Source organism: Nitrosarchaeum sp., assembly GCF_025699065.1.
GTDB lineage: Archaea > Thermoproteota > Nitrososphaeria > Nitrososphaerales > Nitrosopumilaceae > Nitrosarchaeum.
The window spans coordinates 113,530-171,200 of record NZ_JAILWF010000001.1 but is presented as its reverse complement, the minus strand read 5'-3'; the positions used below and the strand labels follow the sequence as shown (position 1 = coordinate 171,200).

At 32.0% G+C, this 57,671-nt stretch carries 63 protein-coding genes and 1 tRNA gene (2 of these 64 only partly in view); 40 read left to right on the top strand and 24 right to left on the bottom strand.

The window, feature by feature from the left end; translation table 11 throughout:
• Positions 1-93, bottom strand: partial view of a hypothetical protein gene (locus tag K5782_RS01075; RefSeq protein WP_297463273.1) — the beginning only. It extends 186 nt beyond the left edge of the window; only the first 93 of its 279 coding nucleotides appear in the window; it begins with the start codon at positions 91-93; the stop codon falls past the left edge of the window.
• 158 nt (positions 94-251) lie between these two features.
• On the opposite strand from K5782_RS01075, the gene K5782_RS01070 reads away from it, so the two are divergent.
• The 6 genes from K5782_RS01070 (at position 252) to K5782_RS01045 (ending at position 6,400) form a co-directional block, all read left to right on the top strand.
• Positions 252-467 carry a CbtB domain-containing protein gene (locus K5782_RS01070; protein ID WP_297463270.1) on the top strand — a complete coding sequence of 72 codons (216 nt, stop codon included), beginning with the start codon at positions 252-254 and terminating at the stop codon, positions 465-467.
• Between the two features lie 12 nt (positions 468-479).
• Positions 480-1,208: a CbtA family protein gene (locus K5782_RS01065; RefSeq protein WP_297463268.1), complete on the top strand. Its 729-nt coding sequence runs from the start codon at positions 480-482 to the stop codon at positions 1,206-1,208.
• A 70-nt stretch (positions 1,209-1,278) separates the two neighbouring features.
• Entirely contained in the window at positions 1,279-1,608 is a 330-nt protein-coding gene (locus tag K5782_RS01060) for a helix-turn-helix domain-containing protein (protein WP_007550586.1), read from the top strand.
• An 8-nt stretch (positions 1,609-1,616) separates the two neighbouring features.
• Positions 1,617-1,970 (top strand): helix-turn-helix transcriptional regulator, encoded by a 354-nt coding sequence (locus K5782_RS01055; protein ID WP_007550585.1) that lies wholly within the window; start codon positions 1,617-1,619, stop codon positions 1,968-1,970.
• A 108-nt stretch (positions 1,971-2,078) separates the two neighbouring features.
• Positions 2,079-4,283, top strand: coding sequence for an FTR1 family protein (locus tag K5782_RS01050; RefSeq protein ID WP_297463265.1), 2,205 nt, complete (start codon positions 2,079-2,081; stop codon positions 4,281-4,283).
• Entirely contained in the window at positions 4,280-6,400 is a 2,121-nt protein-coding gene (locus K5782_RS01045) for a hydantoinase/oxoprolinase family protein (RefSeq protein WP_297463263.1), read from the top strand. Before K5782_RS01050 ends, K5782_RS01045 begins: the two co-directional genes overlap by 4 nt.
• 67 nt (positions 6,401-6,467) lie before the next feature.
• Here K5782_RS01045 and K5782_RS01040 read toward each other — a convergent pair whose 3' ends face one another.
• The 3 genes from K5782_RS01040 to K5782_RS01030 form a co-directional block, all read right to left on the bottom strand.
• Entirely contained in the window at positions 6,468-7,688 is a 1,221-nt protein-coding gene (locus K5782_RS01040) for a hypothetical protein (protein ID WP_297463261.1), read from the bottom strand.
• A 123-nt stretch (positions 7,689-7,811) separates the two neighbouring features.
• Entirely contained in the window at positions 7,812-8,864 is a 1,053-nt protein-coding gene (cas1, locus tag K5782_RS01035; RefSeq protein WP_297463258.1) for a CRISPR-associated endonuclease Cas1, read from the bottom strand.
• Entirely contained in the window at positions 8,864-9,409 is a 546-nt protein-coding gene (locus tag K5782_RS01030) for a DUF922 domain-containing protein (protein WP_297463256.1), read from the bottom strand. Before K5782_RS01030 ends, cas1 begins: the two co-directional genes overlap by 1 nt.
• Positions 9,410-9,640: 231 nt before the next feature.
• Between K5782_RS01030 and K5782_RS01025 the strand changes: the two genes are divergently transcribed.
• The 9 genes from K5782_RS01025 (at position 9,641) to K5782_RS00985 (ending at position 19,949) form a co-directional block, all read left to right on the top strand.
• Positions 9,641-10,252, top strand: coding sequence for a hypothetical protein (locus K5782_RS01025; protein ID WP_297463666.1), 612 nt, complete (start codon positions 9,641-9,643; stop codon positions 10,250-10,252).
• A 96-nt stretch (positions 10,253-10,348) separates the two neighbouring features.
• Positions 10,349-10,966, top strand: coding sequence for a hypothetical protein (locus tag K5782_RS01020; protein ID WP_297463254.1), 618 nt, complete (start codon positions 10,349-10,351; stop codon positions 10,964-10,966).
• Positions 10,967-11,018: 52 nt separating this feature from the next.
• A complete protein-coding gene (locus K5782_RS01015; protein WP_297463251.1) occupies positions 11,019-12,548 on the top strand; it encodes a type II/IV secretion system ATPase subunit in 1,530 nt (509 codons plus the stop codon).
• Positions 12,549-13,997, top strand: coding sequence for a type II secretion system F family protein (locus K5782_RS01010; protein ID WP_297463248.1), 1,449 nt, complete (start codon positions 12,549-12,551; stop codon positions 13,995-13,997). It abuts the gene before it with no gap.
• Between the two features lie 63 nt (positions 13,998-14,060).
• Entirely contained in the window at positions 14,061-16,631 is a 2,571-nt protein-coding gene (locus tag K5782_RS01005; protein ID WP_297463245.1) for a hypothetical protein, read from the top strand.
• Between the two features lie 85 nt (positions 16,632-16,716).
• On the top strand, positions 16,717-17,409 hold the full coding sequence (locus K5782_RS01000; protein WP_297463243.1) for an A24 family peptidase C-terminal domain-containing protein: 693 nt from the start codon (positions 16,717-16,719) through the stop codon (positions 17,407-17,409).
• A gap of 93 nt (positions 17,410-17,502) precedes the next feature.
• Positions 17,503-18,462 carry a helix-turn-helix domain-containing protein gene (locus tag K5782_RS00995; protein WP_297463241.1) on the top strand — a complete coding sequence of 320 codons (960 nt, stop codon included), beginning with the start codon at positions 17,503-17,505 and terminating at the stop codon, positions 18,460-18,462.
• Entirely contained in the window at positions 18,459-18,872 is a 414-nt protein-coding gene (locus K5782_RS00990; RefSeq protein ID WP_297463238.1) for a response regulator, read from the top strand. The genes K5782_RS00995 and K5782_RS00990 overlap by 4 nt, the downstream gene beginning before the upstream one ends.
• Positions 18,873-18,887: 15 nt before the next feature.
• Positions 18,888-19,949: a HAMP domain-containing sensor histidine kinase gene (locus K5782_RS00985; RefSeq protein WP_297463234.1), complete on the top strand. Its 1,062-nt coding sequence runs from the start codon at positions 18,888-18,890 to the stop codon at positions 19,947-19,949.
• Between the two features lie 31 nt (positions 19,950-19,980).
• Here K5782_RS00985 and K5782_RS00980 read toward each other — a convergent pair whose 3' ends face one another.
• The 6 genes from K5782_RS00980 to aspS all read right to left on the bottom strand — a co-directional run bounded on the left by K5782_RS00980 (position 19,981) and on the right by aspS (position 26,644).
• Positions 19,981-21,840 carry an AMP-binding protein gene (locus tag K5782_RS00980; protein WP_297463231.1) on the bottom strand — a complete coding sequence of 620 codons (1,860 nt, stop codon included), beginning with the start codon at positions 21,838-21,840 and terminating at the stop codon, positions 19,981-19,983.
• A gap of 107 nt (positions 21,841-21,947) precedes the next feature.
• A complete protein-coding gene (locus K5782_RS00975; RefSeq protein WP_297463228.1) occupies positions 21,948-22,211 on the bottom strand; it encodes a hypothetical protein in 264 nt (87 codons plus the stop codon).
• Between the two features lie 4 nt (positions 22,212-22,215).
• Positions 22,216-23,616 carry an Asp-tRNA(Asn)/Glu-tRNA(Gln) amidotransferase subunit GatB gene (gene gatB / locus K5782_RS00970; RefSeq protein WP_297463225.1) on the bottom strand — a complete coding sequence of 467 codons (1,401 nt, stop codon included), beginning with the start codon at positions 23,614-23,616 and terminating at the stop codon, positions 22,216-22,218.
• Positions 23,613-25,058: an Asp-tRNA(Asn)/Glu-tRNA(Gln) amidotransferase subunit GatA gene (gene gatA / locus K5782_RS00965; protein WP_297463222.1), complete on the bottom strand. Its 1,446-nt coding sequence runs from the start codon at positions 25,056-25,058 to the stop codon at positions 23,613-23,615. The genes gatB and gatA overlap by 4 nt, the downstream gene beginning before the upstream one ends.
• Positions 25,059-25,322, bottom strand: coding sequence for a hypothetical protein (locus K5782_RS00960; protein WP_297463219.1), 264 nt, complete (start codon positions 25,320-25,322; stop codon positions 25,059-25,061).
• An 11-nt stretch (positions 25,323-25,333) separates the two neighbouring features.
• Positions 25,334-26,644, bottom strand: a complete 1,311-nt coding sequence (gene aspS, locus K5782_RS00955; RefSeq protein WP_297463217.1) for an aspartate--tRNA(Asn) ligase — start codon at positions 26,642-26,644, stop codon at positions 25,334-25,336.
• 345 nt (positions 26,645-26,989) lie between these two features.
• On the opposite strand from aspS, the gene K5782_RS00950 reads away from it, so the two are divergent.
• From K5782_RS00950 to K5782_RS00940, 3 genes are read left to right on the top strand one after another with little or no spacing between them, the layout of a single operon-like run.
• Positions 26,990-27,175 carry a hypothetical protein gene (locus K5782_RS00950; protein WP_297463214.1) on the top strand — a complete coding sequence of 62 codons (186 nt, stop codon included), beginning with the start codon at positions 26,990-26,992 and terminating at the stop codon, positions 27,173-27,175.
• Positions 27,176-27,234: 59 nt separating this feature from the next.
• Positions 27,235-27,447, top strand: coding sequence for a hypothetical protein (locus K5782_RS00945; RefSeq protein WP_297463212.1), 213 nt, complete (start codon positions 27,235-27,237; stop codon positions 27,445-27,447).
• A 29-nt stretch (positions 27,448-27,476) separates the two neighbouring features.
• Complete coding sequence (locus tag K5782_RS00940; RefSeq protein ID WP_297463210.1) at positions 27,477-28,502, top strand: formate--phosphoribosylaminoimidazolecarboxamide ligase; 1,026 nt, start codon at positions 27,477-27,479, stop codon at positions 28,500-28,502.
• Here K5782_RS00940 and K5782_RS00935 read toward each other — a convergent pair.
• The 3 genes from K5782_RS00935 to K5782_RS00925 form a co-directional block, all read right to left on the bottom strand.
• Positions 28,492-28,947 (bottom strand): PEFG-CTERM sorting domain-containing protein, encoded by a 456-nt coding sequence (locus K5782_RS00935; RefSeq protein ID WP_297463208.1) that lies wholly within the window; start codon positions 28,945-28,947, stop codon positions 28,492-28,494. The genes K5782_RS00940 and K5782_RS00935 overlap by 11 nt on opposite strands.
• 262 nt (positions 28,948-29,209) lie before the next feature.
• Positions 29,210-30,772: a vWA domain-containing protein gene (locus K5782_RS00930; protein WP_297463206.1), complete on the bottom strand. Its 1,563-nt coding sequence runs from the start codon at positions 30,770-30,772 to the stop codon at positions 29,210-29,212.
• 4 nt (positions 30,773-30,776) lie between these two features.
• A complete protein-coding gene (locus tag K5782_RS00925) occupies positions 30,777-31,799 on the bottom strand; it encodes an AAA family ATPase (RefSeq protein ID WP_297463204.1) in 1,023 nt (340 codons plus the stop codon).
• A 99-nt stretch (positions 31,800-31,898) separates the two neighbouring features.
• Between K5782_RS00925 and K5782_RS00920 the strand changes: the two genes are divergently transcribed.
• The 7 genes from K5782_RS00920 to K5782_RS00890 all read left to right on the top strand — a co-directional run bounded on the left by K5782_RS00920 (position 31,899) and on the right by K5782_RS00890 (position 39,218).
• A complete protein-coding gene (locus tag K5782_RS00920; protein ID WP_297463202.1) occupies positions 31,899-32,402 on the top strand; it encodes a hypothetical protein in 504 nt (167 codons plus the stop codon).
• Positions 32,403-32,450: 48 nt separating this feature from the next.
• Complete coding sequence (locus tag K5782_RS00915) at positions 32,451-32,948, top strand: hypothetical protein (protein WP_297463200.1); 498 nt, start codon at positions 32,451-32,453, stop codon at positions 32,946-32,948.
• Between the two features lie 86 nt (positions 32,949-33,034).
• Positions 33,035-36,073: a LamG-like jellyroll fold domain-containing protein gene (locus tag K5782_RS00910; protein ID WP_297463198.1), complete on the top strand. Its 3,039-nt coding sequence runs from the start codon at positions 33,035-33,037 to the stop codon at positions 36,071-36,073.
• A gap of 126 nt (positions 36,074-36,199) precedes the next feature.
• A complete protein-coding gene (locus tag K5782_RS00905) occupies positions 36,200-36,790 on the top strand; it encodes a hypothetical protein (RefSeq protein ID WP_297463196.1) in 591 nt (196 codons plus the stop codon).
• Positions 36,783-37,409, top strand: a complete 627-nt coding sequence (locus K5782_RS00900; protein ID WP_297463195.1) for a hypothetical protein — start codon at positions 36,783-36,785, stop codon at positions 37,407-37,409. The genes K5782_RS00905 and K5782_RS00900 overlap by 8 nt, the downstream gene beginning before the upstream one ends.
• Before the next feature lie 141 nt (positions 37,410-37,550).
• On the top strand, positions 37,551-38,399 hold the full coding sequence (locus tag K5782_RS00895; RefSeq protein WP_297463192.1) for a helix-turn-helix domain-containing protein: 849 nt from the start codon (positions 37,551-37,553) through the stop codon (positions 38,397-38,399).
• An 81-nt stretch (positions 38,400-38,480) separates the two neighbouring features.
• Positions 38,481-39,218, top strand: a complete 738-nt coding sequence (locus K5782_RS00890; RefSeq protein WP_297463190.1) for an ATPase domain-containing protein — start codon at positions 38,481-38,483, stop codon at positions 39,216-39,218.
• A 1-nt stretch (position 39,219) separates the two neighbouring features.
• Here the strand turns inward: K5782_RS00890 and K5782_RS00885 are convergent, their stop codons facing one another.
• Positions 39,220-40,446: a TIGR00300 family protein gene (locus tag K5782_RS00885; RefSeq protein WP_297463189.1), complete on the bottom strand. Its 1,227-nt coding sequence runs from the start codon at positions 40,444-40,446 to the stop codon at positions 39,220-39,222.
• A 75-nt stretch (positions 40,447-40,521) separates the two neighbouring features.
• Positions 40,522-40,869, bottom strand: a complete 348-nt coding sequence (locus tag K5782_RS00880; RefSeq protein ID WP_007550546.1) for a hypothetical protein — start codon at positions 40,867-40,869, stop codon at positions 40,522-40,524.
• Positions 40,870-40,943: 74 nt separating this feature from the next.
• Here K5782_RS00880 and K5782_RS00875 point away from each other — a divergent pair, with 74 nt between their 5' ends.
• Complete coding sequence (locus K5782_RS00875) at positions 40,944-41,225, top strand: hypothetical protein (RefSeq protein ID WP_297463186.1); 282 nt, start codon at positions 40,944-40,946, stop codon at positions 41,223-41,225.
• A 16-nt stretch (positions 41,226-41,241) separates the two neighbouring features.
• On the opposite strand, the gene K5782_RS00870 is transcribed toward K5782_RS00875, so the two are convergent.
• Positions 41,242-41,469 carry a hydrolase gene (locus K5782_RS00870; protein WP_297463184.1) on the bottom strand — a complete coding sequence of 76 codons (228 nt, stop codon included), beginning with the start codon at positions 41,467-41,469 and terminating at the stop codon, positions 41,242-41,244.
• Positions 41,470-41,473: 4 nt separating this feature from the next.
• Positions 41,474-42,049 (bottom strand): HD domain-containing protein, encoded by a 576-nt coding sequence (locus K5782_RS00865; protein WP_297463182.1) that lies wholly within the window; start codon positions 42,047-42,049, stop codon positions 41,474-41,476.
• A gap of 140 nt (positions 42,050-42,189) precedes the next feature.
• Between K5782_RS00865 and K5782_RS00860 the strand changes: the two genes are divergently transcribed.
• From K5782_RS00860 to K5782_RS00850, 3 genes are all read left to right on the top strand, one after another.
• Positions 42,190-42,726, top strand: a complete 537-nt coding sequence (locus K5782_RS00860) for a cob(I)yrinic acid a,c-diamide adenosyltransferase (protein ID WP_297463179.1) — start codon at positions 42,190-42,192, stop codon at positions 42,724-42,726.
• 148 nt (positions 42,727-42,874) lie between these two features.
• On the top strand, positions 42,875-42,994 hold the full coding sequence (locus K5782_RS00855) for a DUF1104 domain-containing protein (protein ID WP_255458370.1): 120 nt from the start codon (positions 42,875-42,877) through the stop codon (positions 42,992-42,994).
• Positions 42,995-43,131: 137 nt separating this feature from the next.
• Positions 43,132-43,205, top strand: a tRNA-Phe gene (locus K5782_RS00850).
• Between the two features lie 8 nt (positions 43,206-43,213).
• Here K5782_RS00850 and K5782_RS00845 read toward each other — a convergent pair.
• Both K5782_RS00845 and K5782_RS00840 read right to left on the bottom strand, forming a co-directional pair.
• On the bottom strand, positions 43,214-43,534 hold the full coding sequence (locus tag K5782_RS00845) for a hypothetical protein (protein WP_297463175.1): 321 nt from the start codon (positions 43,532-43,534) through the stop codon (positions 43,214-43,216).
• Between the two features lie 462 nt (positions 43,535-43,996).
• The gene (locus K5782_RS00840; protein ID WP_297463173.1) at positions 43,997-44,377 is read right to left on the bottom strand and encodes a response regulator; all 381 of its coding nucleotides are present in this window, start codon (positions 44,375-44,377) and stop codon (positions 43,997-43,999) included.
• Between the two features lie 338 nt (positions 44,378-44,715).
• On the opposite strand from K5782_RS00840, the gene K5782_RS00835 reads away from it, so the two are divergent.
• The 3 genes from K5782_RS00835 (at position 44,716) to K5782_RS00825 (ending at position 46,293) form a co-directional block, all read left to right on the top strand.
• Positions 44,716-44,859, top strand: coding sequence for a hypothetical protein (locus tag K5782_RS00835; RefSeq protein WP_007550538.1), 144 nt, complete (start codon positions 44,716-44,718; stop codon positions 44,857-44,859).
• Positions 44,860-45,030: 171 nt separating this feature from the next.
• Positions 45,031-45,633: a response regulator gene (locus tag K5782_RS00830; RefSeq protein WP_297463169.1), complete on the top strand. Its 603-nt coding sequence runs from the start codon at positions 45,031-45,033 to the stop codon at positions 45,631-45,633.
• A gap of 45 nt (positions 45,634-45,678) precedes the next feature.
• Positions 45,679-46,293, top strand: coding sequence for a transcriptional regulator (locus K5782_RS00825; RefSeq protein WP_297463167.1), 615 nt, complete (start codon positions 45,679-45,681; stop codon positions 46,291-46,293).
• 59 nt (positions 46,294-46,352) lie between these two features.
• Here K5782_RS00825 and K5782_RS00820 read toward each other — a convergent pair whose 3' ends face one another.
• Positions 46,353-47,675: an ATPase domain-containing protein gene (locus tag K5782_RS00820; protein ID WP_297463165.1), complete on the bottom strand. Its 1,323-nt coding sequence runs from the start codon at positions 47,673-47,675 to the stop codon at positions 46,353-46,355.
• Positions 47,676-47,914: 239 nt separating this feature from the next.
• Between K5782_RS00820 and K5782_RS00815 the strand changes: the two genes are divergently transcribed.
• The 5 genes from K5782_RS00815 (at position 47,915) to K5782_RS00795 (ending at position 51,488) form a co-directional block, all read left to right on the top strand.
• Positions 47,915-50,137 (top strand): alkyl sulfatase dimerization domain-containing protein, encoded by a 2,223-nt coding sequence (locus K5782_RS00815; RefSeq protein WP_297463162.1) that lies wholly within the window; start codon positions 47,915-47,917, stop codon positions 50,135-50,137.
• 154 nt (positions 50,138-50,291) lie between these two features.
• A complete protein-coding gene (locus K5782_RS00810; protein WP_297463160.1) occupies positions 50,292-50,552 on the top strand; it encodes a hypothetical protein in 261 nt (86 codons plus the stop codon).
• A gap of 36 nt (positions 50,553-50,588) precedes the next feature.
• Entirely contained in the window at positions 50,589-50,828 is a 240-nt protein-coding gene (locus K5782_RS00805; RefSeq protein ID WP_007550532.1) for a hypothetical protein, read from the top strand.
• Positions 50,822-51,040 (top strand): Lrp/AsnC ligand binding domain-containing protein, encoded by a 219-nt coding sequence (locus K5782_RS00800; RefSeq protein WP_297463157.1) that lies wholly within the window; start codon positions 50,822-50,824, stop codon positions 51,038-51,040. Before K5782_RS00805 ends, K5782_RS00800 begins: the two co-directional genes overlap by 7 nt.
• Positions 51,027-51,488 carry a VOC family protein gene (locus K5782_RS00795; protein ID WP_297463155.1) on the top strand — a complete coding sequence of 154 codons (462 nt, stop codon included), beginning with the start codon at positions 51,027-51,029 and terminating at the stop codon, positions 51,486-51,488. The genes K5782_RS00800 and K5782_RS00795 overlap by 14 nt, the downstream gene beginning before the upstream one ends.
• Here the strand turns inward: K5782_RS00795 and K5782_RS00790 are convergent.
• The 3 genes from K5782_RS00790 to K5782_RS00780 all read right to left on the bottom strand — a co-directional run bounded on the left by K5782_RS00790 (position 51,485) and on the right by K5782_RS00780 (position 53,454).
• Positions 51,485-51,871 (bottom strand): hypothetical protein, encoded by a 387-nt coding sequence (locus K5782_RS00790; protein WP_297463153.1) that lies wholly within the window; start codon positions 51,869-51,871, stop codon positions 51,485-51,487. The two genes, K5782_RS00795 and K5782_RS00790, sit on opposite strands and share 4 nt — an antisense overlap.
• Before the next feature lie 93 nt (positions 51,872-51,964).
• Entirely contained in the window at positions 51,965-52,351 is a 387-nt protein-coding gene (locus tag K5782_RS00785; RefSeq protein ID WP_297463151.1) for a hypothetical protein, read from the bottom strand.
• Positions 52,352-52,632: 281 nt separating this feature from the next.
• The gene (locus K5782_RS00780; RefSeq protein WP_297463149.1) at positions 52,633-53,454 is read right to left on the bottom strand and encodes an adenylate/guanylate cyclase domain-containing protein; all 822 of its coding nucleotides are present in this window, start codon (positions 53,452-53,454) and stop codon (positions 52,633-52,635) included.
• Positions 53,455-53,663: 209 nt separating this feature from the next.
• On the opposite strand from K5782_RS00780, the gene K5782_RS00775 reads away from it, so the two are divergent.
• Entirely contained in the window at positions 53,664-54,503 is an 840-nt protein-coding gene (locus tag K5782_RS00775) for a hypothetical protein (protein WP_297463147.1), read from the top strand.
• 126 nt (positions 54,504-54,629) lie between these two features.
• Positions 54,630-55,880 carry a threonine ammonia-lyase gene (ilvA, locus tag K5782_RS00770; protein WP_297463146.1) on the top strand — a complete coding sequence of 417 codons (1,251 nt, stop codon included), beginning with the start codon at positions 54,630-54,632 and terminating at the stop codon, positions 55,878-55,880.
• A gap of 1 nt (position 55,881) precedes the next feature.
• On the opposite strand, the gene purE is transcribed toward ilvA, so the two are convergent.
• On the bottom strand, positions 55,882-56,457 hold the full coding sequence (purE, locus tag K5782_RS00765) for a 5-(carboxyamino)imidazole ribonucleotide mutase (protein WP_297463143.1): 576 nt from the start codon (positions 56,455-56,457) through the stop codon (positions 55,882-55,884).
• Positions 56,458-56,802: 345 nt separating this feature from the next.
• Between purE and K5782_RS00760 the strand changes: the two genes are divergently transcribed.
• Positions 56,803-57,671, top strand: partial view of a 5-(carboxyamino)imidazole ribonucleotide synthase gene (locus K5782_RS00760; protein WP_297463141.1) — the 5' portion only. The gene runs 274 nt beyond the window's last position; the window shows 869 of its 1,143 coding nt (coding positions 1-869); it begins with the start codon at positions 56,803-56,805; its stop codon lies beyond the right edge, outside the window.

Sequence of the window (57,671 nt, the reverse complement as noted above, 5' to 3'; positions counted from 1 at the left end):
GTATCCGTTTATTCCATATAGATCAATTAACGAGGACTCTATTGTTTGTGATATCATGTCTTGATATTTTTCTTGACTTTGTCCTAATTCCAAATTTCTCATTTTCTTAATTTTTTATTGTGAAATACGACAAAAGTAACAGTATGTTCGATCTAAAAATAACATTAATGTTTTGAGCCTGCAATAATTTTTCTTTATTAATTGGACAAATTGTCCAAGAATTTAAATACGATTGATTGACGGAATCTTTCATGTCTCAATCAAGACAAATTAATGCATCTAAAAACAGTGTTCCTGTAATCGCAATTGTGGTATTATCTATCGTTTTTGCAGCAGGATTATTTGTTGTTGGATTTGATCAGGGACATATCTTTAGTTTGGTATATGGAGAAGAAGCATTTCAAGATCTTTACATCCATGAACTTACTCATGATATGAGACACGCTGCTGGTTTTCCTTGTCATTAGGGAGTTAACCTGATGAGAATATTTCTTTTTATTATCATTGTTTTAATCTCAGGTTTCTCGGCAGGACTAATTCACAGCACTGCTAATCTTGTATTTGTTGAACCTTCATTAGATCATGCAATTGGCATTGAAAACCAACATCTTTTTGCTTCAGGTGAAGCAAAAGACACTCCTGAATTTAGAGCAGAATTTGATTCTTATCGATATTGGCAAAAAAGTGGTCAAGTTTTAGCTGGTGCAATTTTAGGAATATCTATTGGTTCTTTGTTTGGAATTGTTTTTGTACTTTCAAGAAACTCTTTACCTGGAAAATCTTATGTGAGTAAATCTCTAATTTTAGCAGGAATAATGTGGCTTGCAATTTACTTTATTCCATTTTTAAAATATCCTGCAAATCCACCAACAGTTGGCGATCCAGATACTGTTGTATTAAGATCGATATTGTTTCTAACTTTTATTGCAATTTCTGGATTTGGGGCTTTAGGATTTTACAAGATATTTAAAAAATTAAAGAATAAAAAATTTATTGCGATTTTAGGATATGCTGTTTTTGTTGGAATGGTATTTTTTGCAATGCCAGAAAACCCTGACAAAATCACTGCCCCTATGAATTTAGTTGATCATTTTAGAATAATGTCTGCAGTGGCAGTTTCAATTTATTGGTTATCTTTGGGTATAATTTTAGGTTCTCTTTGGAATCATTTCAAGCCTGATAATGAATTAAAGTCTACTTTTAATTAATTGTTCTAACTCTCTAGAATGAGAATGTTATGATGTAATTTAAATAACTCTTTATTGATTTTTAATTTAATTGACACGACGTTTAACATTACCTCAATTAAAAAAATATGATGTCACTCAAAAAGTAATTGAAGCATTAGCAGATTCTGAATCTCGGGCAATACTGTTTTCAGTAATAAAAAAAGGAATGACTGCAGCTGACTTATCAGATAAACTAAAAATCCCGCTCAGCTCCGTTTATAAAAAATTAGGTGATCTTGAGGAACTTACATTAATTGAAGTAGAACGATGGATGATTTCAGATAAAGGTAGAAAGTTCAAAATCTACAAAAGTCGAATAAGTAAGGCAGATATTTCAATAAAAAAACCTGATCCTGTCCTAAATTTGGTACCTAACTGATGATCTAAATGTCAAAACCAAACATAATCCAACTGAGTGAATTTGACATAACTCAAAAAATAATTGAATCTTTAAGCAATGTTTGCACTAGAGCTGTGTTATTTTCAATTAAAAATGAATCAAAAGATGCAACACAAATTGCAGATGAATTAAAAATTTCAATATCTACAGTTTACAAAACCTTATCGAATTTGGAAGAATTAGCACTTGCTGAAGTAGATAAATTTGTAATCTCCCCTGAAGGAAAAAAGATTAAACAGTATCGTAGTCGTATTGGTAAAGTTGAAATCACTTTGACTGATTTAGAACCCACATTACATCTTTATCCAAATACGTCTAATCCTAAAACAAATACCAGTTAAAATAATAAAAATAAAAAAGATTGAATTTTACATTCTTAGTTGTTCATTCTAAGATTGTAGAATTAATCTTTTGTTTAAATACAGTTAGCTAGACCTAATCGTTAATCCATGCAATACAAATTTTATTGGTATTTGATTATTGTTGTTTTAGCATTTGGGTTGTATTTTATACCTGCTAATGTATATGCTCAAAATCAAGAACAATATGCTTCTATTTTTACTATTGCTGAATTAGGCTTGGAGTTAACAAAAAAAGCCATTTTGGAGGATAATTATGATGCTGCAGAAAAGTATTCTGCTCTAACTAATAATTTCTATGGGAAAAATATTCAGTTTTTAAGAACAGTTGATTCTGATCTTTCAGATAATATTCACCTAGAATTACTTGATATTCATTCAAGTATTTTAGCAAAATCAAATTCACAAAATTTGATTGTTCAAATAAATAAACTACAAGAAACTTTGTCCTCCAATTCATTAAATGATGATTCTAATGTGATTGTGGCTTTTATTTTATCAGAAGCTGACGAACAATATCAAACATTTTTTCAACATAAAAACAATGAATCATACTTTTTTACCTTATCATTAATCGAACATTCAAAGCTTATTTTGAATCAAAATCCAATATCTGACGATCGGTTGAAACAAGAGATTGACTCGTTTTTTACTGATTTGGATAAATCTGTTTTAAATAAAAGTAGTTTTGTGACTGTTGGCAATTTAATTACTGCCATACAACGTGATTTGTTAGAAACTGAAACGATTACAATCGATAAAACAAATCTATACAGTGTAATTAGAAACTTATATTCTAAATTAATTACTGCAGTTAATTCTGATGATTATTCAACTGCTGAAGAACTTGCAATTGAGGCGTATCTTGAAAATTTTGAATATTTAGAATCTGATATTAAAAAAGTGGATGAGTCGTTATTAAATACATTGGAAATTGATATGCGTGAAAATCTTCGAAAAATGATTATTCAAAAAGAGGATCCAAACACAATTGTTCAATTTATTGAAAATTCAATTTTACCTGATTTGGCAAAAGCTGAAAAAATGACTAGTGAACTTATTCCTCTTGTTAATGGCGGGGCACAAACAACCCAGAATTTAAAATCTATGGGAGATACATCTGATGATCAAAAAACAGTAGTTAAAAATAAAATCGATATAATTCGTGAGCAGTTAGAAGAAACATTACTACATTATGACCAAGGTGATATTCAATCGGCTCATGCATCATCTCGCTCAGCATACCTTGATAGTTATGAATTTGTAGAGATTCCTCTTAGGGCAATTGATCCAGATTTTACACTTGAGGTAGAATACCAATTTGCTACTTTGCGAAACTTGATTAAACAAGAGGCCCCTCAAAATGAAATTCATGATGTCATTATTGGAATAAAACGAAATCTTGATGAATCTGAAAGAATTGTAACTGGGACGGGTGAGCTTGCCCCAGCAATTGCATTTTCGTCTTCTTTTGCAATTGTATTTAGAGAGGGATTGGAATCTGTCTTGATTCTTGGTGCTATACTGACATATCTTGAAGCATCACGAAATAATCAATTTAAAAAATATGTTTATTATGGAATTGTTGCTGCCTTTGCAGCTACTGCCGTTACTTGGGTTATTGCATCATATATTATTGAAATCTCAGGGGCAAATCGTGAATTGATTGAAGCAATTGCGGCATTGTCTGCAACTGCCGTTTTATTTTATGTTAGTTTCTGGGTTTTAAATAAAATTGAACACAAAAAATGGATGGAGTTTGTTAAAGCAAAAGTTTGGCAAGCTACCACTACTGGTAGTGTTATGGTCTTTGTAATGCTATCCTTTTTTACTGTGTATAGGGAAGGATTTGAAACTGTTTTATTTTACCAAGCAATGTCTGGGTTTGCAAAATACATGGAAATCTATGTAGGTCTTGGCTTTGCCATTGGATTGGTTTCACTTTTGGGTCTGTATTATATAATGAGAAAATTGGGAAAACGATTACCATTACGTGTGTTATTTGGGTTGACAATGGGTGTGGGCGCCTATTTATCAATTGCATTTTTAGGAAATGCAATTAGAGAACTTCAGATATTGGATATTGTACCATACACTGGATTAATTGGCACTATACCTAGATTAGATATCAATCTTGCAATGATGACTGGAATTTATCCTACTTTGGAAACTATTATTGCTCAGGTGATATTACTTGGTGTTTATCTTGTTGCATCAACATACATTTTGATAATGCGTCCAAGAAAAGAACAACAACTAGCTTCAATGCGAAAATCAAGGAAGGGCTTTGGATGAATAAGCAAAGAATCAGAGTTGGAATTGATGTTGGTGGAACCTTTACAAAAGCTGTCGCAATTAATGTAAAAACCGGCTCACTTTTAGCAAAATCTACTGTTCCTACAACTCATAGTTCAGAAAAAGGTGTCTCTGAAGGTATTGTGATTGCATTAAAAAAAATTATTGATGAAACTGGAATTGGAATTAATGAGATCGAGTTAATCTCTCATAGTACTACACAAGCAATTAACGCATTATTAGAATCAGATACATCAAAAGTTGGAATAATTGCAATGGGCGTAGGCCCTTCAAAAAAGGACATAGTCAAAAGAACAAATTTAGAGGATTCTACAATAAATACAAATCAAGACATTAAAACAACACATGAATTTTTAGATACATCTCATTTAATTACCGAAAAAGAAGTAACTGCTGCAATAAACCGATTAAAAGAAAAAGGTGCAGAGGTGATAATTGCAACTGAAGCGTTTGGAGTTGATGATCCATCAAATGAATTATTTGTTATGAATATCGCATCAAAAGAAAAAACACTTTCTATGGCATCTCATGAGATATCTGGAATTTATGGTTTAGAAATTAGAACTCTGACCGCAGCTGTTAACGCCAGTGTTTTACCTAAAACATTTAAAGTTGCAACTTTTGTTGAAGATGCAATCCGTAAAACAGGTGTTACTGCACCATTGATGATAATGAAAGGCGATGGTGGGGTTACTAGTATGGATACTTTTAAAACAAAACCAATCCTTACGATTCTTTCCGGCCCTGCAGCAAGTGTTGCTGGCGCATTATTATATCTAAAAATAACAAATGGCATATTTGTTGAAGTTGGTGGCACCAGTACTAATATCTGTATTATAAAAAACGGTAAACCTGAAATCCGTTATGTTACAGTAAAAGATCATCCTACTTGTATTCGTTCAATGGATGTGAGAATTTTGGGCGTTGCTGGTGGTAGCATGGTTGGATTAAAACAAAAAAGGGTCTCAAACGTAGGTCCGCGTAGCGCTCATATCACTGGCCTCAAATATTCTTGTTTTGCAGATCCTGAAGATCTTAAAACAGGGAAAATAATCCTGATAAAGCCCATGTCAAATGATAAATCCGAATATGTTGCAATAAAATGCAATAATGGCACTTATGCAATTACTAACACATGTGCGGCAAACGCATTGGGCATGATCGAAAAAAATGATTATGCATTTGGGAATCAAGAATCTGCAAAAATTGCTTTGAAGATATTTGCTGAATTTGTAGGAGTGTCATATCATGAAATTGCTATGTCAATAATTCAAACAGCTTCATTTGAGATCACAAAAACTATTACTAAAATCTTAAAAGAATTTAAAATGAATCCATATGATACAACATTAATCGGAGGAGGGGGTGGAGCTTCAGTTCTTGTTCCATTTGTTGCAAAACAACTAGGAATTAAATATGAAAAAGCACAACATGCTGAAGTTATTTCTTCAATTGGTGTGGCGTCATCGATGCTTCAAGAAGAGATGGAGCAAACAATGATTGAACCTACCCCTGAAAAAATTAATCAAGTTTATAAAAAAATACATACTGTGCTAGTAGACAAAGGTGCTATTCCTGAATCAATAATGATTAATAGTGAATTTGTATCTGAGAAATCTCTTTTACGTGTAACTGCTGTTGGTAATGTTGAATTAGATAGTGCTGAGACCTCAAAAAATATTTTTACATTAGAAGATGCTAAAAAACGAACTAGCAAAATAATTGAAATTTCTGAAGATTTAATTGACCTGAGCTATGAAACTGATCATTATTTTGTGTTTACTGGTCATATGGAAATTAGAAAATTATTTGGCAAAAAGACACAACATCATATTTTAGTTTTAGATCGATATGGAAAACCAAAACTATCAATAAAAAATGGGAGAATTATTCAAGGTGGCAAAATAACCGTCTTGGAAGAACTAACTGATTATTTTGAATCTGGCAATTCTGAAATTGCACCTAAAGTTTATCTTTTAAATGATCTTAAACTGGTAGATTATTCTAGTCTCATTAATACTTCTGATATTTTGGATGTGATACAGGATGATCTAACTGGTTCTGAAAAAACTGCTATAATTATTGACTATCAATAAAAAGGCAAAGCCCCCCTTTTGTACGTAAAAAGTTGGTAATGACTTGAATTATGATCAGTTAGAAATTTCAAATACACCAGAAAAGAAAACACTGTTTGTTATCTGAATTGGGCACAGTTTTTCTAGTTTCATCTTCTGCTTTTTTGGCATAATCTAGTTCCTGTGAAATGTATTTCATGTCATATCCAATCTTATTTGTTTGAGAAAGGAATTGGTCTAATTTTCTATTATAATCATCATAATGAGTGGTCTTGTAAGAATTAACAGATTTTTCCAATCCAAGATAATTTGATACTAGAGAATTAAGATCTTTTTCAATATTGTTTCTTTGATAGTATAGATTATTGTAATTATCAAATGCTTTATCCACATGGAACTTGGCTATATCACTGTGGTAGTTTTTTCGTGCATCCATCACATAGTTCCACGATTCATTCAGTCCTTCTTTTATCTTAAGAATAGATTCAGAAGCCAAGTCAATTTTTTTCGTTAAAATTTGCTTTTGTTGGGATGTAAATACTGGATATTGTTGGGGGCTTGAACTTTGAGAATTGATTTTCTTTTCAAGTGATTGAACAAGTTCATTTTGTGTACCAACATAATTCACATACTTGGCTTGCGGAGGTTTGACGCTTGTTGCGCCTGGATAAACTTTCATGACAGTATAATCTCTTGAATATCCTTTGATTTTTTCCCACAATCCATCGCATCTAGAATCTCGCGTATCCCCATCAGGACAATATGAGTAATATCTAGATTGAACAGCATGAACATATCCTTCAAAAATATCTCTGTCATATCCTAAATAGTATAAAGCAAAATGAGCCAGCTCATGTGACAAGACCCATACAGAATCATTAAAATTTGATGACATACATTCACAGGTTTCAATTGTTAATGCATTTTTGTTACTTGTATTACTCCATTCAAAAAAACCTCCAATGTTTCTTGCGTGTAATATATCACGTCCAATATTTTGATTATAGACTACAATTACAAGATCAGTATAATCAGGAGATGTATATGACCTATATTGAGATTCAGTCATACATGTTGGAGGGTAATAAAAAAAATCTAAACCGTATGCCAAAAGATATTTTACAATAATTTCTTTGTTAAATTCATTCATTCTTTGTACATCGTTGTGATAGCAAGAATTGTTGCCAGTTACCCATACTGTATGAACTGTTAATGTATCTTGGGCAGATTTTGCATAGATGGTATTTACAGGAATTAGCAATCCTGAGAAAGCAAATAAAATTAGAAATAACAATATGAATTTAGGCAAATATTATCATAATAGATAAAAAACAATAAGTTATAACATTTTCAAAATATGGTGTTATGTTGGATTTTTACCTGATTTACATGGTAAATCGATCTCACTTCCGAATTAGATATTAAATTTAATTCATTTTCGTAAACAATACTCTGCTAAATTCTGAACGGATACCTTCGCAATTGTAATCTCTTGAACATTTTTCAATCCATCTTTTGTCTTTGCACCATGTCTAAAGGAATACCGTCTTTCAGACTGGAATGTTCTTTCAAGTAATTCCAAAAATTTCCTGATCAAATTATACTCCATAATCACAATTCCGTCTCTAGTATGTGTAAATTCATCTAGTCGGATTCTCTGTTTGTGGTCTTTGATGTTAGATATCTTAAACACTGTATAATCAACTAACCAACGAAATGGCTCCATCATATCATACACTAGAGGCTGAAAACCAGTATGAGATTTATGATAAAATCCATAGTAAGCGTCCAAACCAAATCCATTTACAAATTTGGAAATCTCTCCAGCTAGAACAGAATAGCCATAGTTTAACAAGGCATTGATGATATCTGTGGCGTTATTTTTTGCCAGTCCCACATAAGACGGATTTCTGGATGAAAATTCGTATCGTTCGGGAATTAGTTTTGCAAATGCTCTAAAGTAGATATGAGATGTCTTTGATTCGTTACTGATTGGAGAATGATCATCTAGATTTAATAGATGAATCTCTAGTTTTGAAATGGCTTCTTTTACTTCATCTCGTTCTGTTAATTTGAGGAATCGTATTTGAGATTCTAGTTTTGCCTTTACAATCATTTTTTGTAGATACTGACATTTCTCTTTATTTCGAAATGTATCATATTGAGCGATTCTATTTCTAGTTGCAGTTAATGATTCCATTACTGGATTCAGATAAGTGACTGGCTTTCCGTGATTGTCTAGTAAAATTACATTTCTGTTATTTTCAGATAATAATGCCAAAGCATCAGTTGAAATGTATCCTTTACCCTGAAGTACGATTTTCTCATAAGGCATGTTTTTGATGTACCATGATTCTGTGGTTGATTCTGAGAAAGGATCATGACAGTCTTTAAGAATAATTTTAGAATTTTTTATAGAAATAGAATGACCATAACCTTTGAGGAATTTTATATTATAATGATTTTTGTGATTTTTGAGAGTCATTAAATTCGCAATTTATCAAAAATTGAATCATACTTAATTTGCACTATGTCCTTCAATCCGTGATTTGTTTTTTCATCATAATCGGATTCATATCTATGCCAATTTTTAAGACCTTCAGTATAGATTTCGTCGAGAAGTACTTTTGCTCGTGTTTGTGCAAATGTTTGTTTTTCATCATGTGTTTTACCTTTACATGAAAAATGTTTTCCGTTAAAATCATCCTTCATTTTCTTCTCAATTTTTCTGGCATGTAATTCAGCTAGATCGAGGTGCCCTTGTTCATGCTTCAAGATTTTTGATTGATCTGACCTAATTTTCATTTCAGATTTAACCCAAGATATAGATTTTCGATAATATGCTGTAACCTTGATGTTTGTAATTTCAAATTTTGTTTGTGTTTTTCTTTCAACCAATTTAATATCGTATGAATAATCTAGCCAAGTATGTGTCCATGCCATTTGAGAGTTATTCTGTTCTATGGGCCCTACAAAATCATCCCATGTTAATTGAAAATCATTTGACCAAGGAATACGAATCTCAGACATTATATCGACATGATGTATCGAAGATTTAACTAATTTCCAACATCTCACACAACATCATGATTTAGGTCATAACCAACTTTTCATTCGAGAAAGGGGGGCTTTGCCTTTTTATTGACTATCAATAAATTCATTGATTTAGGTAATTTCTAGTAAATTATTACTTATCTGTAATTCAAAAAAATTACATGCTCTGTTAGATATTATGCTATTTTGTTAGTATGTTAATTGAAGATGATCTCTTGTAAAAGTCGTGCATTAAGTACAGTACTTACAACTGTCATCATATTGGTGGCATCAGTTGTACTTGCTTCAGGAGTTGTTTTGTATGGTGCTAGTCTCTTTCAAGGTGGTACTCAAACAGAAGCAATTTCAGTATCTGATGTTAAGATATGGGTACACGCTACAGATGCAAACGGATTAGCTTGGGGTGCAGCAGGTGTAAGAAATACAGGTGATAAAGTGGTATCCGTTGACAAAATTCAGATCAGAGGAATAGATATTCCATTTGGACAATGGTATCCAGATGTAACTGTAACACCAACCTTATTCCAACAGGCGCTAAATCATACTGGATGGTCAGGAGTAACAGGTAGTCTAACTAATAATGTTGCATGTAACCCTGTTACCATACTTGAACTAAGTGGCGGATCTGCAACTGATGACATCTGTGCAGATGTTGCTACAGGTCCGGTATCTTTGACTCCTGGACAATCAGCAATTATCTACTTCAAGTTAACTAATGGCACTCTATCGCCATTAGACTCTGGAAATAATGCTGGTGTAAGCATATTTGCTGGAAAAACCGGTTCACCTAGAAGCGTAACAATACAAGGCCAATCATAATTACACACAAACTAGGGTAAATTTTTCTTATCTGTAATTCAAAAAAATTACATACTTGCCTACATAACCCACTAAAAAAATACAAACGTAGTAATAATGACAACCAAACTAACCAAAAGTCGTGCATTAAGTACAGTACTTACAACTGTCATCATATTGGTGGCATCAGTTGTACTAGGTTCAGGAGTTGTTTTGTATGGTGCTAGTCTCTTTCAAGGTGGTACTCAAACAGAAGCAATTTCAGTATCTGGTGTTAAGGTATGGGTACACGCTACAGATGCAAACGGATTAGCTTGGGGTGCAGCAGGTGTAAGAAATACAGGTGATAAAGTGGTATCCGTTGACAAAATTCAGATCAGAGGAACGGATATTCCATTTGGACAATGGTATCCAGATGTAACTGTAACACCAACCTTATTCCAACAGGCGCTAAATCATACTGGATGGTCAGGAGTAGCAGGTGGTCTAACTAATAATGTTGCATGTAACCCTGTTACCATACTTGAACTAAGTGGCGGATCTGCAACTGATGACATCTGTGCAGATGTTGCTACAGGTCCGGTATCTTTGACTCCTGGACAATCAGCAATTATCTACTTCAAGTTAACTAATGGCACTCTATCACCATTAGACTCTGGAGCAAATACAGGTGTAAACATATTTGCTGGAAAAACAGGTGCACCACAAAGCGTAACAATACAAGGCAAATCCTAGGATAGGGGGTATTTTTGTTATCTTATCCAAAAATCTATTTTTGAGGTAAAAAATGGGAAAAATAAAAGATGAACAAGGTTTAGAAAGTTTTCTAAAAAGTGATTTTTTAAGTGAACTTCAAAACCAAAAAGGAACAACGGTGATTGAAACTTATCCTCTTAAAGCTCCATTTAGCTATGCCAATATATTACAAAACGAAGAAAATGGAAGTATCTCATTTCAAGTAGATGAAACAAAACTTAATCCATCTGAACAAGTTATTTATAATCAATTATATCGATTAATTGAAGAAAATTTAGATTCTCCTGAAAATATTGAAAAAGATTTTGGATTTACATCATTTGTAAATAAAATTCTCAAAGAAAATGAAAAAATATTTCAGAATTATCCTCTAGCAAGTATGGAGAAAGTAAAATATTATCTGGAGAGAGACATTGCAGGTTTCGGATTGATAGATTCACTTATGTATGATCCAAATATCGAGGATGTTAGTTGTAGTGGTATAGATACCCCTATCTATGTTTGGCACAGAAAATATGATAGTATCCCATGTAACATAAAATTTGAAAGTGATAAATTAAATTCATTTGTATCTAGAATTGTGTTTAGAGCTGGAAAACACATTAGTTCAGCATATCCGATTTCAGATTTAGCATTAGAAGGAAACCATAGAATTTCTGTTTTGTATCAAAAAGAAGTTACTCCAAAAGGAACCAGTTTTACAATAAGAAAATTCAAACAAGATCCCTATTCTATTATTGACTTAATTTCTTTTGGAACAATTAGCGTAGATATTGCAGCTTATTTGTGGATGTTGATGGAAGCAAAAATGTCTATAATGGTAATTGGCTCAACTGGTAGTGGAAAAACAACCATACTAAATGCAATAACTGGACTTGTTAATCCTGATTATAAAATATTTTCAGTTGAAGATGTTGCTGAAATTAACATTAAACATGAAAATTGGTTCAGTTTAGTTGCTAGAACTGGATTTGGTCCTACAGGAGAAGGGGAAATTGGATTGTATGATTTGATAAAATCAGGTGTACGACATAGGCCTGATTATATTGTAGTGGGAGAAATCAGGGGTGCTGAGGCATATGTCATGTTCCAAGCTATGGCTACAGGGCATGGTGGTCTTTGTACAATGCATGCTGATAGTCTTGAATCTGCAGGAAAAAGATTACAACAAAAACCAATGGATATACCTCCCTCTTATCTCTCATTGATGAATTGTGCAATCATAATTAGACGAGTAAAAGGTCAGGATGGAAAAAGTACTAGAAAAGCAATATCTGTTCAAGAGATTAATAGTGCTGATTCGTATCATTCTGCATTTGATTGGGATCCAAAATCTGATTTTTTTAATGCTCAATTAGATGACAGTGTGATGCTAAATAGAATTGCAGTTCAAACTGGAAGAAATATGGAAGATATTTTGGAAGAATATGATAAACGAAAAATTGTTTTAAAGTGGTTATTAGAACGTGGAATTCGAAGTTATGCCAAAGTAGCAGAAAATATTGGAAAATATTATAGAGACCCAGAAACAATGCTAAAAAAAATTGAGTATGGTGGATAAATGTCTTTTATAAAAAAATATGAGAAAAAAGACAAACAAAAAAAATTAAATAATAAAATAGATACTGAGTTACCTTTTTTCATCACCATAGTTACATTGCTTGCAACAAGTGGATTTGGACCCTATACCATTTTTCTTAAAATAAAAGAGATGGAACTTTTACCTGTTGTTAGAAACGAATCTCTAAAAATTTTAAAAAAAATCGATATTTTGGGGATGGATCCACTCTTGGTTATGGCGGAAGTAAAAGATAATGGACCGTCTAATTTTGGAGAATTCCTTAGTGGTTATGTCGGTGCAATTCAAAGCGGTGGAGATGTGGTTAATTACCTTAAAACAAAAATGACTAGTGCTTTTGAAATTTATGAAAGTGCTCAAAAGGGACTAGTTGAAAAAGTAAAAGCACTTGTAGATACATACATGACAATGCAAATTGTTATTTTGGCAGTATATATCATAATTACCGCAACTACTACTGGGGGAATTGGCCCTGCTCCGTTGGAAACTGATATTGATCCTCTTTATTTAGTAATTTTTATGCCTCCTATTGTATCTGGATTATTTATATTCTTAGCAAAATCTGTGAATCGTTCAAAAATACAAGAGATTGAAATAAAAAAAGTTATCATGTTTGGAATTCCTGGAATTCTTGTATCCATTGTAATAATTTATCTAGATCTTTTTCCTGCATTTAGTTTGTATATTTTAGGTGGTGCGTTGGCAGTATCTGCATTATGGCCTGCACTAAAATTTCAAAACAGATACAAATTTTCACTTGATGCAGAATCTGGTTCATCAATAATTTTAAGAGATGTTGCAGAAGCAAGAAAAGCAGGACTTGGTCCTGAAACATGTGTTATTCGAGCAACAAAGAGAAATGATTTTGGTTTATTTAACAAAGTGGCAAATGGCATTTCCAATAAATTAGAATGGGGGATGACATTAGAAGATATTTTTATGTTTATTAAAAAAGAAACAACCGATTTTCATGTTCTAATTAATTTCAGGGTTTTATTTGAGATTATTTCCTCTGGAGGTGGTAATGTTGCAACATTAGATACATTAGCTGGTGTTTCAGAAAAAATTCGAAATATTGAAAAAGAAAAAAGAGAAATGCTAAAACCATATGTCTTAGTCGGATTTATGTTGATAGGAATTACCGGGTTTACAACCTTATTGGTAATTGATTCTCTTACTGGTTTAAGTACAAATTTAGAAGTTGATGAGGTAAAACAAAATCAATTACAATTAGAATCTGATGATCGATTTCAATTATTAGGAATAGCAATTTTGGTGCAATCTTGGTTGTCTGGACTCTTTTTAGGCAAAATTACAACTGGCTCATATTCTGCAGGTTATCGATACTCTATAATATTAATACTCATAGCTATAGGCTCAATAATTATAATTCAATCAAAAATCTTCAGCGTTTCTACGATATTTAGTTAGGCAGTATGTATTGTTATGTTTCACACTGTTTGATATATCAAAAATTTAATAATTTTCTATAGATTGAAAGTAATTTTTTTAGGATTATTGGTAATGTGTGGTGTAGTTGTTTTTCCTGCTTACGCACAATCTACAGCCCAATTTGGCTATCAACTTCACCCTGAAAAATTATTGGAAAATACCGAGGGAACATTACAGATATTTGTAACCTCAAATGATATGATGATCCCTAGAACAGTGGATAATCTTAAAGTAATAAGTTCTGATAATTCAGTAATACAAATAATTAGTGTTCAAGAGAATAATATTGGATATACAAAAAACGTTCAAATTAAGGCAATAAAACCTGGAATTGCTAATATTGCATTAGCTGCACCGGGGTTTACATCCAAAGAAATAACTCTTGAAGTTTTTAATAATAATAATTATCCTACTCAAATTTTAATGAAAGTTACTCCAAATGATTTTCCTATAGATGGTCCAAGATTTGGGTATGTATCTGTCGAGTTAGCAACTACTAGTGGATTACCTACAGTAGCTACTGAAGATATTATGATAAAAATTGAAACTCCAAATAATGATATTATTAATATCAGAAATTCAGAAATGGTAATTAAAAAAGGAGAATATTTTGCAGTTTCTGAGTTTGATATAGAAAATTCAGGTGATGCAATAATTTTTGCAAGTGCTGATAATATGAAAAAAATTAGTCAGTTTATACATGTAAGAAAAGCAACTGATCCTTTACAAGTTCAATTATTTGTTATACCAGAAAGATACAATAGTTTTAGTGGCGGTAAAGGATATGCGATAGTTCAACTTTTAGACGGTTCTGGTTTTCCTGTTATAGCTGAAGAAGATATAGCCCTGAAATTGGGAGTAGAAAATCCAGATGTATCGATGAATACTAGTCATGACTTTGAAGAAATTCAATTTAGCAGCAAAGAATTAGTTATCAAAAAAGGAGAATATTCTGCATATACTACATTTACACCTAGGCCTAATTTGGGAAAATTCATTGATACCAATGAACAAACATTGAACATGTATGTTTCAACTAATAACTATCTTACCAAAGGAAGCTCTATCGTAATAACTCATGACGATGTTGGTTCTTTGGAGGGTGAAGGTCCCTCAGTTACTACCGTGTTACCATTTTTAACCACAGGAAAAAAAGAAATTATTGCTGTAACTTATTTTGAAACAGATATTGAAGTTTCACGAAAGACTGGGTCTAGCACATTAGGTACATCTGAGAGAGAACTCGTTTCTGTAACTGTTCCTGTAATGGCAAAGAAAGACTATGAAATTAACTTTGCATCTTCTAAATCTAATACAGTTAATCCAATAAATCCCATCATGAAAAAGGGTCAAAACGCGGTGCTAGTTTTTGGAAATACTGGTACCGTTTCATCGAAAGTTCCGATATCATTTTATGTTACCGACACTAGTGGAGTTAAATCATTAACTGCAAATTCTATAGGTCCAATAAGCGATGATCTCACCTTGATTGTTGAACCTATAGTGCCAAAGATTTTAGCTGAACATGAATTTCCTGTTTTAGCATATCTATTAGAATCTGAAGAAGTTGAGGAAGGCACAACAACTTCCACTATTGATGAAGAGGAGGATGAGGATGGAAGAATTGGAGTAACCACATTTATCGAAGATGCGGTTTTAACCTTATCTGCAAATAATTTTGTAGATGCTGAACCTCAAATAATTAAAAAAAATCAACCATATGTATTGTTCGATTTAAAATCTAAAGAAATTGGGACTACTTCATTATCTTTTCAAGCAGGTCAATTTGGGGGTACAATGAGTATGACTAGTACTACTACTGATCCTGCAAATATTCATATGTCATTTGCCAAAAACTTGTTAACAAATACTGAAAGCTTAGCAACAATTCAATTATTAGATTCTGTTGGTAACCCTGTATATGCAAAAAAAGATGTTTTGATAAAAATTGTCTCCAATAATGAATCTGTATTAAAAATCCCTGAAAATGTCATCATAAAAAAAGGTGAATACTTTAGCACGATAAAATTGGAATCTAAAAATGAAGGACTAATAGAAGTTGCGTTATTGTCTGAAGATCTACCATTATCTAAATATGAATTAAATATTGTAGATGTGAGTCCTGTTGTCTCTATAGAGTTAATTGGAGGTATGAATTGGAATGAAAGGATAGAGGCAAAATTATCTGTTGCTATACCTCAGATTGATACTGCTTTAGATGGATTTAATGTAGAGTGGACTATTTTAGGTGGAGAAATATTAAAAATTGAAAATATAACTAATAACAACGGGGTTGCATCTGCACATGTTTTAGCCAATGATCAAGATTCAGTATCCATCTCAGCTACAGTTTCAGGAAATGGTTTCAGTTCTTCTTCAATAAATACACATGCTGAAATATTGAATAAACCTCTAGCAGTTACGGTAGAGCAAAAACAATGGTATGAATTTAATGAATCATATATGATCATTATCGCAATCCCGTTATCTATTGTTGGAGCATTATTTGTTTTGAATCGTATTGGTAGATTGGATGCAATAACTGAGAAATTAGGAATTGGAGAAAAATTTGAAGAAATCAAGGAAAAAATATCAAATATTCGAAATCGATAAAAATTTTAAAATCATTTGATATGACTAGATATATTTTATCATTAAAAGAGAATGAACTAAATTATTCATATAAGTGTAGTAAATCATGATTGAATCTCTATTAAATTATGATCATATTGGGATTATGCTGGCTCTAGTAATGTTGATAATTGGTTCAATAATAGATATTTGGAAAAGAGAAATTCATGATTATTATTGGATTGGATTTGGCGGTGCTGGATTTTTACTCGTTTTTATAAATTCAGATTTACTACCTAACTTATTTAACATTGGAATTTCATTGATTATTGCACCTTTTGTTCTTCTCATTTGGAGGATTGGATTATTTGGCGGTGCTGATGCATTTGCATTAATTGCATTGGCAGTTATTGCTCCAATGGCCACATTTTCTGAAAATCCTGTGACTCCATTTTCCACATTATCTAATGCTGCAATATTATTCATAATCCCGTTTATTGCTAATGTCATCCGAAACTCAATTGCAATTGGAAAACATGAAAATATCTTTGAGGGTTTTGAAGAAACTAAACTCAAAAAAATCTGTGCGATGTTAATAGGTTATAGGGCAAAAACCCCAAAATTCTGTTTTTCCATTGAAAAAATTGAAAAAGGCAAAAGAAAGCTAAATTTTACAATTCATCATGCAGAAAATGAAGAATATTGTACAACTCCTAATACTTGGATTACTCCCGGCATACCATATCTATTGCTAATTACTGGTGGTTTTATAATGCAATTATTCCTAGGGGATCTTTTACTCAGTCTCATTGTTCGGTAAATATCTGAAATTGTTGAAACTGTGCCTATTTTTGAATCTGTAACACGTAATAACATACATTCAGTTATGTTTCAAATATTGTAACAATTTCTAATGACAGTTGAGTTTTTGGAGGAGGATATGTTTGCTCTGGATAATCCAATAAACGAGTTAAATCGATTGTTGATAAAGTATGATTTGACCCCAAATCAGGCTAAAGTGTATCTATATCTTAGTAAAATAGGAATCAAAACTGCATCAGAGATTTCAAAATCTCTTAAAATTCCTAGAACCGAAACATATCATTTACTTAGTACGTTACAACAAAAAGGAATAATTTTTTCAGTCTTTGGTAAACCTACAAAATTTAACGCAGTTGGTATTGATGAATCAATTGCAATTCTAGTCAGTAATGAAAAAAATAGAATTAATGAGTTAGAGACAGGAAAAGCAAACATTGTAAAATTGTGGAAAACAATTCCAAAATATGTTGGAAATAAAGAAAAATCTGAAGATAATAAATTTCAGACATTACAAGGAAGAAATTCAATTTTGGTGAAACTAGAACAGATTGTAAAAGATTCTAAAGAAAATATATTGGTTTTAGGAACTGAAACTGATTTTAAAAGATTTTATCATACTAATTTCATAGACCTACTCAAAAAAACAAAATCTGAATTAAAAATTCTCACAGATTATCCAAATAAAAGTATGCATGTTTTTGAAGATCTACCACGTAAAAATATTAAAAAACTAGACGATAAAAACCGTGAAGATTTTTGCTTTATAATTAAGGATGATGACGAAGTATTGTTCTTCATTAGTAATTCCGAAGTAAAAGACATGACTGCCATTTGGACAGATTCTAAAACATTTGTAACTACACTGCGTTCATTATTTAGTTTGATTTGGAAAAAAGCTCATAATTTAGATGAGACTAGTATGGAAACATTATTGGGTTCTGATATGACATATGAACACAGATTACGAGAGATTGAACAAGAAAAAATAATTCTAAATCATTTACAACAACATTTTAAGTTGTCTGAAAAAATTCAAGGAGATAAAAAATGAAATTCAGAACAAATGTAGAAAAAAAAGATAAGGACTCCAAAGAATTGAATATTTTAATTATTGATGATAATGAACAGATTACAAAAATGCTAACTACGTTTTTGGGATTAAAGAATCATAAATGTACAGTAGCAAATGATGGAAAACAAGGATTAGCATTAATTCAAGAAAATCACTATGATGTGGTTTTATTGGATTTGGCTATGCCTGAATTTGATGGATATGCTGTAATTGAATCATTAGAAAGCAAAAATTTGCTAAAAAATAACAAGATAATTGTATTTACTGCATCTACTATTACACAAGAAGGATTAGATGCATTAGTAGACCGGGGCGTTTCATCTTATATCTTAAAACCCATTGACATTGATTTGTTGTTATCCAAAATCATTCAATCCGCTACCTCCTAATTGGAGGTATGACTAATGATTCCAATTAAGTACATTTTATTTCTAGTTTCAGGTGTGTCTAGTTTTATTATATTTTACATGGGACTGGTAAATTATATCACTGCAGTTGACGGCACTACTGGAATTATTTTATTGGTATTTGCAACTGCTGTATCTGCAGGTACATTACTTAGTACTACATACATTTCCAAAAGCATTACAAAACCTATTGAAAAGCTTGCACAAAACATGACCGAGTTTTCTAAAACAAATAAGATAATCGATAAAAAACCATTTAACACAAACATTAAAGAAATTTATGAATTAATCATGAATTTTGAGAGTATGGGTAAAAAAGTTGAAGAGACCATATCTATGCAAAACGAGTATGTTGAAAAACTAAAGAATATTGATAAAAAAAAGGTAGAATTTTCATCAATGATCTCTCATGAATTGAAAACCCCACTTGTTCCAATATTGGGATATGTGCAAATGTTGCAAAAACAAGATTTGATGGGGCCATTAAACAATCAACAATTAGATGCAATAAATGAAATTTACTCATCCGCTTTAAAGTTACAAAAACTGGTTGGAGATATTCTAACAACTCAAAAATTAGATTTAGGGAAATTAGTATTTAATCAAGAAGATATACAAATTTCTGAATTTTTAGATTTGATAATTAAAGATTTTACTCCAATAACAAATCTAAAAAAAATTTCATTATTAAAAGAGTATGATGGCGATGCTATAATTTTTAGTGACAGAGATCGAATTAACCAGGTTTTTTCTAATTTAATCAAAAATTCAATTGATTTTGTAGTTCCTGAAAAAGGGGAAATTGTAATTGGCGCAAAACCTGATAATGACTTCATGCAATTTTTTGTCAAAGATAATGGTGTGGGGATCTCTAAGGATAACCAAAAAGAGATTTTTAAGAAATTTTATCAAATCGATACTTCTACCAGTAGAAAAAGAGATGGAAGTGGATTAGGATTGGCAATTTGTAAGGGAATTGTGGAAGGGTTGGGAGGTAAAATATGGGTAGAAAGCGAAGAAAATGTTGGGACGACATTTTATTTTACAATCCCTAATTGAAAAAATGATAATCTTATTACGATAAAATTAATTATATTTTGGAAATTTCATCTAATACCATGGGATTTTCTAAAGATGATAAATCACCCAACTCTAATCCTAATAATTTTGATTTTAATAACCGTCTCATGACTTTTCCAGTTCGTGTCTTAGGAAGTTCAGATATGTTGAATATGTATTTTGGACGTGCAATCTTGCCGATTTTTTCAGAAATGTAGTCAGATAATTCTTTTTCTAATCTCTGTTCTGATTTGTTTTCAACTACAAAAAAAACTACAATGGCTTCTCCAGTAATATCGTCTGGAATTGAAATTGATGCTGCATCTGAAATTTTAGAATGTGATATTGCAACTTCTTCAATTTCAGCAGTACTCATTCTGTGACCTGATACATTAATGACATCATCTGATCTTCCTTTCATATACCACAAGCCATCATTATCTACATACACATAATCTCCATGAAACCAAACATTTTCAAATCGTGACCAATACGTTTGTAAATAACGAGAATCATCATTTAACAATCCTTTTGTCATTGCAGGCCAAGGAGATTTTATAACTAGGTACCCATTTTTTTGACGAATAGACATTCCATCATCATCAAACACATCAAGATTCATTCCAGGACACGGAATTCCAACAGTTGACGGTTTTAATTTAATTCCTGGAAATACTGATAACATTGCACCGCCGATTTCAGTTCCTCCAGATAAATTCATAATTGGTATTTTTTTATTTCCCACATTTTCAAACAACCATCGCCAAGAATCTTCATCAAGTGGTTCACCAGTAGTTGGTATGTTTTTTATTTTTTCATATGAATGAAGTTTCAATGGTTCAATGTTATTTTTTTTAAATAATCTTACCGCTGTTGGTGAAATACCAAAAATTGTAGCATTATGATTATATGCCATATCCCAAATTCTTTCAAAATTTGGATAGTTTAATGCACCGTCATAAAGTACCGCACTTGCTCCTCTTATCAAAAGACCATAAACATTCCACACAAGTCCCGTAATCCATCCTATGTCTGCAGGCCACAAAATAACATCCTCTTTATCCATATCAATTAAGAATGCTGCCTGATATCCTGCAAAAACTGAAAATCCTCCATGTGTATGAATAACTCCTTTTGGTTTTCCTGTGGTTCCAGACGTATACAAAATAAACAAAGGGTCTTCAGAATTGGTGATTTCCGTATCGCAGTTAGTGCTTTGACCAAATACCAAACTATTGTAAAAAACACATTGATCAGATTCTTCATAATCATCTATTCCTTTGTATTGTGTTATGATTATTTTTTCTATGTCTGTGTTTTTTATTGCATTGTCCACAATTTGTTTTTGAGAGATTAGTTTGCCATTTCTCTGAAACCCATCACAAACAAATAGAATTTTTGCTTTACAATCTTTTAATCTAATTTGTAATGATTCTGAACTGTATCCCGAAAAAATCACTGTTTGAATTGCACCAATTTTAGCAGAAGCCATGATTGCAATTATCGCTTCTTCGATCATTGGCAGAAATATTGCAATTACATCTCCTTTTTTGATTTTTAATTGTTTAAGGGCATTTGCAAGTTTGTTTACTTTTTGATTTAATTCAGAATATGTGATACTTGAAGTAATCCCGTCCTCTGAAACAAATGTGTATGCTGTTTTATTTGGTGTAAGATTGCTAAATCTTTCAACTGATGACCTGTAGATATTAGTATTGCCATTTACAAACCATTTTGCCCATTGAATTCCTTTTGAGGTATCCAAAATTTTGGTATATGGTTCATCCCAAATAATTCCTATTTCATTACTAACTTCTTGCCAAAACCACTCTAAATTTTGATTTGCTTTGATGGATAATTGATTAATATCTGAAATACTGAATTTGTTCATAAATTTATAAATATTTGATTTAAGAATTTGATTTTTTGTTGGTATAAACTCAAACTCAGACAAGTTATTACTTTAGGAAACTAATTGATGTAAAAAGATTTTTGAAATCATGATATGTCCATCCCCAGTCTTCTTGCACATGCAATTGCAGCTTTGCCCTCCTCTTTTGTAATTCCAGCTTTTTCAAATTTTTTTATCCATCCTGTTTCTAAATTCATAGTGTTTTCTTTGTAATACTCTCGTAAAATTTTTCCAATTTGGATATCTAATTTGTATTTTGTTGCCTCATTCATGCCTACTTGCAATGTGGAAGAGTCTGAGTTTGCTAGTATTTTAATAAATTCTATGTCTTCTAAAGATAAATACACCATGCTGTTAAATCTTCTTTTTTAATAAATCCAAAGTTATTCTAGGATCTGCTTTTCCTTTTGTTTTTTGCATAACTTTTCCTACTAGATAATTAATTGTTTGAGGATTTGATCTTGCTTGCTCTATGGCATTAGGTTCTTCAGAAATTACTAATTCAATGATTGCAGATAATTCAGATTCAGTTGTCATATTTCCTAAATCTAGTTTAGCTATAATATCTGATAAATTATCCCCAGTTTTTACAATCTCATATAATGCATTTTTAGCAGAATTTCGTGCAATTTTATTGGATAGTATTGAATCCGCTATGTCTCTGAGATGTGACGGTTTTAATTTTGATTCTTCTCGTTTTTCTCTAGTATCTACTAATCCCATTAAATCGGTTGTAATTATATTTGCAATTTCTTTTGCGTTTTCTTTTGTATGGGCATTTTCAAATAAATCTGAATAAAATTTGTCTGATGAAAGAACTTCTGCAACTTGAGTTGGAATATTGTATTTTGTAATATATCGTTGTTTTTTAGAACTAATACTCTCAGGCATTTCTGTTTTTAATTTTTCTTTAATCTCTTCGTTGATTTTTATCCATGGAATATCTCCTTCTAAAAAATATCGGTAATCCAAATCTTCTTCTTTTGATCTTGATGGTACTGTGATCTTTCTTTTATCATCCCAGTGACGTGTCTCTTGAATAATTGGTATATCTCGTGAATGAAGACTCTGTTGTCGTGTAATCTCAAAATGTACTGCTTTTTCTAAATCGTGAAATGATCCTATGTTTTTTATTTCTACTTTATTTCCGCCTTCAATTGAAACATTGGCATCTGCCCTCATAGCTCCTTCTAAACTAGGATCTGATACTCCTAGATTTTCCAATAAATCTGATAAAATATTTAGAAATTCTCTTACCTCTTTTGGATTCTCAAAGTCAGGCTCTGTTACAATTTCTACTAACGGTGTGCCTGCACGGTTATAATCTACTAAAGTGATTAGATTTTTTTCAGAACTTCCTTCATAAATTAATCTTCCAGGGTCCTCCTCTAGCTGGATTCTGGTTATTCTAATCTTTTTCTCTCCTACCATTAGAGTTCCAGTACCCCCTACACTGGTATCTCCATAGACGTTAAGTTGTGTTATTTGGAAATTCTTTGGTAAATCTGGATAAAAATAATTTTTTCTAAAAAATGCAATTTTTTCTGGGGTATTGCAATTTAATGCCATTGCAATCATTGTAGCTTTCTCTACTGCTTTTTGATTTAATATTGGAAGACTTCCTGGCAATCCTATACAAATTGGACAAATGTTGATGTTTGGTTCAAACTCTCTATAATCTGCTTTGCATGAACAAAACAATTTACTTTCTAATTTTGTAAGTTGACAGTGAATCTCTAATCCTATTTTTGTCAAATTGGTACCTCTGGCAATTTTATCGTTTTTTCTAATGCATGCGCTGCTTGTAGTAATAATTTATCATCCATTGAATTTGCGATGAGTTGGATTCCGATTGGTAATCCGTTGACTATTGCAAATGGGATTGATATGGCGGGTTTTCCCGTAAGATTGGCAGTAACTGTATTAATATCGACAAGAAATAATGCAACAGGATCATCTATTTTTTCACCAATTTTAAATGGCAATATTGGAACTGTTGGTGCAATCAATAGATCAAATTTTTTAAATGCATCATTAATTTGTCGTGTCAGTTTGTTTTTTACTTTGAGTGCTTTTAGAAAATATTTTCCAGCATGGCCTGCAGATGGAACAAATCCTCCAATAATCATTCTTCTTGTGACCTCTGGACCCAGATTTTTTCTTGCTTTTTCGATATATGAATTAAATTCGTATCCTTCAACAGAAAAATCATACCCGTATCTTAGATTGTCATATCTTGCAAGATTACTTCCTGCTTCAGTGGCTGTAATTGTATAATATGCTGCAACTGAATATTTTACCATGTCCAAAGACATCTCTTCGCATTTTGCACCCAATCCCTCCAATTTTGAAATTGCATCTTTTGTTGCAGAAAGCACAGCTGGATCAATTCCCTCTCCTATCATCTCTTTGATTATGCCTATTTTTTTGCCTTCGATACCTGAATCAATGTTTTTAAGATAATCCTCTCCGTGGTTATCGACTGTTGTATTGTCATTAGAATCAATTCCTGAAATGAGGTTTAACATGAATGCTGCATCCTCAACTGTTCTAGTTAGAGGTCCAATCTGCTCAATGCTGTTTGCATAAGAGATTAATCCATATCTGCTAATCAACCCATAAGTTGGTTTGTATCCTACAGTTGAACAAAAACTAGCAGGGTTTCTAACGGAACCTCCAGTATCTGAACCCAATGATGCGACACACTCAAAAGCACTAACAGATACAGCACTACCTCCTGAAGAACCTCCTGGAACATAATCGGTATTCCATGGATTTTTACTTGGACCATACGCGCTAAATTCTGTAGTGAGACCCATTGCAAATTCATCCAAATTTACTTTTCCTACAAAGATTGCGTCTTGTTGTTTTAGTTTAGTGATTACTGTTGCATCGTATGGCGATATGTAATTTTCAAGCATCTTTGATGCGCATGTTGTTTTTGTATCTTTGATGCAAATGTTGTCTTTAATTGAGATTGGCATGCCAAAACATTTTCCTATTTTTTGACCTGATTTTATTTTCTTGTCTATCTCTTTTGCTTGGTTTAATGCATTATCATTTATTGATAAAAATGCATGTAGTTTGTCGTCTACGTTTTGTATTTGCTCTAATGTTTTTGCCATGAATTCTTCTGCTGATAAATTTCCTGATTTTACGTCTCTAGTAAATTGCAGAGCTGAAATTTTAATGTTCAATTAAACCATCTTTGGAGCTCTGACATATGTTCCCTTATAGTGATTAAGTTTTTCAATGAGTTTTTTATCAAATGGAATGTATTTGTCTTCTCTTAAGTTAGTGATAGGAATTTCTCTAAAAGTTATTTCCTCAGATTCAACACCTGCAGAATCTAAAATGTCAAAATATCCCAACATTTTATCTACTCTTTCATAAATGGATGGATCAATTAATTCGATTTTCATTAGTTTTGCAACATGCTGTATTTCTTTTTGAGTTACCATTTTCAAATCATCTATGGTGTCAATCTGTCTACATCCCTTGGATAAAATGTAACATCGCGAATGTTTTCTGTGCCTGTAAGTGCCATAATTAACCGTTCTAATCCTATACCACACCCCGCATGAGGTGGTACTCCATAATCAAATGCTGCTAAATGATATTCAAACGCATCAGTTTTCATCCCTTTGTTTTTCATTCTTTCTTCAAGTTCATGTCTTTTTTCGATTCTGGTACTTCCTGATGATAATTCCAAATCCCCAAACATTAAATCAAATGATTCTGAAATTTTTGGATTTATTTTACTGTCTTTTACGTAAAATGGTTTAGGGCCTAGTGGCCAGTCTTTTATGAAATAAAACCCTTCAACTCCAATCTTTTTGAGATTTGAAGGATACAAGTCATCTCCCCACTCCGTTTTTGCACCTACCTTTTGCATTTTTTCTACTAATTCATCATAAGAATATCGCGGAATGTGTTCAGGTATGGATGGAACAATAAATTCTGAGTCGGAATTAGTTTTTACATATTCATTAACTGTCTTTATTGATATTTTTATGATTTCCTCAATTCTGTCCATCACATCATTGTAATCCACAAAAGATTCTTCTAAATCAATTGATATGGCTTCTGCCAAATGACGATTAGTTCTTGAAGGTTCTGCTCTGAAAATAGGTGCAATCTCAAATACCTTTTCAAAACTCATAGTTAGTTGCTCTTTGTACAATTGAGGGCTTTGAGCTAAAAATGCTTCTTTATTGTAATAAAATATTGGAAACAATGCAGCTCCGCCTTCTGTCGCAGTAGCTATCATTTTTGGAGTATTGATTTCTGTAAATTTTTGTTGGTAAAAATAATCTCTAATTATTTTTAGAATTAGGCTTCTTACATTAAAGATATGTTGTAACGGTTTACGTCTAAGGTCAATTGGACGTACTTCTAATCTTGTATCTATGTTTTTTACTGTTTTTGCTAAAGGCTCAAATGGTGGAATTTTTTCAACATCTGAAAACACTCTCAGTTCAGTTGGTATGATTTCAAATCCAGTTGGTGCTTTTTCTGATGATTTTACTTTGCCTATGACTGCAATAGATGAATGTGGTTTTAAAATTGATATTTTTTCTCGTACATCATCAGGACAATCTCCCTTTTTGGCAACAATTGGAATGTCTCCGTTTTTGTCCCTTATTGTTGCAAAACTAATATTTCCATGTCCTCTAACTGTTAAAACCCATCCCATTACAGTTACCTCATTTCCATCCATTGATGGATTCAATTCATCAGAGTAATGTGATCTACGTAATGATCCTAGTTCTGTTTTTATCATAATTTACTGAATTTCTGTCATATGGTGTAATTAATTTTTGGGAAACGATTGTTTTCATAAATACTAACCAATACCTGCAATAACATGAACTTCCATCAAAAAAGTGAATCTAATGTATGGTGATATTCAAAATATACAAAAATGCGTAGATGTGTAAAGTATCAATCAAGAATTCCTATTGCTAAAGAATTTATCCAAAAATGGGGCGTAAATAAGAACTAGTCAAATAGACTTTTTTTTAAAGTTTTGATTATTATTGAAAATTGGATCTAGTTTTCTGTTAATTTATTGAATTTAATAAAAAAGTAACATTTATCATCAGAAAATATTTCAGTCTAGATTGTAATGGATTTGTTAATTGGATTGGTGATAGCGATCTTTATAATCGCAGCCGTATTTGTGGGATATCATGCATCTCAGGAATCTCATGAAGAAATAGCAGAAAGTCATGAAAAATCCATAGACTTTATCGTTTATCATGTAAATCAAATACCTTTCATGAAATCCATATCTAGTGAATTAATTGTGTAGTTTTGAAAATAACTTGATTTTTAATTTACATTAAATTACCACTTTATGTGTAAATCTACATGGTATCTTTATCCAATAAAGAAAAACTAATTGCTTTGATATCAAATGGAATTGCAGTATATTCTTTGTATCAGGAAAGACAAAGTCTTCCAAAAAATACGACAATGTATGATTTTATTTTAAAAGTTATTCCTGATAATATCAAGTCAGAGTTGAGTGTAGAATTAATCGATGAAGTATTTCGATATGTGTCATCCACACATAGTTCATAAAGTCCAAGGAATTAGAATAAAATATCACATTGACGGCAATAGCAACATTAGGGTCTCATTGTTCTTTACAAGTACTAAAAGGTGCAAAAGATGAAGGTTTGAAAACAATTCTAGTTTGTGAGAAAAAACGAGAGAAACTATATCGTAGATTTCCATTTATTGATGAATTAATTTTGGTTGATAATTTTGTAGATGTATTAGAACGAAAACACCAATCAATTTTAGAACAAAATAATGCCGTTTTAATCCCTCATGGAACTTTAATTGCCCAAATGAGCTCCGAACAAATTGAATCAATCAAGACCCCCATATTTGGAAATAAATGGATATTGAGATGGGAATCTGATAGAACCATGAAAGAAAAACTTATGCGAGAAGCAAAACTTCCTGTTCCAAAACCTGTATTGAGTTCAAAAGATATCGACAAACTCGTAATTGTAAAAAGACAAGGCGCTGCTGGAGGTAAAGGGTATTTTTTAGCTGCCACACCTGATGATTATAATAAAAAACGAAACCAGCTGATTTCACAAGGAATTATTTCTAACGATGAGACACTTTACATTCAAGAGTATGCTGCTGGGGTTTTGGCGTACTTGCAATTTTTTTACTCTCCGTTAAAAGAAGAATTGGAATTTTTTGGCGCTGATCAAAGACATGAATCCGATATTGAAGGTATGGCAAGAATTCCTTCTGAGCAACAACTCAAAAGCAATAAGGTGCCATCATTTAATGTGATAGGAAATAGTCCCATAGTACTAAGAGAGTCATTACTAGACGAAGTCTATACTATGGGTGAAAATTTTGTTGAAGCATCTAAAAGAGTTGTGTCTCCTGGAATGAATGGCCCATTTTGTATAGAGGGAGTTTATGATGAGAATGCAAAATTCACATCGTTTGAATTTTCAGCTAGAATAGTAGCTGGGACAAATATCTACATGGATGGTTCTCCCTACTACTCATTATTATTTAATGAGCCAATGAGTATGGGTAAAAGAATAGCACGTGAAATAAAAACTGCAAAAGAAACTAATCAATTGGATAAAATTACAACTTAAAAAAAGACGGTTTTACCTTTGTAAAGATTATGATTGATGAAATCATGATTATCAATCCAAAAATTGCGCTAAATGGAAACTCTGGAATTACATGAGTTCCAATAATTTCTACTTCTTCTGAACCTACCGGTACAAAGAACTCAAATGTAGAACTATCTGAATCTGGTGTTATTTTATAATCTACTTCTTGACTGTCAACTAAAACTACAAATTCGTTATCTTGAGCATTAATCAATTCATGTTCTAAATCAATAATAAATTTCGAATCATAAGTATTCTCCAAGCCTATAAGAAGTGATTTTGATTCAGGATCGATATCCATTGCAATAATATCTGAATTTACAACATAATATATCGAATATACGTGTTGATCTATTTTCAAAATGTATTCTGAAGAATCAATATGTGATTGAGTTTGTGCAAAAACTGTAGTGTTGAAAATCAAAAAAGGCAAAAAAATAAAAAACAAAGAATTCATTATTTCAGAATAATTTGATTAATTATTATTGCTTTCTTCTATCCCACAATTAATGCACATTTTCTTGTCTTGTATGGCAAAATATGAAAAATTATGAATGAATCCAATTTTACAACTCATAATACTGTCAAAATAACATGTGATTAGAACTACTAGAGTCAAAAAAAACATCGATCAAAGGCCAATTCTTTTAAAACAAATGAATTTTACATCAATTTGATGTAATGCCTTAGATATCGTCTCCAGACAATCTGGAATATGCTGCCACGAATTTGGCTACGGTCTTACGTAAATTCTCATAAGGCATAGCCATATTGAAAATTTTAGAGTTTCCTTCAGGAAACCCTATTGCAATTACTGTGATTCCTTTCTTTCTTGCTTCCATGACTGCGTCTTCCATGTCTTTAGTATTTCCAATGGTTCCTACTTGTTGCCCATCTGTAACTAGGAAAATATATTTCCTTTCGATATTTTCTCTTTCTAATATTCTAGTACATAGTTTTACTGCATCACCGATAAATGATAATCCTGTAATCTCTATTCCTCCTATTCTTGCTCTTGATGTTTTATCATATTTTTCATAGTGGTCTTTTACTATTCTAAAATTATTATTAAAAGTAAAAAATCCCCACTTTCCATTTTTTGAATTCACTTCGTTTGCAGCTTCCCCAAGAGATATTGCAAATTTTTTCATTTCATCAAATTTCAGTCTCATGCTGGAACTTGTGTCTAAAACTATTGCCCATTCCTCTTCTATTCTTCTATAGTCATCTTGTTCAAAAATCTGAATACTGTTATTTTGAGCTGCCACTGCTTGGATAGCTGCTTGCATTTGCAATAATCCCATATCTTCTGGAACTCCGTCATCCATTACGTTAGGAATTAATTTGATCTGGCTACTCAATTTTTTCAAAAACATATGGGTGGCATTTTTCAACCTTAGATATTCGCCAATGTTTTCTGGAGCAAATTCAATTTTATCAAAATTAAGATCTTGAGTTAATCCTCCATATCTTTTCCTCACTTTTGCTCTGCGTTTTAATTGTTCAAACCATATCTCGATAAAGTTTTGCACATTTCTTTCAACCAATCCTTCTGGTGTTATTGTGATATTTTGTTTCCATGATATGTTTTTTTGATTAAAATAATGATCTACATATGGAACATTTTCAACTAATATGTTATTTTGGTTTTTATATAATACATCAGCAATATCTAATAATTTTTCATTCTTTTCTTGGTTTAATTCAATAATGTCGTTTTGGATTTTTTGCATATCTATATTTTTTATATTAAAATATTCTGTAAATTTTTTCTTTGCATATTCTGGTTTTTTAATATTGTCTCTTTGATTCAATACTTCAAAAACCTCATCAATTTTTTTAATGCCTTGATAGTATTCTGGAAATGATTTCTTTAAAAAATCATTTACTTTGATATCTTCTATGAATTCAATTATTTTGTATGCTTTTTGTTTGTCTTTGTTCTTTATCCAATTTTTGTATATATTAAAATCAGTCACTTTTGCATGCCCTGCTGCATGACAGAGTGTAGCAAAAAATAAATTCCAAATCGTTTCTTGCCCTGTTTCATAATCTGAAAAAATTATTCCTTCAAAAATGTTCTTTCCACTAACCATCCTAGGTAATGGAATATACGCTGTAGTTCTTGGCAAGTATTCTAATTTTGGAAAATTGATAGCTTCTAAAAAAATTACGTCTACATCAGTAGGTTTTTTTTCACATATATCAAAAAAAATTTGGTGTGCTACGTCCTCTACTGTTTCTTTCATTTAATCACACTTTACGATTTCGTTGTGCTACTTTGCCTTCGATTACCTTTTTAATTATCTGTCTTACTTCATCCTGAACTTCTGGATCGTCACTAGTCATTGGAACCAAAGTTTCATCTCCGCCAGTTGGAATGTCTACACCATCTGAGCAAATCTTTGCCCAGTTTACCAAATCTCCTACCGATGGACCGTAAGGAAGATCGCCCATTTTGTATTCTTGTCTTAATTTAGCTCCAATCCTTACAATAATTTCTGCATCTTCTAAAGATATGCCTCCTCTTTCAGATACCATCTTGAATTCTTTTTCGTCTATGTTATCTCCTACACTCATGTAATCGAAATTCAACCATACGCTCATTCTTCTTCTCATAGCCGCATTGATTGGTTTTGTACCTGCAAATTCTGATGATACTGGGTTCATGCTAATTATCATATACGCATGTTTGTGTCTGTGAATAATTTCACTGTCTTTTTCTGTAAGCACCATGTGTCCTCTTTGATCCAATAACGGGTTTAATTTTGTTGCAACGTCTTGTTTCATCATGTTTGCCTCATCGAGATATAATATTCCGCCTTTTCTACACCATCCAGTAATTAATCCATCAATCCAGTTCTCTTTTCCCAATCCTACATATCTTCCAAAAAGATCAAAAACAGATGTTGCTAAACCACAGTTGATTTCCCACATTGGAAGTCCTGCCAATTCGGCTACCAGATAGACGATGTGTGTTTTCCCAGTTCCACTGGGCCCAATTAACGCACATTGCTTGAAAAATTTTAGGGCCCTTCCAATTCTCTCTACATAATGCTCTCCATTATCCAAATATGGCGGAGTATCTTTTGGTATCATATCTTGCATCTCTGATGGGAATATCATGTCTGAGGAATCCATGTATTTTTTAAAATCATACATTTTTGATAACTTGTGTGTGTCTTTTTTTATCTTGGAAATTGATACTGATAGGTTAACCTTGTCTGTGTTTACCTTAGAATGATTCACTGAAGATATGATTCTTTTTTGCTCCATAGGCACAATATCTCTTTAATTAAACAGTTAATGCTCTTATGTGTGTGCCAATGTTACATACACATTGTTTAATGAATTCTGGAGGCCTTATTTATTAAATTGAACATAAATGTAGAACTAAACTCTATTTCCATGAGTAAAAATAATCCAAAAAATACGGTTTTTCACAAATATGATGTTGAAGCCTCAATAGATGAGGTTGAAAATACAGAAACACACTCTGTTTTTAAATACGGATTTACAATTCTGTCTAATCCTAAAAATGTCCGTCTTGCTATTGAAGGCGTTACCAAAATATCTGGTGATTTAAAAGAACTTGATGATATACTTAGTAAAGATGAAAACGATGTTCCAAAAATACTCTCAACAATTTATCAGGAATTATTTCCCACATTTTTCTTGCTTTCAAAAAGTCTCAATGTGTCATGTCCTCCAATACAAATTGGCGGAATGGGTGCTGGTAATATAGGATCTGAAAATACTGTCTCTGAAACTAATGATGTCATTGAAAATACTAACGAGATGACTGGAGATTCTACAAGTACAGAAATGACTAATGAATCTGAATTAGAAAATCCAGATATTGCTCAACCTAACATATAATCATGATTTCTAACCAATTGTTAACAGTATTAGTGGTGAAAATAAATTATGACAACGTATAAAACATATCTTAAAAATAAAACTCATACGTATTGTAAAAATAGACGTGCTATTGCAAATGTTGTTACAAGTGCAATTGTCATATCAGCTGTAAGTATACTGGGGGTTGCAATGTTAGGGTGGTCAAATAGTAATTTAGCAATTCAAAAACAAGAAATTGAAGAGGCATTTTCTACACAAATAAATAAAATAAACGAAGATCTTATTTTTGATAATGTTTGGTTCTCTTCTACTTGTCCTGGAAAGTGTGTTAATGTTACGATGTCAAATGTTGGAACATTGGGACTTAACGTAACTGAAATGAAATTTGTTGATGGAACAAGTTTAACAGACTTGCAAATTTTCTATTTTACTGATGGTGGAATAGTAACTGGTGGTACTTTTAGTACTAATGCCACATATACATGGATGTCTGGTGATGATATCGATATCTTTGTATTTACAGAGCGAGGAAATCAATTTACAACTCAGGTGATCGCACCATAAGGAGTCATAGGGGCCTTAGTGCAATAGTTGGAACTGTTTTTCTTGTAGCAATTGTAATTGGATCTCTATCTTATGTCACTTATAGCATGAATATTTTAAGTGATTTTTCTGAATCTCTAATCACTGAAGAAAAAAGACAAAAAGAGAAACAAACTGAAGCCTTTGAAATAACATCTGTAGAAATAACTCCTTTAGACAAACTAGACGGGGTAGTGACTAATACGGGTCAAGTTCCATTAGGTGTTAAAACATTATGGATAGAAGAGACTGGAACTCCAGATTCTGTTAGAAAATTTGATATTGGAGAAATTATTGCTCCTGGTAATCAAGTAAATTTGCTTGACATTGTAGATTTTGATATGGATTCTACAAAAGGATATACTATGAAAATGATCTCTGATAGGGGAACAATTAAAACATTTTATGTAAATTCTGTTGGTTCATCTAGTTTGTATGTAACTGCACGCTCTATTCCTCCAACAATTTCCAACTCGTTTGATGCAACTATTTTGATGCGTGTTACAAACAACTCTACAAATCCTGCTGCAATTTTGAATTTAACTCCGACCGAATTTCCTACTATTGATGACAGTACTTGTATTCCAGATTGTAGTGCAACTTATGTGTCTGGTCCTACCCCTTCATTTTATCCACGTCTTAAACCTGGAGAGACAGCTGCATTCACATGGACTTACACCATTGAAGGTATCAATTCTAATCAAATTCATTTTACCACCTCTTTAGAAAATGGAATTCCTTCTAATACTGCAACTACCACTGTTGAGGTACGAGATATCTTATCTGCTCTGGAATCCGGAACCGCAATTTCTTCTTTAGGATTGCAATCAAATGGTGTAGATAGTAGTATTTTGATACTTCATGAAGAAACTGATCGAACTCCATCTGGGCAATATCAAATGTTCTCTGCAAGTCCTGATGGTGGCAGTAATGGTCTAAAAATTGATCTAGATTCTACACCTGCCACATTTTTTACCAATACTGGTTCTAACGAAATAAATATTCCAGCTGGAGATTGGGTGACCTCACTTCGTTTACAAAGTGAAGCAATGCCTGATAGTTTGGTAGGTGAAGGCGAAGATATGATATTTCATTTTAACACAAACTCTGAAGTTCAAGATAACTCTGAAGGTTCTTCTGATAGAGACATTCAAGGTTGTGCATCATTTACAGAAACAGTACAAGTTAATTCAAGTAGTGACGATGCAGAACAACGTAACCCATCTGGAACTACAGATACTGGTAGTAGCGATTTGGAAATGCCTTATGATGGTAATGAAGATCAATACGTTGGAATGAGATTTACAAATATAGATATTCCAAAAAATGCTATAATTTCAAAAGCATATTTGACTTTCAGAGCAGATAGCAGTGATTCCGATTCTATTACTCTGAAATTTGATGCAGAAGCAACAGATGATGCCACAACGTTTTCTGAATCATCAAACAACTTATCTCCTAGTAACAGACCTCGTACTAGTGCAAGTGCAAATTGGTCCCCTGAAAATTGGAGTAATAATAATTATTATTCTACCCCTGATACTCTACTTAATTCAGTTATTCAAGAAATTGTTAACAGAGCAGGTTGGAATAACAATCAAGACATAAACATCTTTGTTGAAAGAGTTTCTGGTTCATCAAATGATAAACGAAGAGCTGATTCATATGATACTGGTGGCGGTTCTGACGCTCCAATTTTGACTATTGAGTATTCTGTATCTGGCGCAGAATCTCCCACATATTCAGCTAACGGTGGACCTCATGGTTCTGGCGCATATGTCTTTAATGGCGTAAATACATGTTTTAGAAGCATTAATGATGTAAGTTCGTCTAATGGAAATGATATTACCAGTAAACCCGATACTACTACCCTTTGGTTCAAAACCGCTGCAGCTGTAGGATCTACTGATCAACACATGGTTGCATTTGAAGGTTCAGGTACCTGTCCATCATGTGATTACTATAGAATCTTTTTGGAGGCAAATACTGGAAAAGTGGTATTTGAATTTAATATGGATGTTGGGGGTAGTGACACAACTACATGTAAAAGTGTAAACCGATATGATGATCAACAATGGTATCATATCGCTGCTGTTAGAAAATCTCAAAACGATCGTTGTGATTTGTATGTTACTGATCTTGCAGGTAATACTCTTGAGACAATAAATGAAAATGTTAATCATCCTGGAACTGACTCTGTTGACACTGATGGTAAATGGTACATTGGTAGTAATTCTGCAGAAAACGGTAATTGGTTTCACGGTATGATTGATGATGTTATACATTGGAACAATAAAGAACTCAGTGCAAGTCCAGAAGTTTTAGAATTGGCTCGTACTAATTATGGAATAGCTGCACATAAAATCAACATATCATTTACCAAATCGGATTTTGTACTTGGTATAAACACAGAAACAATTGCAACTGCAATTGATCTTGATGTTCCATTTTATGATTCCATGGGAAATGGCGTTGATGATGATTCAACTTATGGTGTTTTTAATTATACAATTCCATTAAGTAATGTTACAATGTCTAATCTTGATAGACTGAATTTTACTGTTAATTATGTCGAGTCTACTCCTAACGTGTGGTACCCTCTTCAATTAAATTTTAAAATAGATGATGAGACACATACTCCAACATCTAGTCTTATACAAATTCCTCCACCTGATACTCCATTCATATCGTATTGGACATATGATAAAAGTGATAGATTGGAAGTAACCATATACAATGTAGGTCCGGAAGGCAGCTGGCTTGTGTATCAAGGAACAAGAGCTGTATTCAAGGATCCTGATGGCGATGTTTCATATGCCGGAATTATTTGTTCGGTAAATTCTACAGAATCAGACCCATGTAATACCGGTGGTGGTAATAACGAATGGAGAGTTGATGAGGACAGAGACAGTATATTTATTCCAGTTGATAATATTGGAAAAATCTACTTTTGGGATATTCAAAATAGACCTGACAGAGACGTATCAGGCGGTACTGAAATTCCTGCAGGAGAATATGACATGTTTGTATTTATCAATGGATATGATGAAGAAGGTTCTACGTTTCTAAGAAATCTTGAAATGGGTAGAGTAAAGGTTCAGGATTAACTATTTTTTAATAAATTAGGCTCAATTCTAATTTTTAGGCACAATTGACTATATTGAGCCTAGCAAAATTCTGTAACATTAGAATACATACAACTTTTAATGTAATTTTCTCCTACCAAATAGCGTATGCAGTCTGCTGAATCTACTGATCCTAGTGATCCTACAATGAGTGCTGAGCAAGATCAATCTGTTTCCACTACATCTGTATCTTCACATGAATCAAATTCCACAGTGGCAAATATTGATCCTATTGCATCTGGAGCAAGCACTCTGGCTCAACTAAACACATTGATTGAAGAATCAATGCAAATCTATGAGCTAGAAGATCAAAAAACAAACATTATCGATGACCTACATAATGCATTAAAAATAATTACAGAATTTCTGAGTTTTTCAGTAAATGTTCATCCTCAAATATTTAATCTCCCATCTGATAGCAACATTGTCTTGTTACCTAATTTGGATTTAATCATCAAATTATCAAATGGTAAAACAGAAACTAAAAAGTTTTCAGATTATCCACCTGAAACAATCACCCAAATAATTGAATATGTTACTCCCCAGTTAATTGGATTAATTCAAACACAAAAAGCATATCTTACAGAAAAAATCACTTTCTTAAGAACAGCTACAAAACAATTAAACACATTATCTCAACTAAAAGAAAACCTACCAAACATGGTGCCCTCAACGGAGAACACTGAAAACGTTGTATAAACTGATTCGTAAGTACAAGACAGTCAATGCTCTAAAATCAAATCTAGAAAAAGAGATAGAAGAAGTAGGGCAAATAATATCTGAATATTCTAATATCTTAGGTGAAAAAATTAGAACAAACGAAGAATTTTCAAAAGACGATCCTGAATTTTTAGAATTAAAATCAAAGTTAGATGGAGATCCAACAGATAAAAAAAAATCTGATGACAAAATGACTGATTCTAAAAATGATTCTAAAAACAATAAAAAAACTCCAGATAAAAAAACTCAGGAAAAACCAAAAAAATTATCTAAAAAAGATAGCCCAAATTGGTATAATCTTGATCAAATTATGATATACAACGGAATTGGACTAAAAGGAGAACTTGAATTATATTTTAAGGCAATTGATGAATTAAAGTCAAAACAAGAAAATCTGGAAAGAACATTATCTGCATTAAAAAACATCATGGAAAAAGGCCTCAAAGAAGACATGGCCTGTATTGTTTTTCTAGGTTCAAGCGGTCCACTTCAACTATCATTTATCAAATCAAGTGACATTAGGAAGAATTTTTCATTTAAGTCGATCTACACTGGAAATGCAATTTCCCAAGAAAATTTACTAAAAGTAGGCGTATAGTGAAGGATTATGTTAAAAAACCACTTATTTTATAATAATTTCATATATAAAGAAAATAAGAAATACGATCGATCCGATCAAAACTTCTTAGCTATACCACAATATAGCCTAGTCCTTTCTTATTGAGGATCCAGAAAAAACATGACCATAGAAACACAAACTTCGATATTTGACTCTACTCCAGATACACAGTTGTATGAGTACAAATTGTCCATTGATAAAGTTCAATCAGAACTCTTGCAATATGGATTGACATCAAATCAAAGTAAGGTGTTTATTTATCTTGGAAAATACGGTGCAAAGACAGCACCTGAAGTATGCAAGGCACTGAAATTACCAAGAACTGAAACATATCATTTACTATCAGCATTACAAAACAAAGGAATCGTTTCTGCAACATTTCAACATCCGATTCAATTTACAGCATCTCCATTAAACAAAGCAATATGGATTTTAGTAAATGCTGAAAAAGAGCGAGTCAAATCTTTAGAACATATGGAAAAAGGCTTATCTGAATTATGGGATAACATTCCTACTTTTGATTCATTACACGATGAAGTTGAAGAAAAATTCCAAATGCTCCAAGGTGCAAATCAAATTCAATCAAAAATCACTGAAATGACTGATAACTTTAAAGATGAATTTTTAATCCTCGGTTCTGAAAAAGACTATATCAAATTGTATCATGGTGAGTTTTTAGAATCCTTTGTAAAGTCAAAACAGCAGTTTAGATTACTAAGTGCATGTTCAGATAAAACTACATACATATTTGATAATCTGGAAAGAAAAAATATCAAAAAACTAGATAAAGACATTCAAAACCACTTGTGCTTTATTCTAAAAGATGACTCTGAATTATTGTTCTTTACCAAAAATGCAAACTCTACAACAGAACCATTTGCAATGTGGACTAATTCAAAATCACTTGTATATTCAATGAAATTACTCTTTGAATCTCTTTGGACCAATTCAAAGAACATTCATTTGTAATAGTTTGTGTTGATTTTCTTTGTTAGAATCAAACTAGTCTCTCTCTTTATATAGAAAATTCTATCTTCTCTCTTTGTAGATATGGATTATACTTATTCCAAAGTAAAAACAGGGATTCCTGGACTAGATTCTATAATTTCTGGTGGATTAAAAAAAGATAGATCTATAATCATTTCAGGCCCACCTGGCAGTGGAAAAACAACATTTGGCTTGCAATTCCTGTATTCTGGGGCACGTGACTTTGATGAGCCAGGCGTATACATAACAATGTCACAAAATATTGATGAGATAAAAAATGACTGCAAATCATTTGGGTGGGATTTTGATGATTTAATCAACAAAGACAAAATCATGATGATTGATGCAAGACCGTTTAAGATTCAAGACGAGATTATTGGCAAAGATGATTCTCTGTACCGAGGAGAGCAGATGCCATTTGAGCATTTGACAAAGTTGTTGCTAAGCAGCATCAAAAGAATCGAAGCAAAAAGAGTGGTAATTGACTCTGTTACAATTCTTGCAATGCAGTATTTGGACAAATTTTACATGAGACAGGGATTGCAAGGAATGATTCAGGCATTAGAAAATTATGGCGTGACATCTCTGATAATATCAGAACATTCAGAAAACAACGAGATTCCTTTGGAATGGTTTGTTACATCAGGGATTATTCAACTCAGACATACAAGAAAAGAAGATACCATGGAAAGAACAATTCAGGTAACAAAGATGCGTGGAATAAAACACAGTCAACAGATTCATCCTATAGTTTTAGATGGGGATGGAATGCATATTCAACATCCTAGATTAACTCCTTGAGTTATTTTTTCATTTTTTTAATCTGTTGTAACACCATTGGCAAAAATGCACCAACATCCGTAACTATACCTAATGCCTGCCAAGTGCCCCTATCCATAAGCTTGGTAACTGTTGGCTGATTGATATCGACTACAACAACTTTGACGTTTGCAGGTAACATGTTACCAGTTGCAATAGAGTGCAACATTGTAGAGATCATAATTACCATGTTTGCATCTTTGAGAACTTTTTTGTACTCTCTTTGTGCCTCTGCAACATCTGTAATTACATCTGGTAATGGTCCATCATCACGAATAGACCCTGCCAATACAAATGGGATTTTATTTTTCACACATTGATACATTATTCCGCGTGTTAATTTTTTTGTCTTAACCATATTTGAAATTGAACCGGCACGGAAAACAGCATTTATGGTCTCCATATGATTTCGATGTCCACGATATGCCAAAGTTGCATCATGAACATTCATTCCAAGCGATGTTCCAAGTGTGGCATATTCAATATCATGTACGGCTAAAGCGTTTCCAGCTAAAACTCCGTCAATAAACCCTAGTTTGATCAACTCTGCAACGGCATCAGCTGCACCGGTATGTACTATTGCAGGACCACCAACAACTACAATTTTTCCGCCGTTCTTTTTTGTCTTGTAAATGTCTTCTGCTACTTTTTTTGCAATATGTTGAGTTGGTCTTTCACTGGAACTTGAGCTTCCCATAAACTCAAAAACATTAACACCTTCTCTTGGACGCTCAGGTGGCGTGATCTTTATTCCACTTTCTCCAACAATAATGTTGTCTCCTTTTTTAACATCCCTTACAGGGACACAAAACGCTCTGTTGTTTTTTACTACAATGCATTTATCCATCATCATATTTTCAACTTGAATCCATTGTTTATTGTGAAAAACTCGAGTATGGTTATTGGTGGTACTGTAAAAGTCATCTGGCATTACCATGTCTTTTGGTGCTTTTTTTAATGAAATTCCTTTTTGTATTTTTGAGACTGCCCCTTCACGATAAATTGTTTCTAAAATCTCATCTAGATGTTTTTGATTTTTACCTGTAACTGATAACCGTGCATATGATGGGTCTTTTTTCTTTTTTCCTATGTTGATTTCTTCTACTTGAAATTCTCCGTGAAGATCCATTATCTTGTCAAATATTTTTGTTAAAATTGATGAGTCAATAAGATGCCCGTCTACTTCAATCTCTTGTGTGTATTTTGCCAATTGTTATTCTAAATCTGATGATAACAAAAGCTTTACGCTGATTTTATTTGACTATTTTTGGTAAAAAAATTTCAATTATACTGGTAGAGTTACCTTGCCTTTGTATTCTGGAATGTTGTCTTTTTGAAATGATTGCTCCAAGATTTCTTTTTGTGTTTTAGTTACCCCTTGAACAATTGTTTTAGAAATACCATATTTGTCAACCAAAGCAAGTATGTACCCGCTGTTATCTGTTAACACAAATCCTGCAGATTCATCAACAAATGCATAAAGATTTTCCTCACCAACTGGGTCCCAGACGTTTGATTTGTTATCTCGTAGTGCCAGTGCAGGCATTGCTTTTCCATTAGTCAGTTTGTTAAGATATTCTCTAGCTTCTGCCACTCTTTTTTGTCCTGTTTTTAAGGCTTGAAAATACTGCACGACTCAAAGAAGATTTGATTGTTATAAAAACAATATCTCAAAAGACTGTTATATCTTCTTAATTTGATAGAATCATGCCTCTTACAAACAATGTAATTATAAAATTAAACGAAATTACCACATTAGTGGAGGACAAAAATAATCTAAAAGAGCAAGACATAGAAGAGATAAAATTAATTTTCAAAACTATACTAAAGAGTGGTGAAAGATATGATGTTGATGATATTGAATCATGGTTTGAAAATGAGGGTAGTTGGACAAATAAGCAGACAAGAGTCCGAGTGATCAACCTTTCTCACTATGTTCAAGACAAGTTTGAACAAACAGCAAGACTGAAAATTATTTCAGATGATTAGTACTTTAAAATCAATATCAAATTTCTAATTGCTCTAATAAACGTCCCACAATTTTTGCGTTCTCTTCTCTCTCAATTAGGATTTTTTCTAGTCTTTCTTTTTTTGATTTATCTTCAGATGAGATAATTTGAAAATACTCATCATCAAGATCATTATTTGCTTGTAATCGTTTGATTACCTCAAAAAGTATACCTATGATTTGTTTTTGCGCTTCAATTAATTTGTCTTTGCTTTTTTCAGACATATCGTTATTTGGATACTATTTTTTTAAATATCTCTATTAACTTTGGATCTCTAATTTCGTTTTCTGCAGTCTTAAAAAATGAGGCCAATGATTTTTCAGAATGTCCTTCATTTGAATAGGTTTTTGCCTGTAATGCCATTTCTAATTTGTCTATTTGATGAACTAATTGAGCCTCTTTAGAGTGATTTAATTGATATTCAATCCAAAGTTCATTGTATTGTTTCTGTAACTTCTTTGGTAAATTACTGAGAATTTTTTTCATTGCATTATTTTCTAATTTTGTTTTTCTTTGTATTGGCATTTTTTCTGGAGTGATATCTCCAATTACAGCCTCTGCTATGTCGTGTAATAGGATAATTTTTAAAATTTTTTCTGTATTGTATCCTTCTAAATCTGCAAAAATCATTCCAATTACTGCCATTGAAAAAGTGTGTTCTGCTACAGATTCTGGATCATTTATCAATAATTTATCAATCCATCCCTGACGAGGTATTTTTTTTAATTTTGCAGATGTGTTAAAAAAATCAATAATCAAGGCTTTAAAATTGTTTAATATGATGATGGATTTTAAGATCTGCAATAATGATTTGAGTTATTTTGTGATTTTTATCAAATTCTGAATCATGACATGTGAAAAATCCGTACAACTATTGCATTTACAAGTATGCCATAATAAATAATTCGAACAACATAATAGTTTAATCGATTTTTCATACGTTATTGAAAATATATACAAAGACTGGCGATGATGGAACTACTGGTTTACAAGGTAATTTGAGGGTATCAAAATCAAACCCACGAATTATAGCGTACGGTGCAATTGATGAAACAAATGCATTGTTGGGTATTATACAATCATATGAAATCGATAAAGATATTGCTATTTTACTAAATTTAATTCAAAATGAATTATTTGTAATTGGAGCTGATCTTTCTAATCCTAAATTAGAAGATAAAAAAAATAGAGTTACTACAGATATGATATCGAATTTAGAGAAAAATATTGATAAATATGAATCCGAATTAGTTCCTTTGACCAATTTTATCTTGCCTGGTGGAACGATTTTAGCATCACAACTACATCATATTCGAACTGTAACACGAAGAGCTGAAACATTCATCATAATGCTAAGTGAAGAAGAAAAAATCAACGACAACTGTATCAAGTATGTAAATCGTTTATCTGATCTTTTTTTTGTATTGGGGCGTGTTTTAAATAAAAGAAGTGGAAAAAAAGACATAATTTGGAAAGTCTGATTAGCAATTAATGAATAATACTTTCATTTATGATCAAATCGCCAAACATTAATCATGCATATTGCATAAATTGCTATAATGACATTGAAATTCTCATGAAAATTCGATGTCCTTATTTCTTACCTATTTCATAATATGTTGAAGCAAAATGGGTAAAAACTATGTCGAAAAGGCAATGAAGAAAATGCTTGTAGAAGAACAAGAAAAATTGGAAAAGGAAATACAAGAAGCAGTTCAAAATAAGCTGAAAAAATTATCCTCTGATTAAATTTACATTTTATTGATTTTAGTTGCATCTTGATTAATTGTTTAATCCCTGATTATCTCATCATGATCTTGTGTTTTTTTACTATGTTTGGTGATAAAGACAACTTTTAATTCCTCAAGCTAAAGCAAATTTGTTGTGCCAGCGTAGCTCAGCCTGGGAGAGCACTCGGCTGAAGACCGGGCCGTCGGGCGTTCAAATCCCCCCGCTGGCATTTACTATTCACAATTTAGGTTTGAGTCTATTTTTGGAATTGTAATATTCAAACATATTTTCAGATATGACATTTTCACATTGGACCCTGATGGTATAGCATCCGTTTTCAAACATAAACGGACCACCACAGGTAAACGCAAACGTTTCAGTAGTTTTGGTATCAGTTTTTAATCCAGCAGAATCAATTGTTATGCCTGCAGGACTGAGAATAGTCAATGTCGCATATGTGTAAAACTCGTGGTTAAACCATACATGAATTCTAATTTCATCATTTTCACTGTAAAATTGTTTGTCAATTGAAATTATTATCTTAGAGTCTGTCTTCATTTTCTAACTCTTCAACCTCCAAATTATCTCATATTCTCTGCAACATTTCATGATTTTTTCTGTTTCTAGTGGAATGTCTTACCAATGTGTTATAACAAGGACATCGTATTATTGATTCTTCAAAATAATAGTCACAGTTTCTACAAAAACTACCTCCATCTCTGTATATTCTACTCCTGTTTCCTTGCGGATATTTCTTGCAGATGTTCTTGCATTGATTCACATATGATTTTGAAGTTCACATATTCATAAGTTCTTCTGATGTTTTGTATCTAGTTTTTATTTTCTAGCTCAAGTTTGTAAATATTTTAAAATCCATTTTTATTACATGCCTGTTATTGAAATAAAAAACATCTCCAAGATAATAAATAATTTATTTTACAAAGTAAGTGAATTAATAAAATATAATCAAATTCAAATCTAATTATTTAACAAAAATCTAAAATTTAATATTAAAAATTTTCATTGCTCTAATATGTTCAATTCTAACAATGTCGTATCAATGATCTCTTTTAATGTTTTTAAATCAAATGGTTTGTAAATGACACCGCTTACTTGTAGTATATCGTGAACGTATGATTCACTTAGTTTGTCTACTCCTGTAACAATTATGATTTTTGCATCTGAGTGAAATTTTTTGATATTTAATATTGCATATAGCCCATCATATTTTGGCATAACAAAATCAATGAAAATTATGTCTGGATTGTATTTTTTGTATAAATCTACAGCCTCCTTTCCATTTCTGCCTCTTCCGACAACATTAATTTCATTGTCGTTTAACAGATTGCAAAAAACCTTTAGAGTCATTTCATCATCATCAATGACTACACAATTGACCATATTTTCTTATTACATTATTATATTATTAATTTTGCGTTAGATTAATTTATTACATATTTTATATGCTAGAATCTTACTTTTGAGTTAAATTTTAGACGTAAACAGATTTTGTGATTTTTTTGAATAAACTTATCATTTCAATTTGAAATTAGATCTAGAAAAGCACTCAATTTTAGTCCAAAAACTAAACGAAAAAACTAGAGACCGTTCTAAATGATTATTTATTGTAATGTTTCATACATGCATTTCCATATTTGGAAATATTCTAATTTCTTTGACATTTTGGTAAACAAGTGAGTTTACATAATTCAAAATAATATCTAATCGTATGGTTTGTAATGGCAGAAAGAATAACCATAATGCTAAACAGTGACATTGCAAAAAAACTGCGAAATTTACAAGCCAAAAAACTGCGAGAATCTGCATCCTCTGTCAGCTTTTCAAGAATCATAAATGAGATCCTAGAAAAGGGACTGAAATAATTTAGTCTTGCTTGATTGATCTATGAATGGTTCGTAAATGTCTTTTTAAGTTGCCTTCCCCTGACAGGCGTTTTGAGCAATGAGGGCATTGAACTTTTTTGACCAATTCTTATATTCATAAAAAGTATGAATATATTATAAGTTATTATGTCATAAGGTCGTATATACAATATGACAAGTTGTATCGTAGTGGACGATGATCCAGATATTGTTAGCGTATTTTGTGATATGCTATGTATGATCGAAGTAAATGTTCTTGCAACTGCCAATGATGGCCGTCATGCAGTAAATATGTACAAAAAGCATCATCCAGATATTGTTTTTACAGATTTGAACATGCCACGATACGATGGACTGTATGCAATTGAGAAGATCAAGGACATAAATTCTAATGCCAAGATAATAGTAATTACTGGCGATTCTAATGCATATATGCATCCATTTCTTAGCTCGTTAAATGTACAGGTAATTCGAAAACCATTTGCTGTCCAAGCAATAAAAAAAGCAATAATTGACTGTCTTACTGGAAATTCAGAGCAGGCATCATTCGACATAAAATATCAATTCAAAGGGGAAACCAAATCTTATTCATGCACAGTTAACTATGAGCAATACAAGAACTTCAAAGCATTGCCAGTCGTGGAAAAATGTGAAATAATCAAAAAAAGCAAAAAGCAATTTGACAAGTATGCTGATGAGATGCGCAAAGCCATCAATCTGGCAATCAGAAATGACACCAGTCACATTCGCAGACTATCTGAGATTGTAACCTGATTAAACCAAAAAATATTAATATGAAAGTATGAACTAATGAATATCATGACTGGCGTTACTCAACTGTTGGCAAAGTCACTTGAAAAAACAATGCTAAAAAATCTTGGTGAAAATACGGTTCACAAGATACAGGATAGATTATTTGAGAGATATGGTATATCAATAACTCAGTCAATGGAAGAGTTTGAAAAACTAGATTCTGTATTGAGGGAATTTTTTGGAGCAGGAGCTGAGGGACTAGAAAGAAAATTCCTTGAAAGTCTGTGCAGCATAAAATCAAAAAAAGACCAGACACAAAAGAGATTTACAATATCAGAGCCATCAATTGGACAATCAATCTTAAAAGCATACAGTGATGATGAAACATCAAAAATACTAAATGCGTCAATTGGTGAGTCATGGACAATTTTGGAAATGCTCGAAAGATTACAAATCCCTCAAACATCAGGATATAGAAAAGTCAATTCATTAATCGAAGATGGACTCTTGATAAAAGATGGATACGAGATATCTGCGAGTGGACGCAAGACTGACAAATACAAGTCATTGTTTGACAATGTGGAAATTGATATCAAAAACAACAAGGTTACAGTAAATGTCCAGTTTACACAAAATGTTATTAATCAAAGTCCAATACTTCAGACAGTATACGGAATATAAGAAAACCATCAAATTTTCTATTTAATTTGATTAAAATTATAAAATATTTTGATATTTGATTATGCTTCTAAGATATGTAAGCCGTCAACTTCTAGTCTTATTGGATGAATCTGCTGACTGTGTTTGATTCCACGAAGTTTTTTGATTTGAATAGTTTGTCTTGGAGTATTTTCTATTATTTGGTTATCCATTTGAATAATCCCTGATGTAACAAACCATTCCAAAGGAATCTCGTTGTTTTCTGAATGTTCTGATATTATCAGAGATGTCACGCCATAATTTTCTAATGCCTGAATCATTCCTTGCAATCCCTGTCTCATGTAAAATTTGTCCAAATACTGCATTGCAAGAATTGTAACAGAGTCAATTACCACTCTTTTTGCTTCGATTCTTTTGATGCTGCTTAGCAACAACTTTGTCAAATGCTCAAATGGCATCTGCTCTCCTCGGTACAGAGAATCATCTTTGCCAATAATCTCGTCTTGAATCTTAAACGGTCTTGCATCAATCATCATGATTTTGTCTTTGTTGATTAAATCATCAAAATCCCACCCAAATGATTTGCAGTCATTTTTTATCTCATCAATATTTTGTGACATTGTTATGTATACGCCTGGCTCATCAAAGTCACGTGCCCCAGAATACAGGAATTGCAAGCCAAATGTTGTTTTTCCACTGCCAGGTGGGCCTGAAATGATTATAGCGCTATTCTTCTTTAAGCCATTTGAAATCAATGATTCAAAACCAGGAATGCCTGTTTTAATTAATGATGTATGTGTTTGGTTGTATTTTTTATTGTTAAACATCTGAAATTGAGATTTATAGATTACGATAAAGAGAGCAGTACAAACAATGGAAATGACAATTGAAAAAATTCTATCAAAGAGAAAGTAGATTGATGCAATTAATGAAATCATCATAGATAATGTAAAAATAATCTGAAATGGATAAAATTTATTCACTAATGGCTTATCTTCAATTTTGAAATAATCGTCATATTTTTTTGTCTGTTCATGTATAGGTTGTTTTGTAATTTCAATCTGTCTGGATATTGGAATGTCATTATAACATAATTCGTGAAACCAAAAGTTTTTTTTCCTTATTGCCCTTTGATCCAAACCAATTTCTGACTCACATCTATCACATTTGATTAAATCCTGAACGAAAATTCGTTGTTTTACTTTTTCTGTATTCTTGCCTTCTAAATCCCTTTGATGAATTTTTTGAATTTCAGCTAGCATTCGATCTAGATATTTTTTATCCGATTGAAAAATCTCCTGCTCTTTTTGAATTCTTTCTATTAGGTATTGGGTTCTTCCCCAATCCCCCAAATTATGTTGCATACTTTCTTCTAATTTTGCGACAAGTTCATCATCGTTCAATAATTATGATTATTTTTGATTTTTAGTAATCATATATAGACTGTCAAAATTTGCCTATCAGTCAAATATTTGTACTTTTTAAAATCGTTCAAAGATAAAAAATATGCCTGATTATTCATTCTTTGGCTAAATTTACAATACTTGTCTAAAAAGCTCAAAAATGATCTATATTTGTAAACAAAACCATCCATGTATGTTAATTCAATTTTGTAAATAATCAACAAACCATACTTATTTACATGAAACTAAAAACAGGATTAATTTTCTTATCCTTTTCAATCCTACTGTCTTTAACTGTAAATGAGTCATCTTTTGCATCTCATGATTCAAAAGAATCCATAGAAAGTATTCAAGCGGGATGTCGTGAAGGAAATATTTTGATTTTTAGATTATCAAGTCACGAATATCTATGTACGAGTCCTGACACTGCAAATAGATGGGCAGAATTAGGATTAGCTGAAATTATTCAAAATGCTACAATTCAACCTACAGAAATTCCAAAAATATCTGAGCGAGTTACAAATGTTGAGCCAACTCAAACAAAAAAGACTCCAATAAATGATAGTTCCCAATGTCGTGAAGGATATACTCTGGTTTTTAGATTCGCTCACAAGGATACATTTTGTACAAGTCCATCAACTGCTGCATCATGGGTAAAATTAGGATTGGCAGAAATAATCCGGCAAGAAACAACTGTTCCCAAAGTAAATGAAGAAATAAATTCAAAAAACACAACAACAGTAATTCTCCCAAATATCATTTCTCCTAAAAAGAATATGGATATCCCTTCTTTGTCAAAACAACCTGTAATGGGTTCAGAACTTTTAACATTACATGATTACAGATATCCTCCAGCAATTCATAAGGTAAATGATCGAATATGGGTAGCAGTAGGATATGATTCGTCAAACAGTGTGATGATTGAAGGTGAAAAAGGAATCATAATCATAAACACTTTGAGCTCATATGAAAATGCAAAAAAAGTAGTTGAGGAATTTAGAAAAACCACAACTAAACCAGTTAAAACAATAATTTACACATCTGGCAATTCCGAAGATGTTGGTGGGACTAAAGCATTTTTAGAGTATGGTGACGAAAATGTTGAAATTATCTCTCATGACAATAACTTGAATTTTTATGTGAAGCAAAATATTATGTTGAATCAATTCACTGGACTTAGAAATTATTACACATCGGGTTCTTTATTACCTAATGGAGATCAAATCAATTCTAAATATTATGTTCCTCCAACATTGAGCAGTATTAATTATATTCCACCAACAGATACCTTTTCAGATAAATTCAATCTCAATATTTCTGGAGTAAAGATGAGTTTAGGCCATGTGGGGGATAGCTCATCTGAACAAATCTATATGTGGCTTCCTGATGATCAATCCCTTTTAATCGGAGATAATCTATATGGTATATTTCCAAATAATCACATACTTGGTGGTATGGAATATCACAATCCTATGACATATGTGCAAATAATTGATGAGTTTATTCCACTAAAACCACAATCTCTGATTTTATCCCACGTAAAACCTGTTCTTGGAACAGAAAATGTCAGAGATATTTTGGTTTCAACCAGAGATGCTACACAGTATGTTTATGATCAAACAATCAGAGGAATAAACAATGGATATCAAATAGATGAGATATCTGCCATGATTAAATTACCTCCAACACTTGAAAACCATCCATGGCTTGCATATCCAAAAGGACAGATTCCATGGAATGTAAAACAAATCTATTATGGAACAGTTGGTTGGTATGAAGAAGATGCAGCATTTTTACATCAAGTTGATTTAGAAACAAGATCTTCTAAAATCGTAAGTGGCTTTGGAGGAATTGATAACACACTACTTGAAGTTAGAAACGCAATTAAGAATGGTGAATATGAATGGGCATCTGAACTTGTAACTTATGTGTTGTACGTAGACCCTGAAAATTTGGAAGCTAAATTGTTAAAGGCAAATACATTACGTGTATTAGGACAAAGAGTGTTATCATTAGATGCAAGACAACTGGAGTTAACTAAAGCATTGGAATTGGAAGATAAAATAAAATTTGATGAAAAATCTACAAAATTAAATTACGTGGATTTGGAAGAGATTCCAATTGAAAAAGTATTGCGAGTATTACCTACAAAATTAAAATCAGAGAAAGCAGATAATGTGAAAGCCATCATGCATGTATATTATCCAGATGTTGACAAATCCTTCACACTTATTTTCAGAAACAATGTGTTGATAATCCAGGATGGAAATAACGCAGATGCACGATACAAAATTACCTTAGATACTAAAACCCATAAATCCATTATAGCAGGGGAACTGCAAATTCTTGAGGCAATTAATTCTCAAAAAATTACATATCAAGGAGATGTAGATAATTTAATGTATTTGATGGGGTTAACCCAAGATGACCAAGTTGGTATTCCTGCCAAATTCAAAACTTGATTTTAACCCATTTATCAATTCTGAAAATATGAATTATCACAACAATAAATTATTGATGAAATATTTCAAAAAATAAGCGCCATATTCATTAATTTTTAAAAAAATATTCTGCATAATATTTAAAAACAAGGTAGCCTCTTGTTTTTCGACATTAATGGCTGAAAAAAAGACAGTAAAGAAAACTGCCTCAAAGACTAAGGCAGTAAAATCAAAGTTAAAAACAACCGCTTCAAAGGCAAAACCCTCCACATCAAAGGCAAAAGCAACAAAATCAAAGCCCAAAAAATCAAAAGAAGAAAGCGACGATATGGGAATTGTTATTGTAGATGATGATATTGTCATTGATCAAGAAAAAGTAAATGAGGAAAGAAGGGCATATCTTGAAGAATCTAGGTCTCAAGATGCATATGACTAAAGCAATCTTTATTCGCTCTAAGATCATATAATCAATATGAAAGCATTGTGCTTGATTACCGTAAAACCAGGTAAAGTTGATGTAGTTGTTGACATTGTAAAGAAAAAACGTAAAATAGTAAAAACTACTATGGTGGTTTCCGGTAGAGCAGATATTGCTGCAGTATTGCATGGAAGTATTGATGAAATTAACAATACAGTAATTGATTTTAAAAAAATCAAAGAGATTGTAACTACTGAGACACTAATTGAAGTAGAGGTGAATATGGGTTGGTAAGAGCTATAGTGTTGGTAAAATCCCCTAAGAAATTAATTGCCGCAAGACTACGTCAAGTAAATTCTGTTTATGATTCATTTCCTACAAGTGGCCAATTTGATGCAGTTGCCATTATTGAGGTTGAGACCCTTGGAAAAATTAAAGAAATTACCAATCAAATTCAAAAAATAAACGGGGTAGAAAGAACTGAAACCATGATTGAAGTTCAATGACAAAGAATTTAACATACTTTGGAGTAGGGTTTATGTGAATATCAAAAAAGTAGGAAATGTCATTTTAGCAGTTAAAGACATTGATAAATCATTGAAATTTTACCATGAAATTATTGGCTTGCCAATAAAAAGACAGAGACGATCATGGGTAGATTTAGGCACCTCTGGAGCTTTGTTGAGTTTACATCCGGCATCACTCACAGCGCAGCATATAGGAAGCTCAATTGAAAACGGAATTACAATTGGATTTTTGGTAGGTGATGTTTCATCTGCAGTTGAGGAATTAAGATCAAAAGGTGTTAAAATTCATCGCGAAATTGTAGATAGGGATGCTGGAAAAAATGCAGTTATCTTGGATCCTGACGATTATTTAATTTCATTATTTGAACCATCATTTGATGATAAAACAGAACAAACAAGTGGATATCACGGATTTACTCCCGCCTAAATTGTTTTTTTAATTGTATTGATTATTTTATCAATATTTTTTGCAGATCTATCAATTGAAATGTAGTATGTCATTTCATCTTTTTGAAAAATTACAATAGATACTTTTTGATGTTGTAATAAAACATAATCGAGTTTTCCAACCGCACTTACTGTATCTTTTCTTAGTGTCATTAATGTAGATATTATGAAAAATTCATTTTTGACTTGTTCTGATTTTAATAATGGTTTTACATTTGGTCTGACAATTCCAGTTAAAGTTCTACCATATGCATTTACTATTCCTGCATATCGTATACTCTTTGATAATCCAATGATACTTTGACATTTTTTCCTGTACTGAACAATTTTATCTTTCCAAATTTCAGATGGAGTTTTTGCCATATTAAAAATTAAATTTGAAATTAATAAGCATTCTTACTTAGTAGAATAAACTTTTTCAAAATAGGCTTGTTTGAAAATCACAATTGAACCTTGTTAGTTCATTTTTGAATGAGAATCTTTTTTCTCGTCTAATTTTTTCTTTAATTCTAGGTTTTCTTTTAACAGTTTGTCATTTTCAGCTTTTAATGTATTGACCGAATTTACTCGATTAAACAATGGATGTCCCGGAGGAATAATTCCATTAGAATTCATTGTCAATAAACCTGAGGCATATCTTTGATATGACTGTTGAAACCCTTGTAATTTTTTATTAATTATAGCATTATCTTCTGCAAATTTTTCTTTCATTGGATTTTCAAAAATTTTGAACATTTGGTTTGTTAATCCTGGAGGAAGTCTTGGAAATTGTAATGCTAAATGAGGTATGTTTGGATTTAGTCCATACAGGTCTTTGAGATGTTTTATTGGCAAATCTTCCATGATAACTCGCTATTTTTGCCATATTTTTGCCTTGTCTTTAGGCGTTTGATATGCAATAAAGCTAATTTACAGTCATTTTAGCTCAATTTGAGCTGATCGCTGATCCTTATAGATTCCAATTTTAGATCGCAAATAGGCATGACAGAAATAACTAAGACGTGTATACGATGTAATAAAAACATCCTAGATGGAGATCTGCATAAAATTGTAATTTATGTAATTCAAGAAAAATTCACTGAACATCATTATGAACACGTTGAGTGTCCTGGTAAATTTACTGTTTAACCGATATACTCATAAACTTTGTAAATTTCACCAGATAATCTTGAACGGTATTTCCATTCATTATTTTTCCATACTACTTCCTTAAACAAAAGTTGATTGCTAGGATGTAATTTGCGATAGACATCGTCTCCAAATAAAATTTGATTTGGTTTTGCAAGCGATTGAATTTTGGATGCAATATTCATTGCAGGTCCCATTAAATCTACGTGTGACACATCTGGATTGGAACCATATCTTACAACAATACTCTGTCCAAAGTCAGCCCCGATTTTTACCATTAAATCAGGATAATCATATTGATTCAAAATTGGATTGATGCCTTTTTGTATTACTGCAAGCATTGATTTTGCACAGCTTAGTGCATTATCTGCAGCTAATAATCCGTTATTTGATGCAACAAAATATCCAATAACTGCATCACCAACAAATTTTAAAACATAACCGCTATGCAAGTTAATTACTGATGCCATCTCTTGAGCAAATGAACTAATTATTATTGCAAGTTTTTCTTCAGGTAGTTCCAAGGTCATAGTGGTAGACCCTACTAAATCAACATATAGAGCAATCATGTCAAATTTGGCAAAAACATTTTTTCTGAGAAATTTTTCAGAATCATCAGTTATCCCGACATATTCATAACCCTGTTTCAATGCGCCCCAAATTCGTTTCTGTGTTTCTAATATCATTGAATCAAAGTCTACTATTTTTTGCTCATTTTTACCTAGTAGTACATCTAACACATTTGGATTTGACTGTTCTTTAGAAACAGTATCTTTTTGACTCATTTTTGGTTTATCAGATTCATTAATTTTAGACATTTTATCACTCTATTCTAACGGAAAATCCGTATTACAGATAAGGCATTTTCCCCTATTCCCCTTATAACCTTCATTATAGTATTGCACGATGGTAGATCCGCACTGATTACAGATTATTTTAGGTTTGGACATAAAGGAAATAGCTTATTTTTGTATTTAAAACATACAAAATCTTAAGGTTTAATGACTGTAAAAATTCGATAGTTATTGTGCGATTAGGATCTAGATCATCAAATGATTACATTCAACTTCTAAATAAGAAAAATGAGGATATTCAACAACAATTTCTTGAAAAAATTCTAAATCTTACAAAATTAAAAAATGTCCAGGTTATGTTAGGTGATGCAACAATTACAGAACAAAAAACATTTGACCCTGCATTAGTAAACGATTTTTATCAAACAATCATTAAAAACTTGAAAGACTGGTCAGTTCAAGAAATTTCTATTTCAAACAACGAGGATGTTAGAAGGATTTTTACAAAGTTTGAGATAAGAGAAGGAAATTATCTGATTTCTGGACATATGTCTTTGCAATACCATGTTCTGTTATACTATAAACCGGATCAACAAGTAATCAAATTACAAAAGGAATTATCGGACATAATTGATTTGACAAAAAACAAGGAAAAACAAATGTCTGATAACAGTGATCAATTTGTATTAAATAAATTAAAAGAAAAAGGCTACAAAGATTTTGATCATCAAAAATTATTTGAAATATTTTATGAAAATGATGAGTTTAGAGAAAAAATATACAAAGAAATAGAAAATGAAATTGAAGTGGATTTTCAAGAATTGTCAAATAAAAAAACAAAATTGATCAAGGATTTAGATAATTTGCTAGTTGAAACATATCAGACTAGTCCTGTTCTTATTGATGATACTCGATTAATAACAGGAGAAGAAGGATGTTTATGTACATTTGATATCGAATTCATTAAAAATAAAACAAAAGAAGGGTTATTTGATCCTCGTAAGATGTCCGAGTCTGTAAAAGACAGCATCATAAAGCGATTAGATGAATTTTCAAAATTATTACAAAACTAATTTATTAGTTAATTTAAAAAAATCCTACTCTCAACTACATGGAGAATGAATTTGTGTTATTATTATGATTATTGGCCATATTCTCAAAATTTGTGCATAAAATTGGAATAAAAATCCGATCATTCAATGGAAGAAGTCAAATATCTCTTTTATCTAGCAGAATTTCTAATGAATCCATCATATGATGAAATACAAAACGCAAACTCATTACGAGGCAAAGACGTACGAAAAACACCATTAGTGTATTCGCCAACATTTAGCAATCTTACAGGTTCTGAAGTTTATTTAAAAGCAGAGTTTCAACAAAAAACGGGATCGTTTAAACTCCGTGGTGCATATTATAAAATAAGTAATTTATCATCTGATGGAAAAAAACATGGAGTGGTTGCAGCATCAGCTGGGAATCATGCTCAAGGAGTTGCATTTGCATCTTCATTGGAAAAAATACCATGTACTATCGTTATGCCAAAAAACGCATCACCATCAAAAGTAGCTGCAACTAGAGGTTACGGTGCAAATGTAATCTTAGAGGGTATCAACTATGAAGAGTCATCTGCTAAAGCAAAAGAAATTTCACAAAAAACAGGTGCGACAATGATACATGCTTTTGATGATCCACAGATCATAGCTGCTCAAGGAGTAATTGGATTAGAAATTCTAGAGGATTTGCCAGATGTAGATGAAGTGTATGTGCCAATAGGTGGGGGCGGACTTGCAGCAGGAGTTTTAATTGCCATAAAAGAAAAAAATCCAAAGATCAAAGTAGTAGGCGTTCAATCAAGATCGTTTCCATCTATGTATGAATCAGTAAAAAATGGGTCTTTAACATCAAGTGGTGGCGAAAGAACTATTGCAGATGGAATATCGGTTAAAGTACCGGGGCAAACAACTTTTTCAATAATTAAAGAACTAATTGACGAGATAGTATTGGTTGATGATTCAGACATCATCAAAGCAATGTTCTTACTCATGGAGAGAATGAAATTTGTAGTAGAACCAGCTGGGGTAGTAGGTTTGGCTTACTTAATATCTGCAAAACCATCACCCGGGAAAAAAGTTGTTCCTATACTAACTGGAGGCAATGTCGATATGTATCTTTTAGGACAAATTGTAGATAAAGGGTTAGCAACTATGGGACGTTTACTTAAATTATCTATTTTGTTACCTGACAGACCTGGAGCATTTAAAGAAATAGTAGATGAAATCAGTGCAGCAAACGCAAACATTGTCGAAGTAGTGCATGACAGATTAAGTTCCAACATAAATGCAGGTTCTGCCGGAGTTACACTAAGTCTAGAAACACAAGGAAAAGAACAAGCAGATAAACTAATTGAGACATTAAAAAAGAAAAATATTCAATTTAGATTATTGACATAAACTAGTTGAATTTCTTTTGAACAAATTTACTAAGGCCTTGTTTTTTTAGAATTTCAGATTCTTTAAGAACTGAATTATGTTGTTCGGATTTGTGTAGTTTTAATTTCTTTTTTAATTCTGGAAATTCATTTGCCAAAATTTTAAGAGCATATATTCCAGCATTTCCTGCTTTGTTAATTCCTACTGCCACTACAGGAGATCCTGTGGGCATTTCAGATATCGAAAGAAGAGAATCTAATCCGCCAAAAGAAGAGAACTTGGAATTATCTGCTCTTTTGGTTTGTTTGTCGTTATACACCATAATTGGCACTCCAATTACTGGAATTATTGTATGTGATGCAATCATGCCAGGTAGATGTGCTGCTCCTCCAGCACCTGCAATTATTATTTTAAATCCCATTTTTTCTGCATACTTGCCATATTCTTCTAATCTGGTAGGGGTTCTATGTGCAGATACTATTTGATCTTCGTGTTTAATTTTGAATTTATCTAAAACTTCTGCTGCATCTTTCATGATTCTACTATCTGAACTTGAACCCATGATGATTCCGACTAGTGGTTTTTTTGTGTAGCTCATAATTATAGAAAAATAAAGCAAGTTATTATCTATAATGGCGTATTGTAGGCTTGACTAAGAAAAATCATCCTTTTTGATTATTTTTAATAATATTGATAATTAGATTTTCAGATTATGACATTTGTTGTTTTAATTTGATTAGTAATGAATCTGTGATTTTTAGTAAATAATTCATTTCTGGATCATTTGCAATATTGTGAATCATAATGTATGCTTGTTGCTTTTACAGTTAATCAGAAGTATGTTATCTCTAATAACACTCAGATGAATTGAGCCTATATTACAAGATAGAATACATCTAAAAAATAGCATTAGATATTTTTAATCGATATTCAAGAAAAAAGCATGGGCAAAGTTCTTGGGATAATAGGCGGAGGGCAGCTTGGCATGATGATCACAGAAGCTGCCAAGAAAATGCCAGAACACATTTCAAAGATAATAGTTCTGGATCCTGTAGCAGATTGTTCTGCGTCACAAGTTGGTGCTGAGCAAATAATAGCAGATTTTAAAGATAAAAATGCAATAATTGAGCTTGCCAAAAAATCAGACATTATAACATATGAGATTGAATCTGGAGACAGCGAGGTATTAAAATCAGTTGAAAAAGATGCAGAGATTAATCCGTCTCCAGAAACATTAAAAATAATTCAAGACAAGTTTTTACAAAAATCATTTTTAGCCGAAAATAATATTCCTGTTCCTGAATTTTTACAGGTAAATTCAATTTCAGATTTAAAACAAGGTCTTGAAAAATTCGGATATCCATCATTACTAAAGGCAAGACGTGATGCATATGATGGAAGAGGTAATTTCAAAATAGACTCATCATCTCAAATCCAAGCAGCGTTTGATTATTTCAATAAAAAAAATCTCATGCTTGAAAGATTTGTTCCTTTTAAAATGGAAGTTTCAATAATTGCTGCAAGAAATACTAAAGGCCAAATCAAAACATATCCATTAGTGGAAAATATTCACGAGGAGAATATTCTTCGCCAAACAATTGCTCCGGCAAGAGTAACTGAAAAAGTTGCAAAAAAAGCAGAAGATATTGCACAAACAACTATGACTGTTCTAAAAGGAGCTGGTATTTTCGGAATAGAGATGTTTGTTACAAAAACAGATGAAATTCTAATCAATGAAATTGCACCACGTGTGCATAATTCTGGGCATCATACATTGCAATCAAGCAAAGTGTCTCAGTTTGAGCAACATCT

What these genes read in the sequence shown, in the direction of transcription:
- K5782_RS00910 (WP_297463198.1), top strand. Translation starts at nt 33,035, where the DNA reads ATGAATATTTTAAGTGATTTTTCTGAATCTCTAATCACTGAAGAAAAA.
- K5782_RS01070 (WP_297463270.1), top strand. Translation starts at nt 252, where the DNA reads ATGTCTCAATCAAGACAAATTAATGCATCTAAAAACAGTGTTCCTGTA.
- K5782_RS00835 (WP_007550538.1), top strand. Translation starts at nt 44,716, where the DNA reads ATGGCAGAAAGAATAACCATAATGCTAAACAGTGACATTGCAAAAAAA.
- K5782_RS00790 (WP_297463153.1), bottom strand. Translation starts at nt 51,871, where the DNA reads ATGGCAAAAACTCCATCTGAAATTTGGAAAGATAAAATTGTTCAGTAC.
- K5782_RS00825 (WP_297463167.1), top strand. Translation starts at nt 45,679, where the DNA reads ATGACTGGCGTTACTCAACTGTTGGCAAAGTCACTTGAAAAAACAATG.
- K5782_RS00875 (WP_297463186.1), top strand. Translation starts at nt 40,944, where the DNA reads ATGCCTCTTACAAACAATGTAATTATAAAATTAAACGAAATTACCACA.
- K5782_RS00915 (WP_297463200.1), top strand. Translation starts at nt 32,451, where the DNA reads ATGACAACGTATAAAACATATCTTAAAAATAAAACTCATACGTATTGT.
- aspS (WP_297463217.1), bottom strand. Translation starts at nt 26,644, where the DNA reads ATGATAAAAACAGAACTAGGATCATTACGTAGATCACATTACTCTGAT.
- K5782_RS00990 (WP_297463238.1), top strand. Translation starts at nt 18,459, where the DNA reads ATGAAATTCAGAACAAATGTAGAAAAAAAAGATAAGGACTCCAAAGAA.
- K5782_RS00780 (WP_297463149.1), bottom strand. Translation starts at nt 53,454, where the DNA reads ATGTCTAAAATTAATGAATCTGATAAACCAAAAATGAGTCAAAAAGAT.
- K5782_RS00890 (WP_297463190.1), top strand. Translation starts at nt 38,481, where the DNA reads ATGGATTATACTTATTCCAAAGTAAAAACAGGGATTCCTGGACTAGAT.
- K5782_RS00840 (WP_297463173.1), bottom strand. Translation starts at nt 44,377, where the DNA reads ATGGTCAATTGTGTAGTCATTGATGATGATGAAATGACTCTAAAGGTT.
- purE (WP_297463143.1), bottom strand. Translation starts at nt 56,457, where the DNA reads ATGAGCTACACAAAAAAACCACTAGTCGGAATCATCATGGGTTCAAGT.
- K5782_RS01020 (WP_297463254.1), top strand. Translation starts at nt 10,349, where the DNA reads ATGACAACCAAACTAACCAAAAGTCGTGCATTAAGTACAGTACTTACA.
- K5782_RS00785 (WP_297463151.1), bottom strand. Translation starts at nt 52,351, where the DNA reads ATGGAAGATTTGCCAATAAAACATCTCAAAGACCTGTATGGACTAAAT.
- K5782_RS00980 (WP_297463231.1), bottom strand. Translation starts at nt 21,840, where the DNA reads ATGAACAAATTCAGTATTTCAGATATTAATCAATTATCCATCAAAGCA.
- K5782_RS01010 (WP_297463248.1), top strand. Translation starts at nt 12,549, where the DNA reads ATGTCTTTTATAAAAAAATATGAGAAAAAAGACAAACAAAAAAAATTA.
- K5782_RS00845 (WP_297463175.1), bottom strand. Translation starts at nt 43,534, where the DNA reads ATGAAGACAGACTCTAAGATAATAATTTCAATTGACAAACAATTTTAC.
- K5782_RS00805 (WP_007550532.1), top strand. Translation starts at nt 50,589, where the DNA reads ATGAAAGCATTGTGCTTGATTACCGTAAAACCAGGTAAAGTTGATGTA.
- K5782_RS00905 (WP_297463196.1), top strand. Translation starts at nt 36,200, where the DNA reads ATGCAGTCTGCTGAATCTACTGATCCTAGTGATCCTACAATGAGTGCT.
- ilvA (WP_297463146.1), top strand. Translation starts at nt 54,630, where the DNA reads ATGGAAGAAGTCAAATATCTCTTTTATCTAGCAGAATTTCTAATGAAT.
- K5782_RS01055 (WP_007550585.1), top strand. Translation starts at nt 1,617, where the DNA reads ATGTCAAAACCAAACATAATCCAACTGAGTGAATTTGACATAACTCAA.
- K5782_RS00830 (WP_297463169.1), top strand. Translation starts at nt 45,031, where the DNA reads ATGACAAGTTGTATCGTAGTGGACGATGATCCAGATATTGTTAGCGTA.
- K5782_RS00985 (WP_297463234.1), top strand. Translation starts at nt 18,888, where the DNA reads ATGATTCCAATTAAGTACATTTTATTTCTAGTTTCAGGTGTGTCTAGT.
- K5782_RS00815 (WP_297463162.1), top strand. Translation starts at nt 47,915, where the DNA reads ATGAAACTAAAAACAGGATTAATTTTCTTATCCTTTTCAATCCTACTG.
- K5782_RS01065 (WP_297463268.1), top strand. Translation starts at nt 480, where the DNA reads ATGAGAATATTTCTTTTTATTATCATTGTTTTAATCTCAGGTTTCTCG.
- K5782_RS00995 (WP_297463241.1), top strand. Translation starts at nt 17,503, where the DNA reads ATGACAGTTGAGTTTTTGGAGGAGGATATGTTTGCTCTGGATAATCCA.
- K5782_RS01050 (WP_297463265.1), top strand. Translation starts at nt 2,079, where the DNA reads ATGCAATACAAATTTTATTGGTATTTGATTATTGTTGTTTTAGCATTT.
- K5782_RS00975 (WP_297463228.1), bottom strand. Translation starts at nt 22,211, where the DNA reads ATGGTGTATTTATCTTTAGAAGACATAGAATTTATTAAAATACTAGCA.
- K5782_RS00895 (WP_297463192.1), top strand. Translation starts at nt 37,551, where the DNA reads ATGACCATAGAAACACAAACTTCGATATTTGACTCTACTCCAGATACA.
- K5782_RS01025 (WP_297463666.1), top strand. Translation starts at nt 9,641, where the DNA reads ATGATCTCTTGTAAAAGTCGTGCATTAAGTACAGTACTTACAACTGTC.
- K5782_RS01015 (WP_297463251.1), top strand. Translation starts at nt 11,019, where the DNA reads ATGGGAAAAATAAAAGATGAACAAGGTTTAGAAAGTTTTCTAAAAAGT.
- K5782_RS00950 (WP_297463214.1), top strand. Translation starts at nt 26,990, where the DNA reads ATGGATTTGTTAATTGGATTGGTGATAGCGATCTTTATAATCGCAGCC.
- K5782_RS01030 (WP_297463256.1), bottom strand. Translation starts at nt 9,409, where the DNA reads ATGTCTGAGATTCGTATTCCTTGGTCAAATGATTTTCAATTAACATGG.
- K5782_RS00870 (WP_297463184.1), bottom strand. Translation starts at nt 41,469, where the DNA reads ATGTCTGAAAAAAGCAAAGACAAATTAATTGAAGCGCAAAAACAAATC.
- K5782_RS00930 (WP_297463206.1), bottom strand. Translation starts at nt 30,772, where the DNA reads ATGAAAGAAACAGTAGAGGACGTAGCACACCAAATTTTTTTTGATATA.
- K5782_RS00960 (WP_297463219.1), bottom strand. Translation starts at nt 25,322, where the DNA reads ATGGTAACTCAAAAAGAAATACAGCATGTTGCAAAACTAATGAAAATC.
- K5782_RS00810 (WP_297463160.1), top strand. Translation starts at nt 50,292, where the DNA reads ATGGCTGAAAAAAAGACAGTAAAGAAAACTGCCTCAAAGACTAAGGCA.
- K5782_RS00855 (WP_255458370.1), top strand. Translation starts at nt 42,875, where the DNA reads ATGGGTAAAAACTATGTCGAAAAGGCAATGAAGAAAATGCTTGTAGAA.
- K5782_RS00925 (WP_297463204.1), bottom strand. Translation starts at nt 31,799, where the DNA reads ATGGAGCAAAAAAGAATCATATCTTCAGTGAATCATTCTAAGGTAAAC.
- K5782_RS01045 (WP_297463263.1), top strand. Translation starts at nt 4,280, where the DNA reads ATGAATAAGCAAAGAATCAGAGTTGGAATTGATGTTGGTGGAACCTTT.
- K5782_RS01000 (WP_297463243.1), top strand. Translation starts at nt 16,717, where the DNA reads ATGATTGAATCTCTATTAAATTATGATCATATTGGGATTATGCTGGCT.
- K5782_RS00945 (WP_297463212.1), top strand. Translation starts at nt 27,235, where the DNA reads ATGGTATCTTTATCCAATAAAGAAAAACTAATTGCTTTGATATCAAAT.
- cas1 (WP_297463258.1), bottom strand. Translation starts at nt 8,864, where the DNA reads ATGACTCTCAAAAATCACAAAAATCATTATAATATAAAATTCCTCAAA.